Consider the following 57,671-nt stretch of genomic DNA (forward strand, 5'->3'; position numbering starts at 1 on the left):
ACGGCACCACCTGATCCCATTCCGAACTCAGTAGTGAAACGTATTAGCGGCGATGGTAGTGTGGGGTCTCCCCATGTGAGAGTAGCACACCGCCAGGCTCCCATTAAGAAGAAGGCCCACTCAAATGAGTGGGCCTTTTTTGTGTCTGGTCGAAAATTTAAACCAGTACAGCTCTATAGTTTTTAAGTGAATATCAGGCTGCGTTCATCACCTCGCGCGTTTTTCTTTGTTATTACCCTTGCTGTTTTAGTTAATCCAATACTCCGTACCAAGCGCTGAACTGTGTGATAGCAGCTAAGCTCTGTATCTATCAGGCTGTTGTGGCGCTTAAGCTAACAGATTTAGGTGAGTCAGATAAAGACTCAGCTAATAGTTATAAGTACATATGGAGGCTGAGTAAACGCTGTGATCAAAGTTGTAGTAATCGTTTAATGGAGCAGTGCTTCATAATATGGTTGCCAGTGAAGGATTCACAGGCTCAGAGAAACGTCTACGGCGCGATTAACATAGTAACGGGCACGTCAGTGGTCAGTATTAATGTATTCCTGACTTAAGCCTTCTTAATCTTTCATTTGGATCGTCGATACCATACTTCGCCTTGAGCGATTCGATTACCAGCGGGTTATCTACTATAAATTGGTTAATCTGGGCAATTAATTCAGGGTTGTTGAGCGTTGATAAACAGAACTCTACCACGGTCACTGGTAATGACGGGTCGAGAACATAATTATCGATATCATTTAGACCCGATAACATATGCTGAGCCACATAGTAATCCATATCAAATGCATCAGCCCGGTTTAACTCAGCCATATAAATAGCGGCTTTGGTGTCGGTTACAGCCAATAATTCTACCTTGCCCTGACTGATTCGGTCTTGCCAGTATAGTGGTGAGAAGCCCAGTACAATGGCAACTTTTCGAACGTTACTTATGTCTCTGCCGTAGTGTTGCGATTTCACGAAAGTACCCACCAGGCTCTCGGTAAGCGGTGCGCTATAAATTTTCTCCGAGTTATCATTAACGGGGTTTGTCCAGGTTCGGTGGTCAGGGTATACCAAATCAATATTGCCTTTCTCGAGCTCAATCTGGAGGCGAAGAACAGGCATATCGACATATTCAAAGGTTACGCCTGAGCTTGCCGCGAAGGTTTCAAGCAATGCCCACGCATATCCCTTATCGGTGGTTGAAGGAAAATTGTAATGAGGGAAATAATCGAAATTCTGCGAAGCAACAATATAGGTTTTAGCTGCAACAGGCGGCGCACTTGTAATAAGCGCTAAAAACAACAACTGAAGACAAACACTGACTCTGCGCAAAAAAAATCCTTAGTCTAAAACGACAAATAAAATAGAAAAGGCTAGTCGTAAATCTTAGAAAAACTAAGTTTTATAACCGCTGCAAGTCACTACGTGCGCGAAATAAGTAGTAATTATAGTTGTTCAATTTACATACATGCTTAAAAAAAAACAATATTTGTAATGCGAAAGATAGATCAGTCTCTATGCGATGACTGATGTAAGGCTGGTAACTGCCTGGATAATAATAAAAATGCTGGCTGTTGCATGTGACCGTACCTCAACAGCATAACTAAAGAGCTTTACTGGAGAACACCTAAGCGACCCGCTGACTGCCAGTTAGGTGTTCTGCGTTTAAAGAAAAGCGTAGTTAGCGACTTAAAGAGGCGACTAGAAATAGTGGATGTAAGAGATATTAAAGAAGTCTACGCCAGGATTGTCGTCATTAAATCCACCGTTGGAATAATGCATATAACGTAAGGCAAGGCGTTGTTCATAAGGCCTTCTGTCATCCAGGGCGACAACGACTCCAAGTTTGTCTTCAAACTGATAGGTTGAACCGATATCTTTACCTGCAAATTGCTGATCACTGACAATGCCAATACCTATGCCGGCCTCTAAGAAGACAGGGTAGCTATCATATACATTGCCGACTTCCTTTATAAAGACAGGGGTTAAGGCAAACGTGTAGTTGCTATCGGTGTCGCCGGTGGTGTCATGTTTATAACGCCAGTAACTGATGCTGGTTTCAACATAAAGATCGAGTTCACCCAGCCATGTATTATCTAAATTGAAGGACGTGGGGCGATAGCCGAGACGCAGACCCTGAATATCTGCGGCGCCGTTAAGAAAACCCACTGAAAAAGCCTGCTGCCGGGCGGGTACGCAGGTCGAAAATAAGATTAAAAAAAGTGCTGTAATTTTGTACATAGTTACTACTCCTGAAAAGTAATCAGGTGAGCAAAAACTTTGCCATGCGTAACGTGTTGTTTTATATAGTAAAGAATATACTCTGCGGAGTGGCTGGCAGTAGTTCTGTAAGTAAGGTAGGAAAAACTTACACTACCACCGGTATGGCAAATTAATGGAAATCTCTGGAGCTGAGCTGTAACTGTTGAAAGTAGCTACTGCGGTCAATGAGCTTTCCGGCTATTACATGGATGACTCCTTCATCTGATCGCTCAATGATACCGTGCACTTCAAGGATATTAGCGCAAATAAACGCTTTTTTTTGTGCCCGGGAGGTGGCTTGCCACACCACAACATTGATATTGCCAGTATGATCTTCAAGCGTCATAAATGTCACCCCTCCCGCCGTACCGGGCGCCTGACGACCCACCACACAGCCGATAACTTTAATGGGTGACTTATGCACTTTATGACCCAGGTTGTGGGCAAAAGTGATGTGTGGCATAGGCTGCGCCTTTGCCATCATCGCGATGGGATGATTCTCCAGCGAGAGGTTAAGTGATGCATAATCCTCAAGCATATTTTGTTGATCTGTCGGGGAGTCGGCTATGTGCGCCTGGCCGGGCAGACTGCGCAATAAAGGCAGTGACATTTGCGAATCAGACAACTCCCATCGAGCATTAAAGCGGTTGTGACTAAGCGTTCGCAAAGCATTCGCACTGGCTAATGCGGCAAGATCTTTCTGGTTTAATCCTATCTGTTTTACTTCGCTTATACTGCTATACCCGTTAGCAGGCCGGTTTGACTTCAGCGACTGCATTGCCGCGCTCGACAGGCCATTGATTTGTCGTAGTCCGAGTCGGATTTCACCGTCGCTGGTGACCCTGTGGTCGGTGTCACTGCAGTTTACATCAACCGGTAGCACCGCCACTTCATGGGCTGTGGCGTCACGGACCAGTTGCGAAGGACTATAAAACCCCATCGGCCAGCTATTGAGTAAACCCGTATAAAACTCTACGGGGTAATAATATTTCAGCCAGGCTGACGTATACGCAAGCACCGCAAACGAGGCCGAATGAGATTCGGGAAATCCATACTCACCAAAGCCGCAAATTTGTTCAAAGAGTTGCTCGGCAAAGGTTGTCTGGTAACCCCGCGCGGTCATACCGTCTATCAGCTTGCTACGAAACTGCCTGAGCTTGCCCGAGCGTTTCCAGCTTGCCATAGCGCGTCTTAACTGATCAGCTTCACCACCGGTAAAGCCGGCAGCCACCATGGCAAGTTGAATTACCTGCTCCTGAAATATGGGCACGCCTTTGGTGCGGCTTAACACCGCCTTTACCTCTTCGGAGGGGTATGTCTCAGCTTCTTTGCCGTGCCGGCGCAGCAGATAGGGGTGAACCATTTCGCCCTGAATGGGGCCGGGTCTGACAATCGCTATTTGCACAACTAGATCGTAATAGCTGCGGGGTTTGAGGCGCGGTAACATCGACATTTGGGCGCGCGACTCAATCTGAAAAACCCCCACAGTATCTGCCCGGCAAATTGCATCAAACACTTGTTTGTCATCGCCGTGAGCGGAAATAAACGGAATCGACACATCGTACTGATAACGTGACTTGATGATTTGAAAGGTTTTACGAATGGCGGTGAGCATGCCCAGCGCCAGAACATCTACTTTCAGTAACCCCAGTGCTTCCAGATCGTCCTTATCCCACTGGATCACGCTGCGCTCGGCCATGGCGGCGTTTTCTACCGGCACCAATTCATATAACGGGCCAGCGCTGATCACAAATCCGCCTACATGCTGAGACAAATGTCGCGGAAAACCAATAATTTGCTCGGTTAGTTTGATTAACTGCTTAATACGAAAACTGGTTTTATCAATACCAATTTGCAGGAGTTGCGACTGCCAGCCAAGTGTCGTGTCGCGTAAATTAAGCTGCTTCAGCCAGTACGCCAGTTGTGTCTCGGCAAAGCCCAGCGCTTTGCCCACTTCTCTGAACGCGCTTTTAAATCTGAAGGTAATAACACTTGCTGCCAGTGCAGTGCGTTCGCGGCCATATTTCTGGTAAATATACTGAATGATTTCTTCGCGCCGTTCATGTTCAAAGTCGACATCAATGTCGGGTGGCTCGTTTCGCTCCTTAGAGATAAAGCGTTCAAACAGCACGTTGATCTGACGTGGATCAACCGCGGTAATTTCCAGGCAGTAGCACACCACAGAATTGGCCGCAGACCCTCTGCCCTGATACAAAATGCCGCATTGAATAGCATACTGAACAATATCGTAAATGGTTAAAAAGAAATACTCGTACTGTTGGGACTTAATCAGTAAGAGTTCTTTCTCAATAATGCTCCGTATAGATGCTGGCAGGCCATTGGGAAATCGCTTAACAATGCCTTGTTCCACACAGTGACGTAAATAAGATGTCGCAGTATATCCCGGTGGCACGAGCTCACTGGGGTACTGGTACTGAAGCTCAGTCAGGCTAAACGTGCAACGCTGGGCAATGTTAATGCTTTCGGTCAGCCATTGGGCCGGATACAACCGGCTTAGCTTGGTCAGCGGTTTTAAGCTTCGCTCCTGGTTGAGTGTGGCGTTGTGACCTAAATTATCCACCGATTCCCTGACTCGGATAGCGTGCAAAATATGTTGCACAGGCTGACGCTCGCTGGCGTGAAACAGCACCTGGTTGGTGGCTACCAAAGGCATGTCAGTGTGGTCGCTAAGCTTCATAGCAGCGTCAAAACGGCGGGTGTCCTGACCGTCAAGCAGTCTCGATACCCCTATCCAACAACGGTCAGTAAAATACCTGCCTAACCACGTTGCCCAGTGATCATCGTTATTGCCGTATTCGGGTAGCCAGATAGCCAGGCAAAACTTGACCGTTTTTAAGTCCCATTCAGACAGTTCGTAGTGTCCTTTCTCGCAACGGCGTCTGGCATTGGTGATAATTCTGCATAATTCGGCATAGGCAGTTTTATTGGGGCAAAGTAAGCACAACTGTAACCCTGGCTCGAGTCGGAACAGGCTGCCGACAATTAATTTAAGCGGTAAATTATTGGCGCTAATTTCGGCATGGGCCCGGACTATGCCTGCAACTGAACATTCGTCGGTAATGCCAATGGCCTTATAGCCCAAAAACGCGGCTGAATTGACCAGTTCCTCGGGGTGAGAGGCGCCGGTTAAAAAAGAAAAGTTACTCTGGCACACCAATTCAGCAAACATGACTATACAAAATACCCGTGCACATACCAGTGCTGGTGTTCATCGCGGAATACACTCAGGCGCTGGCCCTGGGGCGTGACGGCAATAAAATAATCCCGTTTAACACTCCGGGCATCCCACCAGCCTGTATGAAGTCTCTCCGGGCCATACACAATGTGAGTTTCCTCTCGCAGGGGCCTGGCCTCAGGCAGCAGTAAACCAGGCTGATGCATGGTCGACGCGGAGGTCGTTGCTTGCGGCTTATTATGGCCAGGCGCCAGAGGACTTTCTGCCGTTGGAGTGGCGACACCTGAAAAAGAAAACTCCAAACGGTGATCGTTGACTGTCCGCGGCTGATAAACGCTGTCGGCGCCAAGCCTGGCTAATAGCTTTCCCAGTAACATGTTCTCAGCGTGTTTGGAGTAAACGGTATCCAAAAGCGACAAGTTTTCAGGGGCGAACTCCGTGAGTGTGTCGCTGTAAAGGCGTATTGCGGTAACCGGTGAGTCCAGGCGTAAGGTTTCAAGGTGTAAATCTATCAGTGACAGCCATTCATCAAAATGTGGGTGCGGGGTGCCTGCGTTAATGGTGAGTTGACGATCATCGTCACGCTGGGTGAGCACAATACCGAGTGAATCGGTAGCAAGATTTCTGTGGTGCAAATAAGTACACAATTTTTGTAGCAGGACAGACAGATACCGAAGCAGACGCGGCGCGGCTTCTATAGCAAAAGGAAGCTCCAAAAAATGATCAAAGGTTTGCTTAGGGTGAAAGAGGTCATAGCAAGGCTGTTTAATGCCCCCCAGTGCCAGCACATAGGCGATGGTTTTATTATTAAATCGTTTGCCAAGTTCATCGAGAGGGATTTGCAATAATTGCCCCACGGTATGCACGCCTACTCGTTGTAACTGCTCAATGTCTTTTACACAAAGCTGTGTCGCTGTCAGAGGGCACTTTTGCAGCGCGCCGGCGTCACAAGTCGCTGGTTGCAACGAGTTAATGGCGACGTATGCCAGGACCCGGGCTATCTCAATGGTAGCGCCTGCACCAAACTGGTAAGTCACATGACAGGAGCGCAAAGTTTGCTGGCATAAGGCGATAAAGTTATCCAGCCCCTGGTAATAACGTTCCAGCGGGGTGAGTTTGATGGCAATCCCGGTGGGTTGGCAGAGTACGATGTCTGAGGCAATGGTATACAGTGTTGTTGCCAGGTGCGCCAACTGGCTTTCTTCGCTGAGCGGAGAATGCACGATAACTTCAGTCTGATCGTTCATCGCACTTACCTCAGCCAGGCCCATACCTGCTTTGATACCAGCGTCTACCGCCGCTTTTGAGCATTGGATAACAGTGTTTGTCTCATTATTAACGACCACGACAGTTTGCGCTGAATTGTGCTGCAGCACTTCAAACTGATCGAGTTGTAAACGCGGGAAATACACATAAAGCCACTGCATGGTGTCAGCCCACCTGATGCAAAGCGGTATCAGCGTCGTCAGCGTATTTTGCAAAGGCTTCGGCAATGGCCTGGTTCGTCATTGGCAAAGGGTTGTTGATCACAATATTGTCCAGAGGCCAGGCGCCGGTCACCCGATATATGTTTATGTGCCAGGCAGATTGTCTATAACGTAATTCAAAATCCAGACTGACCGGCAGGGTCAACGAGGTGGTTCCCGGGCGGCTAAAAACGATGACCAGGCAGTCATATTGCCTGGCTAATACCTGCAGGCGGCGGGCTGCTTTTATAGACAGCTGATCAAAATACATGATCAGGCAAGTACAGGCCTGGCTCCGCAATGCTTGTTCGCAAACCCACAAAGTATCAGTGTCATTGCCACAATGAATCACCCAGGATTGCTGACCAAACGCTTGTTGGCTCAGCCAGTTGGTGTTGAATGCCAATGCACCACGCTGTAGCCACAAAATGCGCTTTTTCGATGCTGCTTTGTCGCTGATCAACGGTGTAATAAGACTCATCTCGCCACACCCCGGGAGCACTCTGAGGCGAATGAGTCCGGCAGCCGGCGCACCGCCGACACAGGCTTGGTCGAGTTTTTTATGACCAAAAGCTATCCGCCTGCCCTGATGTTCGGCTGCAGGTTGCTCTCTCCCCCTAAAAATAAGCGGGTGTTTGGTTAGCGAGTTAAGCGATGAAGACATAAAATAATTACTGTATATATGTACAGTAATTGTAGTCAAAAAAAACGCCTTTGCAAAGAGGCGTTCATGGGTTTTTAAACATAGCGGTGGGGACTGGTATAGCCCTGAGTAACTAGCTTGCTGACGTGCTTTCCGTTTTAGTAGGCGGAAAACTCAGGCCTTTACAGGCTACAATAAAGCCATCCAGGGTATTTTTACTCCACGCCATGCGAATATCGCTGGGTTGTTCCTTGACGATCTCGCGCAATTGCTCGAGCGTTACTTCACTGTCTTTTAAGGCGGTTTTTAACGCTTCTTCAACTGACATTCCTCTGTCCATACAGTACACCGCCACAGCGCTGATCTTTTCGAACATAGGATGAAGCACTTCGAAAGGCTTATTGCTGATAAGCCCGCGTTTATGCGAAGACTCCAGGCGCTCAAGCAAAAAGCTCTGTATTTGCTGAGACAGCACAACCATACTGCCACTGGCATGATTCATGCGACGCGTGTTGGCTCTCAGGTTGTTCTCACTGATGAGGAGTTGCTTTTGTAAGTTTTGAATTTTAAATCCAAAAAACACCAGTAAAACCACCAGTGCTGCAAAGATTGCAAATGTAATCATGCAAGGTACTTCCTATTATTTGTTCCGATGCAGTGCTACAAACGGTTATTCTTTGGGTGTATAAATTGGCCTCGGAAAGGCGGTTACTTTGTTCGACAGCTCGGTGATTTTCGCTGAGCCTTGTTTTTTTACTGCATCGATCCGCAGAACATTGTGCATTGGAATAAATGTACTGGTGACGTCGGCAAATTCTGTTTTCAGCTTATCATGCGACGGATCAACTACAATTTGACTGTGATTATCCCATACAAAGTCGCCAATCTCGACAAAACCAAACAAACCGCCTTGTGAAACCTCTCTAACGTAAAGCTCGTAATGCTCGCCATTACTGACAAACTGTACTCGATAGAGTGTACTGTTATCGGCCATGAATTTTCTCTGTAAATGCGTTATACACTAAGGTAGGCGATTATAAAGGGTTCGTGCCGGATGCTCTACTCCGGATCGATATTATATCGGTTGATCGTTTAACGCATAATTGGCTGCAGCAATGCCCGGGTGGCGATATGCAGCTCTTCTTTGCTGTCGGCTAATATACTGTTAATCGCAAAGCCTTGTACAAAGCTGGTAAGTTGTAACGCAACGGCTTCAATATTGATATCACCGCGAACGGTGAGTTGTCGCTGGGCTTGTTCCAGACAACCAATAAAAGCCAGCTGTAGTCGATCCAAATAATGCCGGCCTTTGGATTTGATGTGTTGGTCTTCACTGCCAAGCTCGGTGACCATGTTGATCAACAAACAACCCCTGGCAAAAATGTGTTCAATGTAGGCTGCAAAAAAACGTTCAATGGAGGCCAGGCCATTATGATCGGCCAGATGCTCCAGAATAGGATTGAGCTTTTGCGTTTCATAGTGGTCGAGGGCAGCATACAAAAATTTAATTTTACTGCCAAATTCGAGGTAGAAACCGCGCCGGTTAAACTCGGTACGCGCAATGATTTCTTCCATCACGGCACCGTTAAAGCTGTGTTCAATAAAGATATCCTCAGCTTCACTGAGGATGTCAGTCAGATTATAAAGGGATGTGCGCGGCATAAGTAATTCAGTATTGTGGACTAACTAAACTGTAGTTCGCCCCGCTTGAAATGCAATAAAAGCGTTGATGTTAGTCCCGGTTTTACAAGAAAAATGACTGCTTAAAACAGGCCCATTGTTCGTTAAAGTGCTCGGTAGGCTTACGTTGAAAGCCACTGCGAATAAACTGGTTTATCCGGCCATCGGTAAAACAAATCAACGTGTTAGCAATTAAGCCTTCGTCAGCAGCGAGATCTTTGCCCTCTCGTAAACGACGTTCGCGTAATACTTGTTTAAGCTGTGTTTCAAGGCGTTCAAACAGCTTGGCAATACGCAGGCGTAAACGCTCTTGCTCACCCATTAATGCATCGCCATTTAAAATACGGGTGATACCCGGATTCTTTTCAGCAAAGCCTAAAATAAGATGCAGAATTAGCTGACAGCGTGCAGCAGAGTCCTTTTCCTCATTCATGATTTTATTAATGCGCGAAAAAAGAGTCTCTTCAATAAACTCGATGAGTCCTTCAAACATGCGCGCTTTACTGGGGAAATGGCGATACAGAGCCGCTTCAGACACACCTACCTTTTCTGCCAGCTTAGCGGTGGTAATTCGCTGGCCCGGGCTGGTCTCCAGCATTCCTGCGAGCGCTTGAAGAATTTGAGCTCTGCGGTTGGTTCGTTTTGCAGCAGGCATAATAAAAGTACTTCCTCTACTTATTGAGTGACAACAGTTTCCACTTTATTGTGAATTATAATTTCAGTGTGTCGTTTTATGTTGATACCGTTCGATAACAACGTTCAATAATTCGATTGCTAAGTCTGTTTTTGGTTGTGGAGATAAATTCCTGCTACCTTCCGGCCAAAATAGTTGTAACGCGTTGGCGTCGCTATTAAAGCCCAGTCCCGCCAAAGTGATATCATTGGCTGCAATCATATCCAGTTTTTTTTCGGTCAGTTTTCGTTTTGCATAGGCTTCAACATTCTGACTCTCTGCTGCAAAGCCGACACAAAACGGCGGGCTTGGCAGATTGGCAACAGCTTTTAGGATATCAGGGTTTTTTGTAAATGTAAGTGTTAACTCATCGGCATTTTTTTTGATTTTATTCTCTGCTACATCGGCGGCGCGGTAGTCAGCAACAGCCGCGGTGGCGATAAAAATATCGCATTCCGGGGTTATGCTCATCACTGCCTCAAGCATTTGCTCGGCAGTTTCTACGTTAATTCGGTTTACCCCCGGGGGGGTTGCTAAGGCTACTGGCCCGGCAACTAAGCTCACCTGAGCCCCCATTGCCCGTGCTTGTTGGGCTATCGCAAAGCCCATTTTTCCGGAACTATGATTAGAGATAAATCTTACCGGGTCAAGGCTCTCGCGGGTGGGGCCGGCGGTAATCAGTACGTGCTTACCTTGCAACGGTTGAGCAGGAGCGTGCAGTCGGCTCAGGTATTCAACCAACTCCTGCGGTTCGAGCATACGGCCTGGCCCGGTATCGCCACAGGCCTGCTCGCCTTCGGCAGGGCCGAGTAATTGTATATCGTACTCTTGCAGCAACCGGGCATTGTGCTGGGTAGGCCTGGCTTTCCACATTTGTTGATTCATGGCCGGTGCAATAAAAATATCCGCCGTAGTAGCCAGATAAATAGTGGTTAATAAGTCGTCTGCGATACCGTGGGCGAGTTTTGCCATGGTGTTGGCAGTGGCGGGCGCAATTAATAAAATATCTGCCCACTTGGCTAGTTCAATATGCCCCATTGCTGCTTCGGCACTGGGATCGAGTAAATCAGTACTGACCGGAAAGCCAGACACTGCCTGTAAAGATAATTCGCTAACAAAGTGGGACGCCGACGCATTTAAGACCACTCTTACCTGGGCACCAGCCGCAACCAGCTTACGCACCAAATCGGGAGTTTTGTAGGCAGCAATACCGCCACAAATACCTAAAACTATCTTTTTACCGGATAACGTCATTTTTAAGTCCAGCCTGCTAAACAACGAAAAGATTACCATGAGCTTGATGTTGAGTGTAGCGCTTTGAAAAGCAGAGCCCTGCGCCGACCAACAAAACACTGCTTGGGTGCAGTAGTGAAAGAAAAGCCAATCATTTAGGCTTGATGACACAGATTGACTTTTACTAAGGCACACCTATGACACTCAATCGTTGGCCACTGCGAGAACGCCCCCGTGAAAGGTTGCTTCGGGTTGGCTCAGCGCAACTATCGGATACCGAATTGCTGGCTATCATGATGCGCTGTGGTGCTAAAGATTTGCCGGTGCTGGAGCTTGCCGGCGCGTTGCTCAGTCATTTTAAAAGTTTACGGGGTGTTTTTGCCGCATCCTGCCGTGAATTATGTGTGCTGCCAGGGGTAGGGCCATCCAAATACTGTGAGCTACAGGCCGCTATGGAAATATGTCGTCGTCAGTTAGCAGAGCCGTTGTATGAACGTTCGGTGTTTAACTGTGCCGAAGAAGCAAAGTATTTTTTACGGGCAGAACTGCGCGATCTGCAGCATGAGGTTTTTGGCGTACTGATGCTCAACAGTCAGCATCAGCTAATTATGTTCAGAAAATTATTCAGCGGCACCATTAACGCTGCTGCGGTGTACCCCAGAGAGATAGTTAAACAAGTACTGGCCGACCATGCGGCAGCGGTTATTCTGGTTCATAACCATCCGTCCGGCAATGCAACACCGAGCCAGGCAGATATCCGTTTAACCAGCGATATTAAGCACGCGCTGGCGCTGGTGGATGTTATCGTACTCGACCATTTTATTGTTGCAGATAATCAGGTTATCTCATTGGCACAACAAGGCGTGTTGTGATTTCTTTAGTTTTTATTGCCAGCAGCATTTTTTTGCGTTATAGCTAGTGATCTTGACATTGAAATGCTTTAGTATATGTACTTGGCGGTTATCCCATAAAAAGGACTAAACATGAAAAAATCTATAATTGCTGCAGTAGTGGGCGCTTCGCTATCATTAGCAGCTTACGCACAAGAAGGCCAGGTGGCTGGTGGCGTTAATACATCTGAAGCGGTCGTTGGTGGACTAACTGCCGGTGAAATCGCTGGTGGAGTTATGACCTTCGCTTTAGTTGCCTCAGTTGCTGCGAGCAGCGACGGCGGATCTTCTATCGGCGATGGTGACGGCGATGGCGACGGTGATGGCGACGGTGATGGCGACGGCGACGGTGTTTGTGAAGGTACAGATGAGTTAGTTGACGACGTATGCGTTGGCACAACGACTACTGTTACCGTGACAAGCCTGACCGGTACAGCTACAGGTACAACAACTATTACTGTACCAGTAACCTTTACCTACGCTCCAACTGTTTCACAGTAATACAGTCATTTAGAAAAAGCCGCCTTAGAGGCGGCTTTTTTGTTGGATATAACCTGTTTTCTTTCGTTGAGCTGTCAATGTTCCCTGTGAATCGCTTTAGGTTAATTGTTGTAGCGTTGTTGCTATTAACTTCGTTGGTGGGGTGCTCATCAACCAATCAACTTTATTTAGAAACATTAAAACTCGCTTTTTTTCCGGATGCCCCTACTTTGACTTTAGAGCAAGTTAAACAAAGTAAGGCTGATCTCCTTAAAGTAAAACACGGCGAGCGGTTACCTGTTTACATGGGATTGGCTTACATTGAAGACAGCCAACTTAAGTGGGTATCTGCTGACAACGCCATACTGGTGTTTCACCACGACAAGCTGATTCGTACATCAGGCCTGGACTCAGACCTACAATACTCATCAGTGTTAAATGACTACACGTTAAGTCTTGCTAACCTGGCTAAACAGCCTGAGTGGCGCTATAACATCGATATTGATAACCAGGTATATGATCTGCCCATGCGATCTCAGTGGTATGTGGAGGCCCCTGAATCAGCGGAGTTTTATGGTCATTCACTGACGATCATTCCAGTAAAGGAAGTTGTTACAACCCAGGTTAATGAGCCATTTGCCTCGCATTCCGAATCATGGACAAATGTTTACTGGTTTGATGCGGCATCAAAACAGATCGTGTATTCCGAACAAAAGTCATCACCCTATGCCCAGACATTACAAATGACCTTTGTGAGTCGTATCGCCAGAATTATCGATAAAAGTCAGGGGAACGGCCAATGACACTAGCAAGAATTTTTATTCTTTTATCGTTTCTGCTGAGTGACCAATGCTTCGCCACCGTGACATTCAATGTGCAAGGCAAGGTGTATTCGTTTGAGCAACCGGTAAGACTGGCCAACGTTCTGTCGTTGGTAAGTGACAAGCCTGCCTATTGGGCCAGTTCTGCGGTTTATAAGCTCAACGATCCGGGCCCGGAGAAACTGCGGGCTGAGGTATTACAAACACTGTCTGATTTAATTCGTCAACAGACCAAAAACAGTAAGGGTTACCACGAATTAACTGCGCTGTACCAGGAAATAGGTAGCTGGCAACTGATGCGCAGAATGAACATTCTGGTTGATTATGACCAGGCGCGTTTAAACAATCAGCGCAATCCTGCTTTTCAACACGGCGACTATTACATAAAGCTGCAACCGCGCCGCACAGAGATCCACCTTTTTGGTTTAATCAGTGAGTCACAACAACAACTTGACTATGAGCAGTCCAGTACGGTTTCTGATTACCTGAATGCGACTGCGCGCAGCACTCAGGCACACCGGGATTATGCCTACGTAATCGAACCGGACGGCACTCTCATCAGAACGGGCATTGCCTACTGGAACCGCCAGTATTATAAGCCAATGCCCAATAGCATTATCTTCGTGCCTCTTCAAACGTCGTTGTTGTTTGATAACATCGATGAGTTGAACAGCAATATCGCCCAATTATTGAAACACAGGATGTAACTTTGGCATCGCACGCTTATTATTCTTTTACCGCTCTTCTGCTAATGGGTTATGTTGCGCCAGCACAGGCTGTCGAAGACGAAACGCCCAATAGTTATTCAGTTACGCCCTCGCAAATGGTGCAGGGCGGTGTTGGCCTGTGGCAAACCCCCACGGCTCGAATGATGCCCGAAGGCTCTCTCAGCGTAAATTATACCGACAATAATGAATATCGATTCTGGTCAGTGAGTATGCAGTTGTTTCCGTGGATGGAGGCAACAGCACGCTATACCGATGTACGCACGCGTTTGTACAGTCAGGTTGATAGTTTTAGTGGCGATCAAACCCTCAAAGATAAAGGACTCGATGTTAAGTTCCGGCTGTGGGAAGAAAGCTATTACCTGCCTGATATTTCGCTGGGACTAAGGGATTTTGGCGGTACCGGCTTTTTTGAAAGTGAATTTATTAGCGCCAGTAAGTCCGTCGGGCCGTTTGATTTTCATGCCGGCTTAGGCTGGGGGTATCTGGGACACCATAACGACATCACCAACCCCTTCTGCGAAGTCCGTGACAGCTTCTGCGAGCGCCCTGAGGGGTTTTCTGGTCGTGGCGGTAAGGTAGACTATCAAAACTTTTTTAAGGGGCCTACGGCATTTTTCGGTGGCGTGGAGTATCAAACACCCTGGCAAAATCTGGCGTTAAAAGCGGAGTATGAGGGTAACAATTACGAGTTTGATCGCGCCGGACCGCTTGAGCAGGACTCACGGTGGAATATTGGCGCTGTGTACCGCTGGAATAATTTTGATTTTTCGCTTAATTACCAGCGTGGTAACACCATTGGTTTTGGCGTCAGCTACAACCTGAATATGCACACCATTAAACAGGTTAAAATAGACCGTGAACCGCGGGATATTGTGGGGGCGACCCCCAGTGCGGATGTGGCTTCTATAAATCGCAAACGCCTGTATAACGATTTGGTCAGGCGCGGTGGGTACTTTATTAACGACACCGTAATCGATGACAAACAGGCCACTTTTTATGGCGTACAAACCTCCTACCGTGATGCCGATGAGGCAACCGAACGGGTGGGGCGGATTCTGGCCTCCGAGTTGCCAGCATCGATAACCGAATATCATATTGTTGAACATCAGGGCAATATTTTGATGCTCGACACCGTTATCGACGCGAAAGCGTTCCGCGAGCATGCCTCTTACAGCGTACCTGAGCCGGATATTTCCTCCACTTACCGACGTGTTTCGCCCACTGATGAACAGGTTGAGGCGTTTGCCCCTAACCGCACTTCCGGCGCGTTTTTGTCGTCTAAGTTTTTCTGGACGCAATCTTTCGGTAATCCGGAAGATTTTTATCTGTATCAGCTTGGTATCCTGACAACCGCCGGTTATAAATTTAATCGTCAACTGGGTATTTTTGGTAGTGTCCGAACTACCCTGCTCGACAACTTCGATAAGTTTAATTACAAAGTCGATAAAGAACAGACCGTACTGCCTAGGGTGCGTACCCAGGTGCGTGAGTATGTGACGCAGGGTACTTTTACTATGGATACTGCCTATGCGGTATGGACCGACAGACTGTCTGAAGATTGGTATTATCAGGCCTATGGTGGCTACCTCGAAACCATGTTTGGTGGCGTCGGGGGTGAAGTTCTGTACCGTCCGGTGGATAGCCGCTTCGCGTTTGGCGTTGACGTGAACTATGTCAAACAGCGCTCCTTTGAGGACATGACGAGCTTTTTTGATTACGAAACCTTTACCGGCTTTGCCACCGCCTACTGGCGACCGGAGTTCTTGCCGGATACACAGCTGAAAATCAGTGCCGGGCAGTTTTTAGCCAAAGACCGTGGGGTAAACATTGATTTTGCCAAGCGCTTCGACAGCGGCATTGTAGTAGGCGCCTTCGCGTCATTTTCGAACGTGTCGGCGGAAGAATACGGCGAAGGGAGTTTCACCAAGGGGTTTTACCTGTCTATTCCCTTCGACCTGTTCGTGTTGAAGCCGGCAAAAGGGCGCGGACAGTTTCCGTGGATACCCATTGCACGGGACGGAGGGCAGATGTTGATTCGTCCATCGCAGTTAATTGGCACGACCGAAATTCGTTCGCCATTCTATGAGTAGAATCGCTAACATCGCGGGGGTTGTCTGTTTTGTGCACTAATTTTGAGGTTTTTTGGCTTTTCAGTTGAATTACGTTCGGAAATACTGTATAAAATGCGCCCTCTTTATTAAAGGTTAAGACGTCGTCAGACCCGATATGCAAATTGCTGGTGGGACCGATTGGCGAGACAAAATTCGTTGTTCTGGAGACAAATAATGTCAAGAGTATGTCAAGTAACAGGTAAGCGTCCTGCGGTAGGTAACAACCGCTCTCACGCTAGAAACGCGACTCGCCGTCGCTTTTTGCCAAATCTTCAATCTCACCGTTTTTGGGTTGAGAGCGAAAACCGTTTTGTAAAACTGCGTCTGTCTGCAAAAGGCATGCGTATTATTGATAAAAAAGGTATTGATACTGTATTAACAGATATCCGTGCCCGTGGTGAGAAAATCTAAGGAAACCTAATCATGCGTGATAAAATTAAATTAGTTTCTTCAGCTGGTACTGGTTTCTTCTACACCACTGACAAAAACAAGCGTAACATGCCGGGCAAAATGGAGATCAAAAAATTTGATCCTGTTGTTCGTAAGCACGTTATGTTTAAAGAGGCCAAAATCAAGTAATAAAACTTGCTTTTGTCTCCACGAAAACCCGGCCGTTGCCGGGTTTTTTGCGTGAGCGTACACTAGTGAATACTAACCACGGGTAATTTAACAATGGCCAGAATGTCGAAGCGAGCATTTAACAATGTAGTGATATTTGCCATGTTGGGCATGATATTTTTGTTTAATCTTGACCGTTTCGTACCCGAATCTAAACTCCCCGCCAATCAGCCGTTACTCCCTGAAGGCGTATATGTGCTGAAAATCGAGCAGCATTCACAAAAGCTTGAACGCGTTGGCCAGCAGTGGCGCTTTGTGGGGCTCAATGAGTCGTTATCCACGTCACCGGAGCAACACATACAAGCCTGGCGCGACGCCGTTATTCAGGCCTCCAAGCCGCCCAGAAGCGTTGATCAGACAGAGCCGCTGGTAGCAGTTGTGTGGGTTGCCGGACAGGCTCAGGGGCTTGTTTACGCCTTTGTGAAGCAAGATCAGAACCTGTGGGTTAATGTCGATAGCCAATGGTATATCGTGGTTAACCAACGCTTGGATCAACTGCTGCCCTGGCTCCAGCATTCGCAGGAAATGTAATGCCTGAGTTACCCGAAGTCGAAGTCAGCCGTCTAGGCATAGCGCCTTACCTGGAAGGCGCGCAAATCACCGGTATTATTGTTCGCGACCGGCGTTTGCGGTGGCCCGTAGAGGAAGCGCTGAGCGACGCCGTCGGACAGACCGTGATGGCTGTTAACCGTCGCGCCAAATACCTCATCATCGAGCTGCAAAGCGGCGGGCGCATTATTTTACATTTGGGCATGTCTGGTAAACTACGGGTGCTGGATGCCGCTGTACCACCGATAAAGCACGATCATATAGATATCGTTCTGGCGTCGGGTAAGTGTTTGCGCTTTAACGATCCCCGTCGTTTTGGTGCCTGTTTGTGGCAGGCGCCCGGCCATGAAATCCCGACGCAGCTTAGCCATCTCGGCCCGGAGCCGCTCACCGACGATTTTACTGCTGATCGGCTGGCGTTGTTATCCAGGGGAAAACAGGTGGCGGTAAAAAACTTTATTATGGACAACGCTGTGGTGGTTGGAGTGGGTAACATCTATGCCAACGAAGCGCTGTTTATGGCAGGCATCGATCCGCGCCGCAAAGCGGGTAAGGTGAGTGCCACGCGCTACCAACAGCTTACCGGCGCAATTAAAGAAGTACTGGCCAAAGCGATCCAGCAAGGCGGAACAACCCTCAAAGACTTTACCCAAACCGATGGCAACCCCGGCTATTTTAAGCAGTCGCTCAGTGTTTATGGCCGTGCAGGCGAACCCTGTATAGCGTGCGAAACGCCTATCGAAAGTCTGACCATCGGTCAGCGCAATACTTTTTATTGTCCTCAGTGCCAGCGCTAGTCTGCTCTCGTAACGGCTTAGCCTGAATGCAGTAATTTGTTGAGCGCCGCTTTGACGGCCGGGTGGCAAAACTGCCCTACGTCACCATGATGCAAGGCCACTTCCTTTACCAGCGTTGACGATATAAACGAGTTTTCTTCTGAGGGGGTCAGGAAGACGCTTTCCAGATCAGGGTTGAGGCGCCGGTTCATGTTGGCTAACTGAAATTCATATTCGAAGTCGGCGACTGCTCGCAGGCCACGAATGAGTATGGTGGCATCCTGCTTTTTAGCAAAATCTGCCAGCAAGCCGGAAAAGCCAATTACGGTAACATTATCGAGTTTACAGGTTACCTCGGTAATCAGGGCAACCCGCTCATCTAAGCTAAAGAGCGGTTGTTTGCTGGGGTTAGCTGCGATCCCTACAATGACTTCATCGAACATGCGCGACGCGCGTTCAATGAGATCAGCATGACCATTGGTAATAGGATCAAAGGTGCCCGGGTAAATTGCGCGTGTGTGCATAGTCAATGAGTATAATTTAAGTTAATCAAACAGTACCTACAATCGTGGCCGGTTGCAATTTTCTATGCCCAATAGCCGGTCAGCAGACGCTGCCAGTGACTATCGTCGAAAGCGTAGTTGCTATGTACCGCCTTTTCTTTGCGCAGTGAACGCTGCAACCGTGCCAGGTTAGCGGCTTTCCATTGTTGTCCGTTTTTGTACCCGCACTTATCAAAGTCAATCAGCCAAAACCTGTTGTTAGTATCAAGCATGATGTTGTGAATATTCAAATCGTGGTGATAAACACCGTGATCATGTAACTGGCGTATAAGCGCGCCCATACGCTGCCAGTCTGACGGAGCCAGCGCGTCCTGGCAGAGATGTTCATGGACTTCGCGGCTATTGGGGATCCGCTCCATCAAAATACTTGCTTCGTAAGTCATGCCATAACGACTCACCCGGCCAGCGATACCCCTGGGAACCGGCAGTCCGGCGCTGCGCAGGGTATTGAGTAATTGCAGTTCGCGGAAAGGGCGACAGTTGGCCAGGCCAGAATAAATAAAACGGCGCCTGGCAATGTGGCGCACCAGGCCGCCACGGCAATAATCGCGCAGCACCATGGGTGCCGGTGACGCTATTAATACCGCCTGGCCCCGGCCGCTGGCGGCGGTGGCATGCTGTTGTTGTTGCCAGTACGAGCTCTGAAGCCACTCAACAGGTGGCAGTTGAATACCGAGCGCGCGACAGACGCTTGGACAACGTAGCAGACTATGGCGGCCCGATTGAAAGGTCTCTATGGCTTGCAATGATATTTCTCGGCATTAAGACTTGTTTAATCCTGCTGATTGTAATCAAATTAGCGAGGTTTATCAGTGTAAGTTGGAAGATTCTTTGTCAGCGGTAACAAAACTCCCCCAAAATTCAAGAATATGTATTCTTCGCCTCTCTGCTATCGGTGATGTTTGCCATGCCGCGGCGTTGGTGAATCGTATTCGCACTACCCGTCCGGATATTCGCATTACCTGGATCATCGGTAAAATTGAATACCAGTTAATGAAAGGCCTGGAAGGCGTCGAGTTTATCATCTACGACAAAAAAACCGGCCGCCAGGGCATGAAAGCGATCCGCGAGCAGTTTAAGGCGGTGCGTTTTGATGCGCTGTTTATTATGCAAATTGCGTTGCGGGCTAATTTGCTGTCCCGCGCAATACGCGCCGCGGTCAGATTAGGCTTTGATAAAAAACGCAGCAAAGAAGGCCATAGCTTATTTATTAATAAACGTATTGCGCCCCAGCGACACCCTCATGTGTTGGAGGGCTTCATGGCATTTGCTGATGCCGTGGGTATACCGCCGGTCCCCACACCTGCATGGGCGCTACCGCTGAGTGATCAGGATTACGCAAAGGGGTTACAACTGGCGAATGAACGCCAGTATGCGGTGATCTCGCCGGCCGCCTCAAAGGCTGAAAGGAACTGGCATGCTGACGGCTATGCAGCGGTAGCCAATTACTTAGCCAAACGCGGCCTGGCCGTTATATTGTGTGGCGGTCCAGGGCCATTGGACCGCCAGATTGGCGATGCGATCATTGCTGCCGGCGCGCCGGTAAGCCATGACTTAATCGGGCAGACATCACTAAAGGAACTGGCCGGTGTGTTAGCCAGCGCCCGTCTAGTGATTGCCCCGGATACTGGCCCTGCGCACATGGCAACCTGTGTTGGTACCGCGGTTATCGGCCTTTATGCGCATTCTAATCCGCGCCGGACCGGACCCTACAATAACCTTGATAACGTGGTGTCAGCCTACGACTATCATATCAAACAACAAACCGGCAAAGACTGGCAGCAACTGCCCTGGGGAAGCAGAGCAAAAGGTGAATCCCTGATGACAACGATAACGCCAGAGCAGGTTTACGCTGCAATCGACAAGCTGTTACCACCTGATAGTATTGAATAAAAATTCAACAATAACTTTCAAAAAAAGGTTTCCTTTCTATACTTAAGTAATCTTGGCATTACTTAAATACTACTGCACAAAAGGAACTATGCAGATGTTAACCTTTTTAATGTAAGGCGTTACGTTGAAAACCGGGTCCCTGAAAGCCATTCTCACATGCCTTGTTTTACTGTTTGCAAAAGAAGGCGTTACCGACGTTTACTCTACCAACGTAATGGCTAATTTATCGGTGAACGTCGAGTCATTGTCGCCAGCGCAATTGCGCATGATCTTTGCCGGGCGAACACAATTTTGGCCCGATGGCAGTCGTATTCGTGTTTTTGTGCTGCCGTCCGGTAATCCGCTTCATCAGGAGTTTTGCCGTACCCAGCTTAACGTTTACCCATACCAGCTAGAGCGTATCTGGCAGCGCGTGGTGTATTCGGGTCAGGGCGTAGCGCCACACGTGGTCAGTTCCCCTGAAATCCTGATTGAAAACATCGCCAACACACCGGGTTCGATAGGCTATATGCCAAAACATGTGATTAACCCCAAGGCGAAAAATCTGACTGTTTTAGGGGGCCAGCCATGATACAGCGCAGGCTGACAGGCGCAATGCTGGCCTTAATGACAATGGCTGAAGCGGGTGCCCAAACCGAAAACCTCGCCTGGCATGGTTTTGTGGCGCAGGGAATTACCAGCTCCACAGACAGCCATTACATAACTGACGATAACGATATTACAGCGGAGCTGACCGAAGCGGGAATCAACGCCACCTACATCCTCAACTCGTCGCTCAGCGTTGCCGGCCAATTGGTTTATCTTGACGGCGGCAATCGGTTTAGCCCGGGCACGCGAGTGGACTACCTGTTTGTTGACTGGCGGGTCCGCCAACAGTTTGACTGGCAGCTTAACGTGCACTTCGGGCGCTATAAAAATCGTCACTGGCTGTATTCGGCCACCCAGGATGTGCCGCAAACCCGGCCTTCCATTACCCTGCCGCAATCCATCTATTACGACGGTAACCGCGACGTGGCGCTGAGCAGCGACGGTATCGCCATACAAAGTACGTCATCGGGGAATACCGGAACCTGGGACGTGCGTTGGAGTTACGGACGCTCGCCCCTCGGCAAAGACGACTCTAAAAAACTGCTGAGCCCGCAGGTACAGGGGCGCGTAAAACAGGATTTTGTTCATCAGTTCAGCACCTACTGGCGGCCGGATGCTTCGCAGTTACAGCTAGGTGTGTCGTTACTGCAATCAGAATTTACCTACGACCCGGCCAAACAAGACATACTGCTCAGTGGCGATTCAATGATCGACCGTATTACCCTGGCGGCACGCTATGACAGCGAAAACTGGGAGCTGAGTATGGAGCTGCTGCGAGACCGGTTAATATATCAGGGCACGTTCGCGAACGGGCTGAACCTGGATGTGGATAAAACCGGCGAGGGTGGCTACATACAATGGCGCTATTTCCTGACGCAAAATGTCACCGCCCTGGCAAGAATAGACACCTACGATGTGGACCGCCAGGACCGTAAGGGCAAGCTGCTCGAGCAAAGCCCTTTCGGCATGATACCGGCTCACTATGGTTACATGGACGAGATCACCCTGGGCCTGAGCGTTGATATCACCAGCCAGGTGCGATTAAGCGGCGAATACTCACGGGTGCGCGGTGCGGGTCGCATTGCACCAGTGCTGTTTCCCGATGCCTTAATTTATGCACAGCCTTACTGGAGTAACTGGTCGTTGCAGCTAATGTATTGGTTTTAGCCGTGAGTAAGTCAGTATCACTGCGCTATAAAGTGCTAATTATCCTATTGATTACCGTCATGACGGTCTGTTCGGTGGTGGTTAGCTTATTACTGTATCAGGCGGCGCAACAGGAGCGGCAGCTTAATCAGGCGTTATTGTCGCGTGATGTTACCCGCTATCATCAAATTTCCTCGCTGCTCAGTGAGCGGTTAACCGTATGGGTGGAAAGCCTTAAATTTGTTAATGAAACGTCCATCGATACGCAATCAGAACTCGTTGGGGCGCTGCAGCGTTCCGCTGATTTTTTGTCGCTGCAATGGGACGTTAACAACGTATGGGTAGTGAATGGTCAGCAAGAGGTCATTTACCGTCAGGGTGAAATACTGCCGGATGCCATTAGGCCCATGGTGTCAGACACGCTCAGAGAGACGCGACCAGTCTATGGTTTGCATTGCCGCAACCTGTGTATGCAGGTCAGCAGTATTCCTATTTTAACCCACTCACAAACCGCCAGTGTGGTGGTAATGAGCACCTCGGTGCAGGAGTTACTCGCCTTGTTGAGTGAAACCACACAGGCTGAACTGGCAATGGTAAAAGAGATCCCCAATGCCCTGTCTCAACAAAACCGTTATGTCCTCAACAGTATATTAACTGAGCCGCAGGAACAGTTTATGTCTGAGGTGCTCAGAGCTATTCCTGCCGGCGCCAATAAACAAAAGCTGCTTACCGCGGGGGTCGAGGTTAACGTTAGTAACAACGCGTACCTGGTTACCTTTGTGCCGCTCTACAGCGACTTACCCAATGGCTATTACCTGTTGTTTGTGCACGATATTGATGCGCGTAAACATGCTTATCGCACACAAAACGCGACCATATTTTTGGGCGGCTTTGGTTTGGTGACGGCGTTTTTGCTGAGTATGTTTTTGCTGTTGCGCCGCTATGCCTACAAATTGTCAGTGTTATCCAACATGTTACCGCTACTGGCTCAGCAGCGCTTTAGCGAGTTTAAAGCGGCGCAGGAAAACAGCTTTACCCGGAACAGCTGGCTCAGTGACGAACTCGATACTCTGGGCGAAACCGCCATAGAACTTGCGCAGCGGCTCGAAACGCTGGATCAGCAAGCCACCGCCAATACGGCCAAACTCGAAAAAATGGCCATGTTCGACAGCCTTACCGGCCTGCCAAACCGCAGCATGATGATGTTTCAAATACATAAACAACTGGCAGCCATGCAGCGACAGCAGTCAGGTATGGCGCTGCTGTTTATTGATTTAGACAACTTTAAAAAGGTCAACGACAGTCATGGCCATCACTTTGGTGATGAAGTGGTTAAGCTGGCAAGTGTGCGCCTTTCCGGTGTAATTCGCGAAAACGACAATATCGCCCGTTTTGGCGGCGATGAATTTGTGGTTATCGTCACCGATCTGGATCACGAAGAACAGGTAAGTGCGGTGGCCGAAAAGCTCATCAGTCAGTTTGTTGAGCCCATGCACATTGGCGAGCATACCTTTTATATCAGTATCAGCATTGGTATCGCCTACACCGAAAACGCCAAGTCCAGCACCCTGGAACTTATGCGCCATGCCGACACGGCCATGTATGAGGCGAAGCTCTCGCACGGCTCCGCATATTGTTTTTTCCGGGCGTCGATGAATCAAAAAATCATCAACCAGGTAGAGTTAGAAGCCGCCGCTCGCGTGGCGCTGCAAAAACAACAGTTTTTCTTGGTGTTGCAACCGCAAATAGAGCTGGCCACACAACGCCTGACCGGCTTTGAGGCCCTGTTACGCTGGCGTCACCCGGAGCGGGGCATGGTTCCGCCCGGCGACTTTTTACCCCTGTTGGAAAACTCCGCCATGATGCCAGAAATCGACTTTTGGGTGCTTGAGCATGCCATTGGCTTGTTGGCAAAGCTCAATGAGCGGGGCTACAAGGGCATTAAAATGGCAATTAACCTGTCTGCTGCACAGTTTGCTAACTCTGCCTTAAAGCCCTACTTAACGCAGTTAATTGAGCAATATCAGGTGAGGCCAAAAGATATCGAGCTGGAACTCACTGAAACCGTGTTAGTTGCCGATATCGAACGCGCAATCGACGTGATTCACGAAGTGCGGGCCTTAGGTTGCTCCATCGCCGTCGACGATTTTGGTACCGGTTATTCATCGCTCAGTTACCTGCGTATGATCCCCAGCGATGTAATTAAGATCGATCGTTCTTTTATTGCTGGCATGTTAGAAAATGACAGCGACAGGAATATTGTGCAGTCGACCATTTCAATGGTTCACAATATGGCCTTTGAAGTGGTCAGCGAAGGTATAGAACAAGCCGAACAAATGGCCGAGCTGGTCGCGATGGGGTGTCGTTTTGGCCAGGGTTACTTCATTAGCAAGCCGATTGACGAGGACCAGTTGTATACCGTTATCGACGCCCGGGTACATGATGGTTACTGGCAAATTGAATAAAGGTTAGCCGGGCCTAAGCCCGGCGTCTTTAAATGTTTACAGGGTGCATTGGCCGAAACGTATTTAACCCAGTAAACTCATAGGTATAAGACCGTCCGGTTAGGTACAATACAGCACTTTAAAAAGGCCAGGAGCGCTAGTATGTCAGCATCTTTTATTTCTCACCTTGAACAGCAACTTAAAGCCACACGTGAAGACGGGCTGTACAAGGTTGAGCGGGTTATTACGACTCAGCAGCAGGCCGATATTGCCACTGAAAGTGGTGAGCAGGTCATTAATTTTTGCGCCAATAACTATCTGGGTCTGGCCAATCACCCGGATCTCATTGACGCTGCCAAGCAAGGCCTCGACTCCCACGGCTTTGGCATGGCGTCGGTACGTTTTATCTGTGGTACTCAGGATATACACAAAGCGCTGGAAGCTAAAATCAGTGCTTTCCTCGGTACCGAGGATACTATTTTGTATCCCTCCTGCTTTGACGCCAACGGCGGGTTATTTGAAACCCTGTTAGGCCCGGAAGACGCCATTGTGTCGGATGCGCTCAACCACGCCAGTATTATTGACGGAGTGCGCCTGAGTAAAGCTAAGCGCTACCGTTACGCCAACAACGACATGGCAGCACTTGAAGAACAGTTAAAGCAGGCCCGGGAAGACGGCGCGCGCTTTATCATTATTGCCACTGATGGCGTGTTTTCGATGGATGGCATTATTGCCAACCTGAAAGGCGTGTGCGACCTCGCTGACAAGTACGATGCCATGGTGATGGTGGATGACTGCCACGCCACCGGCTTTTTAGGCGAGGAGGGGCGCGGTAGCCACGAGTATTGTGATGTACTTGGCCGTGTAGACCTTATTACCGGTACCCTCGGCAAGGCCCTGGGCGGCGCTTCCGGCGGTTATACGTCGGGCAGTAAAGCCGCGGTGGAATGGTTGCGTCAGCGTTCGCGGCCTTATTTATTTTCTAATTCGGTGGCTCCGCCTATTGTCGCGGCGTCGCTCAAAGTGTTCGATATGATGGCCGATGGCCACGACTTACGCGCTCAGCTGTGGCGCAACGCGGCGCACTTTCGTCAACGTATGAGCGATGCGGGCTTTACGCTGGCGGGTAAAGATCACGCCATCATCCCGGTTATGCTTGGCGATGCCAAACTGGCCAATGACATGGCCGATAAACTGCTGCAAAAAGGCATTTACGTGATTGGTTTTTCCTACCCCGTGGTACCCAAGGGTCAGGCCCGTATCCGTACCCAGATGTCGGCAGGCCATACTATTGAGCACGTTGATAAAGCTGTGGATGCGTTCATCGAAGTTGGGCGTGAACTGGGAGTGATTGCATGAAGTCATTGGTAAAACAGCATCGTGAACCGGGCATCTGGCTGACAGACACCGACAAGCCGGTGATGGGGCACAACGACCTCCTGATTAAAATTCGTAAAACCGCGATTTGCGGCACCGATATGCATATTTATCAGTGGGATGAGTGGGCGCAACAAACCATACCTGTACCCATGGTAGTGGGCCACGAATATGTGGGCGAAGTGGTTGATATGGGCCAGGAAGTCCAGGGTTTTGCTGTGGGCGACCGGGTATCCGGGGAAGGCCATATTACTTGCGGACACTGCCGTAACTGCCGTGCCGGACGCCGTCACCTGTGCCGTAATACCGAAGGGGTAGGGGTTAATCGTGCTGGCGCGTTCGCCGAGTATCTGGTGATCCCGGCATTTAACGCCTTTAAAATACCGGCCAATATCTCCGATGAGTTAGCCGCCGTGTTCGACCCATTCGGCAACGCCGTGCACACCGCACTGTCTTTTGATCTGGTTGGCGAGGATGTGCTGATTACCGGTGCCGGCCCGATTGGTATTATGGCAGCGGCCGTGGCCCGCCACGTGGGGGCCAGACACGTTGTTATTACCGACGTTAACCCTTACCGTTTAGCGTTGGCCGAAAAAATGGGCGTGTCTCGGGCGGTTAACGTGGCAAATGAGTCGCTTAAAGACGTTATGCGCTCATTGGGCATGACCGAAGGCTTCGATATTGGCCTAGAAATGTCTGGAGTGCCAACGGCGTTTCGCGATATGCTCAATAACATGAACAACGGCGGTAAAGTAGCCATGCTGGGCATACCGCCGCAGGATGTCGCTATCGACTGGAATCAGGTGATTTTTAAAGGGCTGGTCATCAAAGGGATCTACGGCCGCGAAATGTTTGAAACCTGGTACAAAATGGCGAGTCTGATACAAAGCGGCCTGGACATCTCGCCCATCATTACACACGAGTTTGCGATAGAAGATTTTCAGCAGGGCTTTGACGTAATGGGATCGGGCAAATCAGGTAAAGTTATTCTCAACTGGCAGTAATTGTTTTATGCAACCGTTCCAACATATTTCTATCGCCGATGTCGCTTCTCAACAAAGTGAGTTGGTGATTGCTGATATCCGCGACAGCGGCTCATTCAGCGCCGCTCACATCGAAGGCGCCGTGAATCTCTCCAACGATAATCTCGGTGAGTTTCTACAGGCAACCCCTAAAGAGCAGCCGGTGGTTGTGGTGTGTTATCACGGCGTGAGTAGTCAGCAGGCTGCGCAGTTTTTAACTGAGCAGGGCTTTGAAACCGTGTACAGCATGGATGGCGGTTTTGAGGGCTGGCGGGTTGGCCAACCGGTAGTCAGTGGCCAATAAATAGTGGCCACACCGCTTATTGCCATTAGTGAGCTGCGCTACGCCGACTCACTGGCCAGCTACCTCAAGTCGCAGCGTATCGATGTGACTATAAACCCTGTTCCCGACGAGGAGCAGTACATTGTGTTGCTTAATGACGAGTCGAAATACGACGAAGCACTGGCGATTTGCCAGGCATTTGTTGATGCGCCTAACGATCCAAAATACCAGCAGGCCGCCTGGCAACATTCCGACCGTACCAACATACCCTTTGTATCAAGTGGCGGTGGTAACAGTGTAAAACGCTGGCTCATTGCGTTGCGGCGCGCACCCTTTGCTGGCCTTATACTTATTCTGTGTACCCTCATTTTTGCAGCAATGTTCTTCTGGTTTGAGCCCATTGCCTCAGTACTGATGATTATGCCGCTGGATAATTTACTGCAAAATCATCAGTGGTGGCGATTGCTGGGGCCCGCACTGATACACTTTAGTTTGCTGCACTTTGTGTTTAATTTGCTGTGGTGGGGGATGCTCGGCTCTCAGGTAGAGCGGCAACTGGGCACGAGCTTTTTGTTGATTTTGTTCGCGATTACTGCGGTGGTGAGTAATGTAGCCCAACTGCTGGTGGCAGGCCCTAATTTTGGTGGCTTATCCGGCGTGGTTTACGGTTTGGTTGGCTTTGTATGGATCACCGGTTGGCTGCGTCCTCAATGGGGGCTCTATCTGCCCAACGCTATTGTTGGCTTTATGCTGGTGTGGCTGGTGCTGGGCTTTACCGATGTGTTATGGGTGAATATGGCCAATGCCGCCCATACTGCGGGGCTGATCACCGGCTGCGTTATTGCCGGCTTACTTACCTTAGGCGCTGGTAAAAAGCCCGGTTAGGCGTTGTGCAGATATTTGGTGAAGATCACGTTTTTAATCACCTTGGCGCCGGTCTCTTTTTGCATGTGATCCTGCAGGGCGGCCAAAATAGCGCGGCGAATGTCTTCACGGCCGGTCAGTGACTTCACCTTTTCCTCGGGTTGCTGACCAAATATTTCAATTGCCGTTGAGCGTAGCAGGGGCATGTGGTGTTCAACCAGTTCGAGCTGGTCGACATCTTCTACCATGAGTTCAACCATGACCCTGACATACCCCAGGCGTGTAGCACTCTGGCCCAGGTAGTTGGTGACAATCTCAGGTTCTATGCCGATATAAGCATACGACGTTTGTTCTTGTGCTGTAGCTGAAGAAGGGCAAAAGGATGCGCCCAGCAACAATGCCAACAAAAGTAAATGCTTCATTAAACAGACCCAGTAATACAATTACGCTCAATTTTAGTTAACACGAGTATAGCGCACAACTCAATTTAGATTAAACATTCCTGATAACTGTTTGGCGTATGCCGAACAGGGGCCTGTGATTTTCGGCTGTATTGTGGAATGGCGCGGGCCAATGCTAAACTTGCCGCGTTTAGTTTGTACCTGCGGAAATCTATGGCGCTGTCACCACACAATATTCCCCATTATGCCAGACTCATGCGGCTCGACAGGCCGATTGGCATTTATTTGTTGCTCTGGCCAACCCTGTGGGCGCTGATGCTGGCTGCAGAGGGCATGCCGCCGGTTAAAGAGCTCATATTGTTTGTACTGGGCGTGGTTGTGATGCGCTCCGCGGGATGCGTAATAAACGATTATGCCGATCGCCACGTTGATGGCGCGGTAAAGCGCACTAACAGCCGGCCGCTGGTCGCCGGCCATGTAACCGCCCGCGAAGCCTTGCAGTTGTTCGGTGTGCTGATACTCATTGCATTTATTATTGTGATACAGCTTAACCTAGCGACCATATTGTTGTCGGGCGTGGCGCTGCTGCTGGCATCGGTATACCCGTTTATGAAGCGCTACACCCATTTGCCTCAGGCCGTTTTAGGCGCCGCTTATGGTTGGGCGATTCCGATGGCGATAATGGCGGTGCGCGGGGACATTCCGCAGTGGGGCTGGTTACTCTTTGTGGCTAATTTATTGTGGACCATCGCCTACGATACCCTGTATGCCATGGTCGACCGCGACGACGATCTGGTGGTAGGCATAAAATCCACTGCCATACTGTTTGGCCGGCAGGATAAACTGATTGTTGGCGTGCTTCAGCTCATTACCCTTGGCTTGCTGGTGGCGGTGTTTTTGCTCACTGAGCAGGGCTTGTTTGCGTATCTTGGCTTAGTGGCGGCGGTGCTGCTGTTTGGCCACCAACACGTTAATATCCGTCACCGCGACCGCGATGCGTGCTTTAAAGCCTTTCTCGACAATCACTATGTCGGGATGGTCATTGCCATAGGGTTATTTATTGACCTGGTGATTGTCTGAAGGCGCTAGCCCTAGGCTACTTGTCTGTTTCCTGCGGTGCATTTTGTTGTGCTTCCAGCGCCGCTACGCGACTTTCCATAGCTTCTAGCTTTTCGCGGGTTTTAATAAGTACCTGGGTTTGAATATCGAATTCCTCACGGGTAACCAAATCCAGCTTTGACAGCTGCGATTGCAGCACCTGTTTTATTCTGCCCTCGGCTTCGCCGGCCATGTTTTTTACGCCCGGCGGCACAGAGTCGGCAATTTGGCGTGCGATATCTTCAATTTTTTTCGGATCAAACATGGCATTTCCTGTGGTGAGGTATGTATTAGCGCATTTATTCTAAATCTATTCTTCGGTGATGCAACACAATCATTACTCGGATTATGGCGGCGTGTCGATTACAATAGCACACGCTACGTTAATACCCATGCCACCGGTTTTGAGATCCTTATTCCATGAAGTTAAATCCAGCCCAACAATCTGCCGTCACCTACGTATCGGGGCCTTGCCTGGTGCTGGCGGGTGCTGGCAGTGGCAAGACCCGTGTTATCACCAATAAAATTGCCTACATGGTACGCGAGTGCGATATGCCGGCCCGCTATATTGCTGCGGTAACCTTTACCAACAAAGCCGCGCGGGAAATGAAAGAGCGGGTAGCACAAACCCTCGGCAAGGCAGAAGCGCGCGGTCTTAAAGTATCAACGTTTCATACACTTGGGCTTAATATTATTAAGTCTGAGGTAAAAGCACTGGGTATTAAAGCGGGCTTTTCGCTGTTTGACGACAAAGACAGTATAGCGCTACTCAACGACTTAACCCGTGACACCCTGGATGGCGACAAAGACCAGCTGCGTTTACTGCAAAGCTGTATTTCCAACTGGAAAAACGACCTTCTTACGCCGGAACTGCTGCTCAAAAAAGCCACCAGTCAGGGCGAGCAGGAGTTTGCCGAGTATTACCGTCAGTATCAAAACCATTTGCGGGCTTATAACGCCCTCGATTTTGACGATCTGATCATGCTCCCTACGTTGCTGCTTAAAGCCGACGAAAAAGCCCGCAGTAAATGGCAAAACAAAATTCGCTACCTGCTGGTGGATGAGTATCAGGATACCAACACCAGTCAGTATGAACTGGTGAGGCTGTTGGTGGGTGAGCGGGCACGCTTTACGGTGGTGGGCGACGACGATCAGTCGATATATTCCTGGCGTGGTGCGCGCCCGCAGAACCTCACCCTGCTGCAGCAGGATTTCCCGCGCCTTAAAGTCGTGAAGCTGGAGCAGAATTACCGTTCTTCGGGGCGTATTCTGCACTGCGCTAACATTCTGATCCAAAACAACCCGCATATGTTCGACAAAACGCTGTTTTCGCAACTGGCCTACGGCGAACCGTTACGGGTTCTCATGGCTAAAAACGAAGAACATGAAGCGGAGCGGGTGGTAGCCGAACTGCTGGCACATAAGTTTACTCAGCGCACCAAGTTTAAGGATTACGCGATTTTGTATCGCGGTAATCACCAGAGCCGGCTGTTCGAAAAGCTCTTAATGAGTAACCGCATCCCCTATAAGATCAGCGGCGGTATGTCGTTCTTTGGCCGTACCGAAGTAAAAGACATCATGGCGTACCTGCGCTTACTAGTGAATCAGGATGACGACAACGCGTTATTACGGGTTATTAATACACCCACCCGGGGTATTGGCCGCGCCACGCTGGAAAAACTGGGTAACTTTGCTAATCAGCTTGGCGTATCGATGTTTGAGGCGGCGTGTCATGACAACCTCAACGCGGTATTAACCGGCAAGGGCTTTTTAGCGGTGCATAACTTTGCCCGCTGGATAGTGTCGTTGTCGGATGAAGCCGTGCGTGGTGATACCGCAGCGGTGCTCAGAAACATGATCCGCGCCATGAGTTACGAAGAGTGGTTATACGAGCACAGCACCAGCCCCAAAGCCGCTGAAATGGGCATGGCCAATGTAAGTACCTTGTTTGGCTGGGTAACAGACATGCTCGAAGGCGATGAGCTGAACCCCCCCATGACCCTGCCAGAGGTGGTTAACCGGTTAATTCTGCGCGACATGATGGAACGCGGCGAAGAAGAAGCCGATGCCGATCAGGTGCAGTTAATGACCCTGCATGCCTCAAAAGGGCTGGAGTTTCCGGTGGTGTTTTTAGTGGGCATGGAAGAGGGCTTATTACCCCACCAAAGCAGCATCGACGAAGACAACGTGGAAGAGGAACGCCGACTTGCCTATGTTGGCATAACCCGCGCCCAGCGCGAGCTGATATTTACCCTGGCCAAAGAGCGTCGCCAGTATGGCGAGATTATTCAGCCGGAGCCAAGCCGCTTTTTATATGAATTACCCGCCGATGATGTTGCCTGGGAAGAGAAAAAGCGTAAAGTGAGTGCTGAAGAGCGCCAGCAAAAAGGCCAGGCCAGCATTGCTAACCTGCGCGATATGCTGGGTAAGACGTAAGGCCAGGCGGCAGAGCGTTTGCCCCGGGCCAACTAGTTGATGACAGTATTGTGCACCGGTAACAACCGCGATTCTTCGAGGTACTTGCCTTGCCCGAACGAGCAGTTAATTTCAGATAAGGCCTCAAACTGCGAGTAAGAATCAACCCCTTCGGCAATAACCTTAAAATTGAGATGGTCAGAAATAAGCATAACCGACTGGATCAGCTTAAGATTGCGCAATGAACGGGGCAGTGACTTAATAAAGCGGTGGTCAATTTTGATGTAATCAAAGGGGTAGGCAAACAGGTAACTGAGTGACGCCAGGCCGCTACCAAAGTTATCCAGCACCAGCGTAACACCGGCACGTTTAAGCTTTTTAATGGCCGGTAAAATATACTGGCTGCGCCGGTTCAGATCGTTCTCATCAAACTCGAACACAATAGCACTGGGCGGCAGTCCCGCTTCGTTTATAATATCGAGGATCTTGGTGACCAGAGAGCTTTGCAGTAAATGGTTAATGGAGACGTTGACTGCAATGCGTGGCGTGTAGCCTGGCAGTTCTGCGTTGGGCCATTCTTTTAACATATCGCAGGCCACTTTAAGCTGGTACATATCCAGCTCTAAAATCAAACCGCTTTGCTCTGCTACCTCCCGAAACTGCTCGCGTGACACCTTACCCATCGTGGGGTGGGCCCAACGCACGTAAATCTCATGATACAGCGGCAGCTTACTGGTAAGGTTAAACACCGGCTGCATGTAGCACTCAAATTCCTGATCGCGCAGCGAACGACGAAATTCGTTTTCCAGCTCCAGCTCTTCCAATAAGCGCTCACGCATACTCTTGTCGAAGATTACATAGCGCCCGCGCCCTAATGACTTGGCCTGATACATTGCCGCATCGGCATCGCGGATGACTTCGTCGGCGGTGCGATAGTAGCTTTCAACATGAGCAATACCAATACTGGCACCGGAGTACATTTCTTTGTCGTCGAGGAAAAACGGCTTAGAAATAGAATCGATAATCCGCGACGAGACTTCTTCTACGTCGGAGATCAGCTCAAAGTTGTCTAACAACAAGACAAACTCATCGCCGCCGTGGCGGGCCAGTAAGTCGTGACCCCGAATGCATTCGGTGATGCGTTTTGATACTTCTATTAAAAACTCGTCGCCGGCATGGTGGCCGAGGGTGTCATTAATAATTTTAAATCTGTCGAGATCGATAAACAGCACCGCAAATAAGTTTTCGGGGTGGCGCTGCTTATTGGCAATGGCAAGCTCCAGGCGGCTGGCAAACATGGAGCGGTTAGGCAAATCGGTAAGGCCGTCGTGGTGGGCGTCGTGAATAAGCTTGCGCTCAATGTCTTTACGCTCTTCAATTTGCTGCCGAAGCACGTCATTTGCGCGGTTGAGCTCTTCGGTACGCTCGGCAACCCGTTCCTCAAGTTGCTCGTTGTATTTGTGGATGGCTTCGGCTCTGAATTTACGCTCCAGCGCTACTGCAATATGGTGCGACACAAAACGCATTAACTCCAGATCGCGCGGCGTGTACTTGGCCGATTTACCATAGGTTTGCACGGCAATCACCCCGTACACGTCGCCGTCGATAATGAGCGGTGAGCCCAGCCAGGAGTTGGCCTGCTGTAAAATATTCTGCGCTACCGTAACATCAATTTCGCCGGCTTCGGTAAGCGCTAAAATACGCGACGGATCAATCAGCTCTGCCTGGCCACGGCGAATAACAAATTCGGTCAGACCAAAGCCTAAAGGGCGTGTTTCCGGCGCGTCATCCTCGCGGTCGCTAAAATACGGAAAGTTAAGAAACTGGCCGCTGTTATCGAGCGTGGCAATATAGCAGTTGGGGGCGCTAATCAGCCGCGCAATGATCTCGTGCAGGCTGGCATAAAACGAGCGCATGTTGCGGCTCGCGGTTGCCGACAGTTCAGATATCTCAAACAGCGCTTGTTGCAGCGCCTCAACTTTTTGTCGTTCGAGAATTTCTTCCTGCAGATCGTCGTTGATTTGGCGTAACTGGCGCGTGCGTTCACGAATAGTGCGCTCGGTGAGTTCGCGGTTTTTCACCCTATCTACGGTGGTAACAATATGCTGGGACACAAACAGCAGCACTTCAAGATCTTCTTGGCTGTACGATACTTTTTCATCGTAGGTTTGTACTACCATGGCGCCAATTACCTGGCTACCGCGTTTAAGCGGAACGCCCAGCAGCCCGTGTGGATGGCTGCCGATAAACTCTATTTTATGGTTGTTACTGGTTTCATCCTGGCTGTCACTTTTATAAAAAACGTGTTCGCCCGAATCCAGTATGTATCCGGTAAGGCCTTTTTTGAGTTGATCTGCCGGGAGCTGCTTAACCACCTGTTCGTCGAACTCATCAACAAAATAGGCCATGTCGACCATATTGGTATCGGGGGAGTAAAACGCAACGTAAAAGTTTTCGGCGCTCATAAAATCAGCAATGATTTCATGAATGGCGGGGTAGAGTAGTGACAGGTTGCTCACCGAACTGGCCAGCTCTGATATATTAAACAACGCCTTCTGAACCCGTTCAGCGCGTTTATATTTATCAGTTAAGCGCTGCAGCTGCGGTATAAGCTCTCTTAACTCCGCTTCTGACAACTCATATTTGGTTGACTCAGTTGACATAAAAAGGTTGCAGCCGAAAATCTACTCATTTGAAGCGGTTAACCTACCCTATTGGGGAGGAATTTGCCAGAATTTTGACTACTATGTATGCGTATAGGGGCACGCAATGAGGCCAGTAACTGGCCTCCGAATGCATGTATTAACGTAAACCCGTTAATCCGCGATTATCGCGCATTAATTAGAGTTCTGCGGTCATATACTCAATTGCAGCTTTAATATCGTCATCGCTACAGCTGGCACAGGTACCACGTGCTGGCATTGCGTTGAAGCCGTTAATGGCGTTGGCCAGTACTGCATCAAAACCTTTTTCTAAACGTGGCTCCCAGTCGGCAGCATTGTTTAATTTAGGGGCACCCAGTACACCGGCAGCGTGACACGCTACGCATGCCTTGTTGTAAACATCTTCGCCCGACATCGCACCCGCTGGCGCAGCTGCTGCAGCGCCTGCTACATGCACAGAGCCAACCGGTTTAATACGTTCTTTGATCGCCTCATCTGACATTTCCTGAGCGTTTACCGCAAATACTGCCAGTACTACAGCGCCCATACCTAACCACGTTTTTAATTTCACAATCGTCTCCAGGCAATTTGGTCTGAAAATTAAATAATCCGCATGATTATAATGGTTAATCCAGCGGCGACAACTATTTGAGACTAATTGATTAGTCTTGTCGTCATAAAATGCCACAAAAACGGGACTTTTTGTTCAGTCTCGTGCGTTAACCATTACTTTTACGTATTACTACCCTACTTGGATGACAGTAACTGCGACATGCTGATATTCAGTACCTGCTGCATTTTTTGCGCGGCGCGGCCAACGCCCGGCTCGCTGTTGCCTTTCACCTCGGTTTGCATGGCAAGGGTGAATTCACGTGTTACACCGCTGTTTAACGGCAATATCACATGGGCTAATAATACGGTTTCACTCTGTTCGCGGGTTTCACTGGGGCCAGCGCCAATTTTCTGAAAAATACGCCAGCGGCCGCTGGTGTGCGCGTCGAGCACTTCATTGGCCGGCGCATCAGACGCCGGTGCCAGCGCCCGCGCAATCGCCCGGGCCAGTAGTACGCCAATACCGGCTTGCATGCCGCCGGCATTTACCACCGAGTTGCTGTGCCCGGCACCGTATAACAACATCGATAAATGCGACGCATTAAAACCGGGTAAACGGGTTTGGGGTTCACTGGTGTGAGTCACCAGGCGCTTTAAAAACTCAGCCTGGGCCAGCGTGGTCATAGGTTTGTTGCCGGTCAGGCCGCACTCATCACAGCGGTAGGCCTGGTAAAAGGGATCGTCGGGAGCCTCAGCATAGGGTTCAACGGTGAGCGTGCTGTGTTCGTCAAAATGCCATGTATTAGAGCTCGGCTTAAACGCAGTCGGCCCGTAGGCACCGCGAAAACGAATGTCCGGATTGCTCATTTTTAGCCATTTATTATGGAACAAGCCGGTTAACATCCCGCGCCCGGCAATATTGGCAAAATAGGTGGCAATAGCATTGGAGTTATCATCTGACTTACCCGACGGTGCATAACTGTTCACGCTGGTGATTAAGTCTGCCAGCTTTACATCATCGACAGACGTATTGGGGGTAACATCAACGCCGAGCGTAGCCACAGCCGCAGCAAACGCCATGATCTTGGAAGAGCTCCATGGCTCATAAAGTATATTTTGCGTGTTGGCGTTAGCCAGGTAGCGGTAACCGGTGCCATTGGGCGTGGCAGCAAAGTCAATCACGGTAATTTTGCCCAGCGACGCAGGTACATCAAAATACGTCCAGTCACTGGCCACACGCTCTTCCCAGCCAGCGGCGGTGCCGCTCCTGGCAACGGTTAAATAATTGGGGTTAGGTGCCTCGCTAAACATGGGTGCGCCAGGCAGATAATGTTGTTCATTACTGGCTGGTAGCAACGGTGGAGCGCTAAACACGTTGTTGTAATAATCTAAATCTTTTTGCTCATCAGCCATGGCAACAACACCGCCAAGTAGCGTGGTAATCATCAGTATGGCTCGCGATAAATAATTCGTCATGCAAGCTACTCTCCGGAAAACTTTATTACAAAGAATCTCAGATTACGCTAAAGCCAACAGCGAAGCAAAAGCCAAAAGTGGTGTGTTTTTAAGCATCAACGCACGCATTTTCATTTTTTACTGTAAATTAGGCAGCTGAACTCCTATAATGCGCCACTCAAACGGTTCCTATCCGTTTTTCAACAACGCACCCGTAGCTCAGCTGGATAGAGCGTTGCCCTCCGGAGGCAAAGGTCATAGGTTCGAATCCTATCGGGTGCGCCATTTTTAAAGGGCTGTGGCCCGATTCCTCTCTTCTAAAAATTTCCGTTTTAAAATATGTAGCAACATGTCCTTCCTATTTCTTGTTCTGAATCAACCAGCCTGTAACAACGAACAGATGCCTCTGAATTCTTCATGTTGTATGCTTACTAGCAGGAAAAATAGTTAAAAACTAAACGAGGGTTGTATCGTGGCAGAAGATAATCATGATTTGTTTTTCGACAAATTCGATTGCGAGACAGATTTAAAAAGAGCTTTTAGAGATTCACTTAAGGAATTTTCTGCAGAAAGTAAAGTTCAGATATATCTTTTGCAAAATCCTCTGACAGATAATAAATACACTTATAATTATAGGGACGCTGCGATTGTACTGGCTCCTAAGCATAAAATAATGATAGTTAATTTGGGAAATGACGACGAGCAGTTCGAAGACTTTTGTGATGATTTCATCGATGATTTAAGTTCAATTTCAGATAAATACGACTATAAAAAAATAATCGGTAGAGTTCGTAAATGGAGAGACGAGCTTGTTGCTGAAATTCAATGGAACGATGATACTGATGTTGGAACTTTATTTGACGAAGCCTCGATAGCTGACCCCAAGACTCAAAGAAATAGCGAGTTACTGATTTCTCTCGTTACTGGAAGCATCAACGATGTGTCTAGGATTAAAGATGAAACACCCGAAAATATTTTAGACAAGATCAAGCAAAAAATTCAACTGTTTGATGGTGACCAGACTAGGTTTATTTACTCTTTTGAAGAGCGCCCAGAGATTAGAATTCAAGGTTTGTCTGGGACAGGAAAAACAGAGCTACTGCTTCATAAGTTAAGAGACATATATGTAAATAGAAAAAGCTCAAGAGTCATGTTGACTTGCCACAACAAAATTCTTTCGTATAGCCTCGCAAAAAGAATCCCAGAGTTTTTCAATTTTATGAAAGTGGAAGAACAGATAGAGTGGAATAAACGCTTATGGTGCGTGAATGCGTGGGGCTCTACTTATGATGCGAATTCTGGTGCCTACCGCTATATTTGTGGAAAGTATGGAATACCTTTCCAAACGTATGGCCCTAGTTTCTCTTCTGTATGTTCTGCTGCGGTTGCAAAATTAAAAAATGAAGATATGGATAAACTTGGCTATGCGTTTGATTATATGCTCATAGATGAGAGTCAAGATCTCCCCGATGAATTTATCGAACTGGCTAAAATTGTTACAAAAAATACCGTTTATATAGCAGGTGATATTTTTCAAAGTATTTTCGACGAAAATATCCTTGATAAAGTCACTCCTGACTACCTTTTAAGCAAGTGTTATCGTACTGATCCACGTACATTAATGTTCGCTCATGCAATTGGTATGGGTCTATTTGAAGACACGAAACTGAGATGGTTGAAAGACGATGAATGGGCCGCTTGTGGGTACCATATCGAAAAAAATGGGAATGAGTATAAGTTAACTAGAGAGCCTCTTAGACGCTTTGAAGATTTAGATAGTGAAGACCTTACAAGTATCGAATTGGTCACTAGAAAAGACGCTCCTGACACCAACCTTGTACAAAAGTCATTCACTTGTATTGAGAGCATCTTAGGATCTCATCCGACTGCTTCTGTCGATGATTTTGGTATCGTTTATCTAGGAACTAAAGCTGCTGCTAAGCGTTTTGCTTCGCTACTCGAGTTCAAAGTAAAAGAAAAATATGGCTGGGATATCAATTTAGCTTTTGAGACGCGCCAGAATATTGAAGGGCAATTATTCGTGAGCAATAAGTTCAATGTCAAAGGTTTAGAGTTTCCTTTTATGCTATGTATCGCTAGTGATATTCCAAATCAACTACATGAGCGCAATGCACTTTATATGCTTCTTACTCGGTCATTCCTTAAATCGTTTCTCATCTTAGGAGATCATGTTGACGGAAAGCTTATTTCGAAACTTGAAGCGGGCATCAACCATATAAATGAATATGGTTGTATTGTCACAGAAGCTCCTGTTGGTGAAGAATTAGATAAGATTAAAACTACAATTGAACACTCAGGGAGAAACCAATCACTCAACGATATAATAGTTGCAGTTTTCGAAGAACTGAACATTCTCCCTATCGTGCGCCCACACATCAAGGAAATGGTGATGACAAGGCAAAAAATGATTGGGAAAAGAATGACTGAAGCTGAAGTTAGAGAGTTTATTACTATTCAGAATAATTTACTTCACGAAGGCTAAGAATGAAGTTAAATATCAATTATCCAATACCTAATTGGCTTAGTGATAGATTTTTTAATCCGGTTAGAGATCATTTGTCATGTTGTAAGCTGATATTTGAAGTATTAAATTTTGTGTACGTTGCAGATGATGCCAATATAGATAAAGACCGAGTTAATTCTTTTCTAAGAATTGAAGTTAGCCAAATAAAAAGGTTCTTTTTCTCTTTGGAAGACAAGCTTTTCTCCATAAGTTTTCCTTTTAGGGTAGAAGAAAAAGGTAATAGGATAACCTTCTATTCAGGGATAACTGGCCTGCCTATAAACTTAGAACTTGTTTCAGATTGTTTAAGCGTTCTTCATAGTGTGAAAAATGATTTTAGCCTAGAGGTTCTTGTAGATAGTTTGACTGAACCGGATATTTTGCCTGAAACTTGGAACGTTATTAAAGAAGTGATTTTTTTTGAAACAGGTTATATAAGATATGATCACGATCCCGACCCTGCGCGATTATGTGAATACAATCACCCACTTAATCATCTTGATATCTTTTACTCAAATAGTGCGACATTCAAATTGGGACTATATGAACGTCACGATGCTGAAACTTTTAGTAGTATTTTAGACAGAGGTACTAATTGCCACTACTTAGTTACTTATAGTAAATGATTAGTACGCTTATTAATAATAATCATCGTATATATCTTTTTCTTCGTAATACGAGGTAACGTCGTCAAGATACTTTGTGTTAGCGTATTGTTCACTAAGCTCTTTGATAGCGCGTTTGCGATGGCTAGGCGCATTTTGCATCATTAACTCTAGCGTAAGAGAAATAGATGAGTAATCTAAATTTTCTCTATATGCATCTTCAAAGAGATCTGAAAAATCATTTTCTTGCGCGTAAAGAGCTAAAGTACCTCGCCACCATTCACTGGTGAGATAGTTTGTAAGGCTTATTCCTCTATTTAATTGTAGCTCCTGTGCTGCTAAATGTTCTTGAAATCTAAAATGTCCGAAGCTTAACGTATTGGTAAGCTTATCAAAGATAAGAATATTGCATGGGTCAATTAATTCGTTTATTGCCGTATACACTAGAGACCTCGAATATCGACCGTTGAATTCCTTCGCAATTAGGCGACATAAATTACTTTTAGATATAGTTCTTGTATTTAATGTGTGCATTTTGAATGCACATTTTCTCGCTATATTTTTTAACTCTTCGGAATCTAAGCTTTGTCTTTGTATATCTTTAAATTCATCATATCTGCCACTTAGTAAATTGATTCTTTGAAGATAAATTTGATTTTCATTTGAAGGTACAACAACACCTCTTTCTGCTAATGAACAGGTTATGGTGGCTAACAATGGTGTCTTAATATAGTTATAAAGATTCTTTCTTTCTATTTCTTGCACCAAGGTGCTAGATATTTTTTTATCTGAACACCAACCATATACAAAGTTTATTAGTTGTTCTTTTGTAAACGGAAGTAGAGTAATACCTAGGAAGCGAATATCTTTGAGATACTTAACGCAATCTCTACTAGATATTATAATCTGCACTTTACTACACTCAATCTTAAAATCATTTATAGCATGAACGATTTGAGGTATAATGTTATAGATTTCATCCAGACCGTCTAGAATTAACGTGCAAGAACTTCTTGAAATTAGATTCCGACATTCAGAAATATTTTCATCAGATAGCGCTTGTGATGATCTTAATAAAATTAACTTAAATAATAAATCTTTCGTCGGTTTCTTTTTATCATATTTGTTACCAAATTCAGAGGTAATTTTTGTTGCAAGTTTGTTTAAAGGAATATAGAGAACTAAGTCATTATTATGTCTTTCTAAATCAGTTGCATATACCTGCAAGGTTGTTGTTTTTCCTACTCCGGCTCCACCGTAAACCGCTACATCAAAACCGGTGCTGAAGATATCGTGAGGTGAAACGGAGATTCTATCCAGCTCTCCTTCTGATGTACGCAACTCAATATTTTTTGATATATGACTTTCTTTATCAGTTAAGATACTTAAAGTCTTTAAGTTTTTTCTAACTTCATTTAGGAAGTCTCTTAATCTATTTTGACTAAGTTTTCTATCGTTGATTAATTTTACATTTTCTAAATAATTACTCTTAGCATTCGCAATGTATTTATCAATAGTTGTTTGTGAAAAAGGGATGTTTAAAGTAGGAGGAGGGATTATTTCTATTTTTTCTATATTTATTTCATGTTCTGAGAGTTTTATTTCACTCTCGAACAACCTTTTTAAGCTCTTATCTATAGAGCTATTAAAATTGACTTTAGTTGAATAAAATTCAGAATTCTCCACGGTCTCATCAATAGCCTCAGCTTCTTCTTCACTTATCAAATTATTATCTAATAACTTGTTCTTCTGTTCGTTAATTCTTAGCTTTAGGTTAGATATTAGTGCGATCTCATCGCTCTTTTTTTCCTGTAATAGCCGTAACTCTTTTATCTTATCCTGATTTTCTTTATCATTGTACTTAATCAGTTCTTTGGCGTAATTTTCTGAAATTTCGCTAGGGTCTACCTCAAATATATCCAAGCCTGATAATTTTAAAATGCTGTCTCTTTCATTAACGAAACCTTGCCATTCAGCCTGGTCTATCTTCAATCGTTCTTTTTTTAAGCGGAAGTCAGAAAGCAGAAGGTGGTTGCTCTCTATAGAGCCAACGAAAAAACTTAAATCGCTATAAAAGCTGTCTAAAGTTTTATCTTCTTTTATTTTAAGAGCGTTTAGTAATTCTTTATTTACGAGTTCGACGTTCGAGTTTGATGTTATTTTCGATTCGAAACTTGAAAGTATAGATAAAAGATCCGGCTTGAAACGCTCTATTAGGTTCAAAATCTCAATTCCATCTAAAAATGAAATTTTATCCTTATCTTTACCTAACTGACTTTGTACATTATCCAAAAATCTTGTAGAAGCTTGTTCAGGACAGATGAAGTAAACTTCATCACTATAATATTCATTACCGTGAATGTCTTTTATAGGGTCACTTATACAATTTCTTAATTGAAAGAGAATTTGTGAGAACTTCTCCCAAGTTTTTGCGTTTTGCTTGTTTCCTATTTTTTTAGCTTGAACGTAGCAGACGTGTGGCTTATTACGAGGAGGTATTTGTCTCGTAGCGATTAAATCTTTTCCTTTCTCATAGGGGCCACCATTAAAATCGACCCTTGTATAGCCCATAGCGCTGAATAAAGGTATTAATATATCTTTTGTAAAACTATCCTCTCGCATTGCACAAAGTTGATATAAATATTGTTGCAAATGTGAAGGTACGATTTCATTTTCCATATGTTATTCGCTGCTATGTTATCAAATTGACTTCTGCCGCTTTACGTTCTTTTTCCAAGAGTGCATATATCTAGAGCTTATTTTAAGTCTACCATGGCCTAGCATCTTCCGCACTTTATAAAAAGCTAAGCTACTCTTATTCAGCTTACTAACCAAATAACGGTTGAATCTACTTAGCGAAACTCTTTTATTTTGCATTATCTAGGAAACTCGACGTTGCGTTTCTGTTAAGAGGAATATAGCGGATTTTAACGATTATCGTTTGCTCCACAGCGGAGGTTAAACTTGCACGGCTAAAATTAAATTCAGCCTATGTGAGGCTTAGCAACTCATCTCCGTGTATACCTTTATTCACTATGGAGTAACCAGGTTAAGAGCTCATTAGGCAAAGTCCACTATTGTGTGCGCCAATTTATTCCGACCTCAACCAACCGCCAATTTAGCTGCTGCTTGCCACATAAAGCTTGGCATGGGTGTTCTTAGTTTCCAGTTAATATTCATAGGCTGAGATCCTTCGTGCGAGACATAGTCTACTTCGCCGAAGTTTACGAATCCCAGAGTACGGCTATACACGTCATTTGTTTGCTCTCGTACGAAAAGAAACAAGCGTTTCCCGGTTGCCTTATGTGTTATGTAAGCCTTGCCTCGGCCATATTCTGGCCTTGCGCTATTCTGCGATTGCCAATGGAATATAACGTCATTAATTGCATAATCATGATACATAGTAGTAGGTGAAAACTGCTTTTCGTTTTTGTTCAAAGTCACGAACATGAGCTCAATGTTTTTGTCTTGAATAACGAAGACACCTTCTCGCGCCGGTGGCTGACGTTCAAATGTTGTGGCACCGAATCCAATTAGAATTTGGTCTCTGTTGTATCGAGCGTGAAGTCTCAACGGGACATCTTGTAGGTTTTGCATTGCGGGTTGCTGGTGTTTGGTCTGGTTTAGCTGCCAGTCTAAAACATGCATAAGCTCAGTATTGATACCAAGTCGGCTGAGCGCTTTGAAGCTTTGTTCGATAGAGTCAAACCCGCATACTGGTCCGGCTTTTAGCCAAAAATCATAGTGGCACATCAATTCGTAGCGACCAGATGAACCATCTGTTGCAAAGTTGCTTAGGCAAAGTTGTTTAAGGAAGCTTAAGTAGGCGTGATCATCACAGGTCAAAATGCGCGTGTATATCGCTCTTTTCACTAACTTATATGTATCTTCGCCTTTCGTGTTAGGTGCTTTGTGATGGTGAGCATGACTTAGTAATTCAGACCAACAGCCTCGCTTATATAATTCATTAAGATCTAGCTCTGGATATATGTGAAGGAAATTAGTTAGTGTTAGCGCAAGGCTAGAGTGGTCAGAAAATTGCCGAATCATTGCCACGAGTCTTCTCTGGGTGAGAGTCGCCTGTCGAATATTATTCAAAATCATCTCTTGAGTTTGCTTCGTCAACTCTATACGACAACCCAGTGGTACGTGTGGAAAGCCTTGTTTAATTTCATCACTAATAGCCCGGTTACTCTTGCCGGCAAGCGCCCTAAATTTATTGGCGAAGTCATACTCTGGCCTAGCGTTGCCCACGAAATCTAAAACCGTGCAGCATTCTTTGTTATCGGCTAAGCGCAAGCCGCGTCCTAGTTGCTGTAAAAAAATCGTAAGGCTTTCTGTTGGGCGTAAAAATAATAAGGTGTCTATTTCGGGGATATCGATACCCTCGTTAAATATATCCACTACGCAGAGAACATTGATTTCACCCGAACGAATGGCCTGCTGCTTTCGGTGTCTATCTTGGCTATTTTCGCTAGTTAAAACGTCCGCTTTAATTCCTTTTAATAGAAATTGTCGCCCCATGTAATTTGCATGCTCTTTACTCACGCAAAATGCCAACGCTTTCATACTGCTGATGTCAGTAATGATTTCCTGCATGCTCAGGAGAATTTTGTTAAAACGAGACTGATTACTTGTATAAACGTTAGTGAGTTTAGCAATGTCATAACGGCCACGCTGCCAAGGAATGGCTCGTAAGTCAGTTTCATCATCAATACCGAAATACTGGAATGGGCAAAGGTGACGACGATTTACCGCTTCGGGTAAGCGAATTTCTGCTGCTATCACACCACCAAAATCCGCTAAGATATCGCTTCCATCGTGCCGTTCTGGAGTTGCGGTGAGTCCGAGCAGAATAGTTGGCGTGAAATGCGCGAGAATAGAGCGATAGCTGATCGCTGCCACGTGATGAACTTCATCAATAACGATATAGTCGTAGTAATCGGAGTCGAGCTGTAATTCAGAGATTCGGTTATTAAGCGTTTGTACAGATGCGAACAATTGTCGGTAATGGGCGGGCGTTTTATTACCTACCCATAATTCGCCAAAATCCATATTGCGAAGAACGCCGCGATAAGCCGCTCTGGCTTGTATTAAGATTTCTTCACGGTGAGCAACAAACAGGAGTTTAGCATCAGGCTTTGCTTTTAAGAAATTAGCAAAATCAAAGGCTGATATAAGTGTTTTTCCTGTTCCCGTAGCGGCTACAACGAGGTTTCGCAAGCGTTGGTGTACCTCACGCTCCACAGTAAGTTGTTCTAATATTTCTTTTTGATGAGGAAAGGGCTTTACTTCAAAAAAATATGTCGAGTTTGGCTCGTGCACGCCACGCTGTTGACTCAGCGCTTTTCGCAATTTCTCGCTGCTGGTGGGTTTGCCGTCAAAAAGTTCAAAATCATTAGAGGCCCAGTATGTTTCAAAAGTGCTTAATGATTTATCTATAATGTGAGGTATTTCTTGGGCGGTGATTTTTAAGTTCCATTCAAGGCCATTAGTCAGAGCTGAATGAGACAGATTGGAAGATCCGATATAGCCCGTATTGTAGCCTGTATCTCTGAGGAAAAGATAACTCTTGGCATGAAGTCGCTCACGCTCTGTGTTGTAACTAAGTTTAACTTCGGTGTTCGGCAAACTTGCCAAAAACTCTACGGCCTTCGCATCAGTAGCTCCCATGTAGGAAGTCGTTATGATCTTTAACTCTCGGCCGCTTGCAGTGAAGTCCTCAAGCTCTTTTCTGAAAATACGTATCCCTGCCCACTTGATAAACGACACCAGCCAATAAATTTTATCGGCGGATAAGATCTCGCGTTTTAATTCGGATTCGAGAGAAAGGCCGGCATTGCTTCCACAAAAAAGCTCACTTTGGGTGAGCCCAGTAAGTGGAAAAATGTCTGCTACGTACTTTTTCAGATCAGCGGATACAGGATTATCTAACTCGTATAAGGCCGTTAGGATTCTTCCCTGACTGTTTAATAAATTGTCATCGATGAAGTCACTCTCTTGAATCTGGTCTTTAAGCCAAATCAAAAGCCGGTTGGCGAGTTCTATTTGCTGGGATAAGCGGTCTTCGCTAGTGGGAACAGCCTCAATGGCGAATTCAAGAATGTGCGATAAGAAACAAGATAGCCAAATAGATGCTTCACTGCTATCTAGCTCACGCTCGCCAACATAGAACCTATTGCGGTCTAAACGTTTATCGATAAGCTCGGTTATAAGTTGTTCGTAAATGCCGACTTGTTGCATAAATTCCTTTTTAATTAATAAAAGCGACCACCCGTAAACCACATCGTATCGCGTTAGCCTCATTGGCTTTTGCATTTTATATGTATTGTTCGTATTGTGGAGTTCGCTTAACAATCTATCTGTTTTAACACCAAATCAACCAGCAAGGAAGCGGGGTCACTTGTCCGAAAACATACACTACTACTCAAAGCATGCAGAAACGTTGTCGCAACAGTACAACAGCATAGACTTCGAAAAAGTACATCAGGAGTGGCTCTCTGACATTCCAGAAAAAGGGTTTGCACTGGATGTGGGGGCTGGTTCGGGTCGCGATGCTCGCTTTCTTGCAGCCAAAGGGCTCAGTGTTGTTGCAGTGGAACCGGCGGATGGGATAAGGGAAAAAGCACAACAATTTACGGTAAGTCAGTCAGTACACTGGCTGAATGATAAATTACCCGAACTGAGCCAGGTATTCTCTTTACAGATCAAATTCGATCTCATCCTGCTGAGTGCGGTGTGGATGCATATTGCACCCTCTCAAAGAGAACGTTGCATTCGCAAACTTAGCGCGCTGCTAAAAGCCAACGGCAAAATTGTGATTTCTTTGCGGCACGGGGCGTGCGACGACGAGCGCACCATGTACCCGGTATCCGCCGATGAACTTGCCGACTACGCCCGAAAATTCGGCCTTTCCTTTAAGTTACTCAGCGAGCAGAAAAATACCGACCAATTGGGGCGGCAAGATGTTTACTGGCAAACCGTAACGCTGACTCTGCCGGACGATGGTTCGGGGGCGTTTCCGCTGCTGCGCAATATCATCGTTAACGACAGCAAATCCTCTACATACAAAGTCGCTTTACTGCGCACGTTACTGAGAATTGCCGAGGGGCATCCTGGCGCGGTGGTCGAGCAAACCAGCGAGCACGTGGTGTTACCACTAGGGCTGGTGGCGCTGTACTGGGTTAAATTGTTTAAGCCCCTCGTTGATCATTTTAAAATTCCGCAAAGCAGTAATACCAACAGAGGGCTTGGCTTTGTGAAAGAGACTGGCTGGAACCAGCTTAGCTCTTTCTCGGCTAACGATTTTTACATCGGCGCTATGTATATGCGTCCGGAAATTGCCGACGCGGTTTACCGAACATTGAAAGATGCGGCCTCTACCATAAAGGATATGCCGGTACGTTATACCACCCTGCCGGGCACGACCAGGGGGGTCTTTCATGCTGAAATGCAACGAACCACAAAGCCTGCGGGTAGTGTTGTTATAGATGCTGACTTTTTAACTTCTTTCGGTAGGTTTTACGTGCCAACCGCTATCTGGGATTCGCTGACCCGCTTTAGCTTTTGGATAGAACCGTCGCTGGTAAATGAGTGGGCAGCGTTAATGCAGCGTTATACAACGGGTACGGCGCGCAACATAACCCAAAGCGATTTGTTGCAAGCATTAACGTGGGAAGATCCGCGCAGAACCACAACCCGGGTTAGGACCAGAGTTGAACAGCTACTAACACAAGATGCGGTGAGTTGTTGCTGGTCAGGCAAAGCCCTTAAAGCAAACGATTACGCTGTGGATCATGCCATGCCATTCTCACGCTGGCCGAATAATGATTTGTGGAATTTGCTTCCTACAAAAACAAAAGTGAACGCCACTAAGTCAGACAAATTACCCAGTTCATTCAGGATGGTCAGCAGTAAAGGCATGATTCAGGAATGGTGGAAGCAAGCGTGGGCGGAAAGCGCCGGCGAGTTTTTTATTCAGGCGAATCTTTCGTTGCCTAACCTGCCTACCAGCAATCGTAGTTTCGATGACGTGTTCGAAGCAATGGTCATGCAACGCGATAGAATTAAGGATTTTCAGCAACTTGAGGAGTGGTGAGTGTTAAATTCTTTGGATTGTCTTTCCATATATTTAGTGGAGTAGCGGACAAACTCACCTCCCTAAACTTCAACTCATCCTCAACGTTGAGCCAAAAAATAAATAGTTTGGTTTGGTGTAACAGTGACTCACATTCCTCTATTCATTATCGATTCAAACCAGGCTATTACTTCTTCCTGTTGCTCGGTCTTTTGCCGTTTTTAATGCCTCCACTAATACGTTGGTCTTAACACTTTCATATGGTCATTCTTTATAAAAGTAGATCTGCCTTACTGGTTAAGGGGCAAGGCCAAATTGATTGTTCATAGTGCAATCGCCAAAATGATTACATTAGTCGTATGTTTAGCCTGCCGTCGTAATCTTATAAGTTGCATTGGATAGATTCGGCAATCTTAGGCGCAAAGTTCAGAAGTTTCGGCTGCGAGGGAGGTAATCTGTTGCCAGTCCTGATTTTTAACAGCTTCTGATGGGACAAGCCACGAGCCTCCTACGCATAATACGTTAGCTAAATTAAGATACGTGGGAGCATTATTAATATTGATACCGCCTGTAGGGCAAAAGAGTAAATCAGGAAAAGGCCCGGCGATTGATGAGAGCACTTTAGGGCCTCCAGCCGCCTCTGCCGGGAAAAACTTAAGTACTTTGTAGCCTATATTTCTAGCGCACATTGCTTCAGAAACAGTACTAACACCAGGTATCAGTGGCGTGTTTCCCTGCATAGCACCCATTAGCAGCTCATTTGACGAGCCAGGACTGATACAAAATTTAGCACCTGCCATTTCAGCCGCGGCAAATTGGCGCATATTGGTAACAGTTCCGGCGCCTACAATGGCTTCGGGAAACTCATGGCTTAGGGACTCAATTATCTTTAAAGAATTAGGAGTACGTAAAGTAACTTCGATAACTTTTACGTTACCTGCTAACAGCGCTTTGGTAATTTCTATCGCATTGTTTATATCATTTTCAACCAAAACGGGGATTACGGGGCCGGACTTTAAGATGCTTTCGGGTGATATTGAGCAGTTAGTGAACATTTTTTGACCTTCTGACAGTGCCTGCTATGCGAGCATAAATTAAGCAATATTGGTAAGGCCAAAAATATTTGCATAGCTTATATTCTATGTCAACGGGATTGGTTAAAAGGAATAAATTGCTTAAAAAGGGTGCAATCCTGTTCTTATTCTACTTTCAAGACTTCCATATCATCATCAATCGCTTTAGATATATGTGACTGCATAGCAAGTAGAGCGCGTTTGGGATCTCGCATTTTTAGGGCTTTATAGATGCGAATATGTTCATCAACATAGGGATGAACCCCTAAATCCCGGACCTTTTGATGGAAGGTGGTACTTATTGGTGAACGGTTTCGTAATTCCCAAAGCCATTTGACAGTAGCATTGAGTGCGCTGTTGTTTGTGGCATCAGCAATCGTGCAATGAAAGAGTTGGTCTGCTTTTTCCTTGTCGGCTTCTGATGTTTCAGGATCACCCATAATTTTTATGGCGGTTTCCAGCTCCTTCAATTGCTCATCGGAAATCCGGGCTGCGGCCAGAGAAGCAGCCTCACCTTCTATTATTAAACGCGCCTCGAGTATTTCGAATGGGCCGGGGTCATCATCAATGGCTATTGAATGTCCCGCTTTAATATTAGGAAGCACGTAGATACCTGATCCCGTCCGAATTTCAACCAGGCCTGCAATCTCCAAAGCTATCATCGCTTCTCTAATGCTGGGTCTGCTCACTTCAAATTGGGTCGCGAGTTCTCTTTCCGACGGCAATCTTTCTCCTGGTTTTACTTTGCCGTCCATAATCAAACTTTCAATTTGGTTGGCCACTTCTAAATACAACCTTCTCACTTTTATGGCTTCTACTTTCATATTTGTACTTCTGAATCTATTTGTAAGCGATACATCCAATATCAGAGATTTTTGTGAACAGGTCAACTAATCAAGCTGTTTGATGGTCAGAGCGGTTCTAATCAATAAACCATAATCTGTATCGAACAAAACGCTCATCCACTCACACATGGGAGGGGCAGGTTTGGTAAAGCGGCAACGTCAAAAGGTCCTGACCGCTCCAGACTGAGTAATGCAATGTAATGTTTAATTTTTGCTAAAAAACAATCGGTTATTTCGACAGGGCATCCCCTTTTTCTAAGATTTTTTCACGCAGCCACTGATGAACAGGGTCACTGTCTAGTGTGGGGTGCCACATAAGATGCTCAGTGAATGACGGAGCATCAAAAGGCAGCGGATGAATCTGCAGCGGTGCTACAGCCTCACTGAGTTCAGCGAATTTTCTGGGCACTACTGCCAAACGGTCAGTCCCCCCAATCATTCGGGAAAGAGTGGTAAAGTCGTTAGTGATCACTTCGATACGTCGCTTTAAGTCTTTAACTTCTACCAACCACTTTTCAATACTTAGCAGACTGACACGGCCAAACCCCACAGAGATATGGCCACACTCACAAAATGTTTCTGGTGTAAGTCCTTCAGTGATCAAGCTGTTGTTTTTATCAGCGATGCAAACTAGTTCGTCGCGCGTAAAAAACGCCGTAGAGTAGCCGTCAAACATAAGCTGCTCCGGCGCAATGATCAAATCTACGCTGCTTCTGGCTAATGCATCAGACTCAATAGTGAACGGCGTCAAAAACTCAAAACTCAAATTTGGCGCTTCTTTGGATGCGGTTTTTAATACATCAGACAAAAACACCTGCAGAATGTAGTCGGAAACGATTATTCGAAAGTGACGACTGTAATTTTTTAAATCCATCTGACGGCGATTGGTGATAGAGCCGCGGACTATATTTAACATTTCTTTAATCGGTGACTGTAACTCAAGTGCATAAGGTGTCGGCTGCATCTTGCGTCCTATCTGAACTAACAGATCATCTTTGAAATAATCCCGAAGTCGAGCCAAAATACTACTTGTGGCAGATTGTGAAAGGTAGAGTTTCTCTGCTGTGCGGGAGATATTTTGCTCTTCCAGCAACACATCCAATGCGACCAGTAAATTCAAATCCAGTTGCTCAAAACGCATGTTTCCCCTCCGTAAGTGCTAATCAGGTATCTATATTATAGATACATTTTATCAATACATTTAATTTTTTGTTTCATCAAGAAGCTTCTACACTGCAAATGTAGAAAATTTGTTAACAGTTTTTGCCAGCACAGAACAAAAGCTGTTTATGTGGGTTAGGAAAAATAATGAAATTTGCCTCAGAAAAATCATCAACGGCTGATGGCCGGTTGCTACTTGTGTCCCGGGACTTGTCTCAGGCCACGGCAGTAGCTGATATTGCATCAACGCTGCAGGAAGCGTTAAATCGCTGGGCAGAAATCGAGTCATTGCTGAAAGCCCGCTATGAGGCGTTAAACGAAGGTTTGCTCGACTCCGCTAAGCCGTTGTCCGCTTTTGAGTTAACGGCGCCACTGCCGCGCAGTTGGCAATGGCTGGATGGCTCTTGTTTTCTTAATCACGGTCATTTAATGCAGCAGGCTTTTCATCTCGATCCCATCGAAGGCATGGATAAATTACCGCTGGTTTATCAGGGGGCGGGTGACAATTTTAGCGGCCCTAACGATCCGCTGATAATGCCTGACGAGTCGGTCGGCGCTGATTTTGAAGGCGAGTTTGCTGTGATCCTCGATCATGTGCCAATGGGCGCATCGGTGGCCATGGCTTTTGACGCTATTCGGCTGGTGGTGTTGTTAAACGATATTAGTTACCGGGCTTTGGCGCCGCGCGAGATGAAAACCGGTTTTGGCTTTGTGCAGGCGAAAGGGGCTACTGCGTTTGCACCCATTGCGGTAACGCCGGATGAATTAGGCGATGCCTGGCACAACGGCCGGGTACAGTTACCCGTGCAGATTGACCGCAGCGGGCAGTGGTTTGGTTCGCCTAGTGGTGCAGAAATGCACTTTGGTTTTCAGGATGTCATTGCGCACGTAACCAAAACCCGCTCATTACATCCTGGCACTGTTGTGGGGTCAGGCACGGTATCAAATGCAAACCCTGACGTTGGTCAGGCCTGCATAGCGGAGTTGCGCGCTAAAGAAATGATTGAGCACGGGGCGCCACAATCGGCGTTTTTAGGCGCGGGAGAAACCGTGTCTATGCAGGTATTAGATAACGCAGGTAACAGCGTTTTTGGTGCCATTCGACAAACCGTTAAACTGGAGGGGCAGTAATGTTTAACCCTGCTGAATATCAGATGATCGATTTATCGGTCACGCTCGACAACAACGAATATACCGATCCTCCTCCTTTGTTGCCAAAAATAGACTACATGGATCATCAGGAAGGCTTTCCTGAAATGCAGGCGATGTTTCCAGGATTAACCATTGATCAGCTACCCGGTGAAGAAAGCTGGGCAGCGGAACGGCTGCAAATTACCACTCACAGCGGCACCCACATGGACGCGCCCTGGCACTATGCGTCGACCACAGACGGTGGCAAGCCTGCCTATGGGATTGATGAAATGCCGTTAGAATGGTGCTTTCAAGCTGGTGTGAAGCTTGATTTTCGTCATCTGCCTGATGGCTACGTGGTGAGCGGCGCCGACGTTGAAGCCGAGCTTGAGCGAATCGGACATACCCTGCAACCGCTGGATATTGTGGTGGTTAATACCCGAGCCGGCGAGCTGTTCGGGCAGCCGGGCTATTTAGAAGCGGGTGTAGGTATGGGGCGCGAAGCTACCATGTATTTACTTGAGCGGGGCGTGAAAATCGTTGGCACAGATGCATGGAGCTGGGACGCCCCGTTTAAATTTACTCGTGAACGTTTCTTAAAGGACAAGGACCCGAGCATTATCTGGGAAGGGCATAAAGCGGGTCGTGACATTGGTTATGGCCAGATGGAAAAGCTGTCCAACCTCGAAGCTATTCCATCTACCGGGTTTTTAGTGTCCTGTTTCCCTTACAAAATCAAACATGCCTCTGCCGGCTTTGTGCGGGCGGTCGCCTTTGTACCCACTAAAAATGGCAGGTAAACCCGTTAAGAGGTCCTGCTCAAATTAGGAGTTAACATGTTTAAGTATTTTCCCACCAACTATGTGTGGAACCTGTCAGTCAATCTGGCCATTGAAATGGGTGCGCGGATTGGCGAAATCGAGGAAATGTGCGGACCTTTGCAGGAAGCTGCAAAGCAAAAAGACAAGGAAGGCACCGAAGCATTCCGTGACACCTGGGCAAAAATGGCCGACAAATTGTGTCTGCTGGCCGAGGAAGACGAGAGCCGGGGCCGCATGATTTCTGCCGGCGATAAATACAATCGCGCGGCAACTTACCTTATTACCTGCGAGCGCTTGCAGGGTCATAAAGCGCCGGGTCGTTTAGAACTCTATCAGCGCGCGTTAGCGTTGTTTCAAAAGAGCATCACGCTGGGTAAAGAGAATTGTGAGCGCGTTGAAATCCCTTATGACGGAAAGCAACTATCAGCTCTTTATGTACGTGCTGAAGGCGTTGAAGGCCCGGCGCCGGTTCTGATCCAGGTGAATGGCCTGGATTCAACCAAAGAAATGAAATACCGCGTGGGTTTGCCTCACTGGCTGGCAAAACGCGGCGTGTCTTCGTTAATTGTGGATCAGCCTGGTACCGGTGAGGCCCTGCGCCTGCACGAAATTCCGGCTCGATTCGATGCGGAGTACTGGGCATCCAAAGTGGTGGACTACCTGGAGCAGCGAAGTGACATTGATAGTCAGCGTATTGGTATGGAAGGGGTTTCCCTGGGTGGGTATCACTGTCCTCGTGCGGTAGCCAACGAACCACGTTTAGCGTTAGGTGTGTGTTGGGGCGCCAACCATGACTGGCGCGATGTGCAAAAACGTCGGCTGGAAAAAGAAGGCGACTTTCCGGTACCGCACTACTGGCAACATGTGTGCTGGGCGTGGGGGGCGAAAGACATCGATGAGTTTATGGAAATTGCTGAAAACGTGCATCTTGATGGTCAGATCGAGAAGATCAAAGTGCCTTTTCTGGTTACCCACGGTGAGAAAGATTCACAAATCCCTATCAAATGGGCGTATCGCACCTATGAGCAACTGGTTAACAGCCCCAAACGTGAATTAAAAATCTTTACCGACCGCGAGGGCGGGGTTCAGCATTCCAGCTTTGATAACAGTGCCAATGCAGGTAACTACATTGCTGATTGGGTCGCCGAAACGTTTAAAGCGACGACCGCTTAAAAGGATAACAAGATGAATATTATTGGCCCTGAGTTACTGATTTTTGGCGTTGACGATGTGGGTGCCTGTGAGCAGTTTGCGCTGGATTACGGCCTGAGTGCTGCGGGCGAAAACCGCTATGTTGCATTGGATGGTACGGGCATCGAAATCTACAGCAAAGATAACGATTCTTTGCCAGCACCACTGTCCACCGGTAGTGCGATTCGTAAAACCATTTATGGCGTTAAGACGCAGGCAGATCTCGACGCCATAGCGGCTGAACTTACTAAAGACCGCGACGTTAAAACGTTGTCTGATGGCAGTATCGAAGCGGTAGATGATTTAGGTTTTGTGTTGGGTTTTATGGTGACTCAACGTAAAGAGCTGGATTTAGAGGCAGAAACCATTAATGCGCCGGGTGCTGCGCCACAACGAGACGTTAACCAGATCGCGTTGAGTAAAGAGTCGGTAGGTATTCCGCGTACATTATCTCATGTTGTATATTTTGTACCGGACTTTCCTAAAGCTGAGGCTTTTTACCGTGACCGCCTGGGATTTGTGACCACGGATCGCTTCACCCATGTAGGGCCATTTATGCGCCCGGCCGGCACCACCGATCATCACACTTTGTTTTTTATTCAAACGCCACCGCATATGCAGGGTATTGAACACTTTACCTTCCATATGGGCGGGCCGACAGACGTGATGACGGCAGGTACCAACATGGTGAATAAAGGGTATCAGAGCTTTTGGGGGCCGGGTCGTCACATATTCGGGTCTAACTGGTTCTGGTATTTCAAAAGTCCGTTTGGCTGCAATATGGAGTTTGATGCGGATATGGACTTGCATGATGACAACTGGTCAGCGCGTGAAGCCTTGCCGGGAGCCGATAATTCGCAGGTATTTTTGTTGCAGTACCGCGAGAAATGGGCGCCTATGGGGCCACCGCCTCCGGGCGCTGGTGGGAAACCACCGGAAGCACCTTAATGTCAGACGGGATCAGGTTATGTGAGCTGAGCGAACTTGCGCGAGGACCACTTGGCTTTGATCCCTTTGATGATGGACAGGACACAGTGTTTGCGGTGCTCAAGGATGGCAAGGTATATGCCTACACCGATATTTGTCCCCATTATGGCGACACGACACTGCCCTGGAAGAAGAATGCCTATCTGGATCATGCTGAAAAGCACATTGTGTGCGCTGCTCACGGGGCATTGTTCACGATAGAAGATGGTCTCTGTGTGAGCGGCCCTTGTCGAGGACAGTTCCTTGCAGCGGTGCCGGTAACAATCAAAAACAACACGGTTTGGCTTACTGAAAGCGAAGCCGGGGAGAATAAAAGATGAGTGCATGTGTTGAAAAGGTCTTAATTATTGGCGGCGGCTTTTCCGGTATGTCAGCAGCTATTGAGTTGAGCAAAAAAGGAATTGCCGTTGATCTGGTTGAGATAGATAAAAACTGGCGCACCGATGGTGCCGGTATCAGTATCGGTGGTGCGACCATTCGTGCTTTCAAACAGCTTGGGATCTTTGAAGAGTTTTTAGCTCACGGAGCCACACATAAAGGCTTGGATGTACATGCGCCCACCGGGCAGCACCTGGCTTTTATTCCCGCATCGAAAGTTCCGGGCAATGATGAGCCGTGCGAAGGAGCAATTATGCGGCCTGTTCTGGCAAAAATTCTCGCCGCTAAAACCCGTGAGTGTGACGTTAATGTGCGTTTGGGTATTACCTATGAAAATATCAACGACCAGGGTGACAGTGTTGAAGTAACATTTACCGATGGCACGTCAGACACTTATGATTTGGTTATTGGCGCCGACGGGTTATTTTCCTCAGTCCGTAAAACGGTGTTTCCTGATGCGGCTGGTCCGGCTTATATCGGGCAGGGCGTATGGCGTGCGGTATTACCTAAACTGCCTGAAATTGAAAACATCACCATGTGGGTAGGCCCACATATTAAGGTGGGTGTTAATCCCATGTCTGCAGACGAGATGTATATGTTTGTGACGGAGAACCGTGAAACGAACGAATTTCTTGACCCAGCCACTTTTACTGACCGGCTAAAAGCGCTGCTGGCTGATTTTGCCGCGCCAATGGTGCAAAAGCTTGCGGGCATGCTAAATGAAAACTCGCTGATCCATTACCGACCGCTTGAAGGCATGCTGATGCGGGAACCGTGGTACAAGAACCGCGTACTGCTAATCGGAGATACTGTACATGCTACCACTCCGCATCTTGCTTCTGGTGCCTGCATCGGCATTGAAGATGCGATTGTTATTGCTGATGAGTTAGCCAAACACACCTCGCTGAAAGACGCCCTGGAAGCCTTCCAGGCCCGCCGTTTTGAGCGTTGTCGTATGGTGGTTGAAAACTCCGGGCGCTTGGCGCAGATTGAAATTTCCGGTGGCGATAAACAAGAGCATATGGGCATTATGCGAGAGAGTAGTATCGCACTGGGGCAGCCAATTTAACGCCTTCTTGCACAAATTGTTGTAGCTTCAGGCTAGCTTGTTTCTTGGCAGGGGTGACCAGACTTAGGTCGCTCCTGTTTTTTTATGCCTGTATTTTGCCTTCCCCGGCGCGTATTTTCTGTTGTGTGGTTCGTTCACCGCGATACATGAGTATCCGATGGCAATCCCCTGGGGGGATTCCCGCGCACGTTTTGGCCCTGTTACTCCTTTAAAGTGTGAGTTCAATCGATGCCATTACTGCACTGTAGACGAGTATAAGGCGTGCGGCCCGTCCGCTGAATGCTTGGCATAACCTCAATCTACACCGCAAGCCTGGACCTTAACATATGCACCATAGCGCCACTGTACCTGATGTTGAGGTCCGATAGTTTCACTGAGCTGTGGATGATGATTGGGCCGATACAAAAAAGCATCCGCCTATTACGATGCGGATGCTTTGACGGTGTCAGTGGTGGTTGTTAAACCGTTAGAAGCTTTGTGACACAGAAATACCAATTGAGCGAACAGAATTCAGTCCCCATGACTGCTGAGTAGATATTAAGCCGTCATTGTTTTCACCTGGATCGAAGGCAATAGAGAAGGGATACTTCTCATCGGTACAGTTATTACAAAATACAGATACCTGTAGGCCATTCATGGTTTCAATACCTGCACTGATATTAAAGGTGCTGATGGCGTCCAGCTCCGTTTCCGGAGAACCGATACCGTAGCTAATCTCAGAACGGTAGTATAAGCCTGCGTTAACGAAGCCATAAATATCCGCAGTCAGTTCGCGTTCATATTTTGCCTGCAGGTTTGAGGTAAAATCTGCTGCCAGCGGCGTTGAGTAGCCCGCTGCATTAAAGAACGCATCGTCAGGACCACATTCAACAGAGTCCGGAGTACAGGATGCCGCATCAAATTCGTCAAAGGTCGAGTCGAGTACTGATGCATC

General features: G+C 47.3%; 51 protein-coding genes, 1 tRNA gene and 1 rRNA gene (1 of these 53 running past the window's edge). 30 read left to right on the forward strand and 23 right to left on the reverse strand.

Annotated elements, in window-relative coordinates:
* A 5S ribosomal RNA gene (gene rrf / locus OIK42_RS13750) occupies positions 1–98 on the forward strand; the annotation flags it as partial.
* 436 nt (positions 99–534) lie between these two features.
* Here the strand turns inward: rrf and OIK42_RS13755 are convergent.
* The 10 genes from OIK42_RS13755 to coaBC form a co-directional block, all read right to left on the reverse strand.
* Complete coding sequence (locus OIK42_RS13755) at positions 535–1,317, reverse strand: substrate-binding periplasmic protein (protein ID WP_273641594.1); 783 nt, start codon at positions 1,315–1,317, stop codon at positions 535–537.
* 369 nt (positions 1,318–1,686) lie between these two features.
* Positions 1,687–2,226: an acyloxyacyl hydrolase gene (locus OIK42_RS13760; RefSeq protein ID WP_273641596.1), complete on the reverse strand. Its 540-nt coding sequence runs from the start codon at positions 2,224–2,226 to the stop codon at positions 1,687–1,689.
* 151 nt (positions 2,227–2,377) lie between these two features.
* On the reverse strand, positions 2,378–5,437 hold the full coding sequence (locus OIK42_RS13765; RefSeq protein ID WP_273641598.1) for an error-prone DNA polymerase: 3,060 nt from the start codon (positions 5,435–5,437) through the stop codon (positions 2,378–2,380).
* 2 nt (positions 5,438–5,439) lie between these two features.
* A complete protein-coding gene (locus tag OIK42_RS13770) occupies positions 5,440–6,870 on the reverse strand; it encodes a Y-family DNA polymerase (RefSeq protein ID WP_273641600.1) in 1,431 nt (476 codons plus the stop codon).
* A gap of 4 nt (positions 6,871–6,874) precedes the next feature.
* On the reverse strand, positions 6,875–7,573 hold the full coding sequence (locus OIK42_RS13775) for an ImuA family protein (protein ID WP_273641602.1): 699 nt from the start codon (positions 7,571–7,573) through the stop codon (positions 6,875–6,877).
* 112 nt (positions 7,574–7,685) lie between these two features.
* A complete protein-coding gene (locus tag OIK42_RS13780; RefSeq protein ID WP_273641604.1) occupies positions 7,686–8,177 on the reverse strand; it encodes a hypothetical protein in 492 nt (163 codons plus the stop codon).
* A 45-nt stretch (positions 8,178–8,222) separates the two neighbouring features.
* Positions 8,223–8,546, reverse strand: coding sequence for a DUF1820 family protein (locus tag OIK42_RS13785; RefSeq protein ID WP_273641606.1), 324 nt, complete (start codon positions 8,544–8,546; stop codon positions 8,223–8,225).
* Between the two features lie 98 nt (positions 8,547–8,644).
* Entirely contained in the window at positions 8,645–9,214 is a 570-nt protein-coding gene (locus tag OIK42_RS13790; RefSeq protein WP_273641608.1) for a TetR/AcrR family transcriptional regulator, read from the reverse strand.
* 82 nt (positions 9,215–9,296) lie between these two features.
* Positions 9,297–9,887, reverse strand: coding sequence for a nucleoid occlusion factor SlmA (gene slmA / locus OIK42_RS13795; protein WP_273641609.1), 591 nt, complete (start codon positions 9,885–9,887; stop codon positions 9,297–9,299).
* A 63-nt stretch (positions 9,888–9,950) separates the two neighbouring features.
* Positions 9,951–11,159, reverse strand: a complete 1,209-nt coding sequence (gene coaBC / locus OIK42_RS13800; RefSeq protein WP_273641610.1) for a bifunctional phosphopantothenoylcysteine decarboxylase/phosphopantothenate--cysteine ligase CoaBC — start codon at positions 11,157–11,159, stop codon at positions 9,951–9,953.
* A 176-nt stretch (positions 11,160–11,335) separates the two neighbouring features.
* On the opposite strand from coaBC, the gene radC reads away from it, so the two are divergent.
* From radC to mutM, 9 genes are all read left to right on the forward strand, one after another.
* A complete protein-coding gene (gene radC / locus OIK42_RS13805; RefSeq protein ID WP_273641611.1) occupies positions 11,336–12,010 on the forward strand; it encodes a RadC family protein in 675 nt (224 codons plus the stop codon).
* A gap of 111 nt (positions 12,011–12,121) precedes the next feature.
* A complete protein-coding gene (locus tag OIK42_RS13810; protein ID WP_273641612.1) occupies positions 12,122–12,529 on the forward strand; it encodes a hypothetical protein in 408 nt (135 codons plus the stop codon).
* A 77-nt stretch (positions 12,530–12,606) separates the two neighbouring features.
* Positions 12,607–13,311: a YjbF family lipoprotein gene (locus OIK42_RS13815; RefSeq protein ID WP_273641613.1), complete on the forward strand. Its 705-nt coding sequence runs from the start codon at positions 12,607–12,609 to the stop codon at positions 13,309–13,311.
* Positions 13,308–14,036 (forward strand): capsule biosynthesis GfcC family protein, encoded by a 729-nt coding sequence (locus OIK42_RS13820; protein ID WP_273641614.1) that lies wholly within the window; start codon positions 13,308–13,310, stop codon positions 14,034–14,036. The genes OIK42_RS13815 and OIK42_RS13820 overlap by 4 nt, the downstream gene beginning before the upstream one ends.
* Positions 14,037–14,080: 44 nt before the next feature.
* Positions 14,081–16,147, forward strand: a complete 2,067-nt coding sequence (locus OIK42_RS13825; RefSeq protein WP_309568778.1) for a YjbH domain-containing protein — start codon at positions 14,081–14,083, stop codon at positions 16,145–16,147.
* Between the two features lie 195 nt (positions 16,148–16,342).
* A complete protein-coding gene (gene rpmB / locus OIK42_RS13830) occupies positions 16,343–16,579 on the forward strand; it encodes a 50S ribosomal protein L28 (protein ID WP_273641615.1) in 237 nt (78 codons plus the stop codon).
* A gap of 12 nt (positions 16,580–16,591) precedes the next feature.
* Positions 16,592–16,747 carry a 50S ribosomal protein L33 gene (gene rpmG, locus OIK42_RS13835; protein WP_013786148.1) on the forward strand — a complete coding sequence of 52 codons (156 nt, stop codon included), beginning with the start codon at positions 16,592–16,594 and terminating at the stop codon, positions 16,745–16,747.
* A 93-nt stretch (positions 16,748–16,840) separates the two neighbouring features.
* Positions 16,841–17,317 (forward strand): hypothetical protein, encoded by a 477-nt coding sequence (locus tag OIK42_RS13840; RefSeq protein ID WP_273641616.1) that lies wholly within the window; start codon positions 16,841–16,843, stop codon positions 17,315–17,317.
* On the forward strand, positions 17,317–18,132 hold the full coding sequence (gene mutM / locus OIK42_RS13845; protein ID WP_273641617.1) for a bifunctional DNA-formamidopyrimidine glycosylase/DNA-(apurinic or apyrimidinic site) lyase: 816 nt from the start codon (positions 17,317–17,319) through the stop codon (positions 18,130–18,132). The genes OIK42_RS13840 and mutM overlap by 1 nt, the downstream gene beginning before the upstream one ends.
* Before the next feature lie 17 nt (positions 18,133–18,149).
* Here the strand turns inward: mutM and coaD are convergent, their stop codons facing one another.
* Entirely contained in the window at positions 18,150–18,635 is a 486-nt protein-coding gene (gene coaD / locus OIK42_RS13850) for a pantetheine-phosphate adenylyltransferase (protein ID WP_273641618.1), read from the reverse strand.
* 62 nt (positions 18,636–18,697) lie between these two features.
* Entirely contained in the window at positions 18,698–19,420 is a 723-nt protein-coding gene (locus tag OIK42_RS13855; protein WP_273641619.1) for a 3-deoxy-D-manno-octulosonic acid kinase, read from the reverse strand.
* An 85-nt stretch (positions 19,421–19,505) separates the two neighbouring features.
* On the opposite strand from OIK42_RS13855, the gene OIK42_RS13860 reads away from it, so the two are divergent.
* The 8 genes from OIK42_RS13860 to glpG all read left to right on the forward strand — a co-directional run bounded on the left by OIK42_RS13860 (position 19,506) and on the right by glpG (position 28,312).
* On the forward strand, positions 19,506–20,567 hold the full coding sequence (locus OIK42_RS13860; protein ID WP_273641620.1) for a glycosyltransferase family 9 protein: 1,062 nt from the start codon (positions 19,506–19,508) through the stop codon (positions 20,565–20,567).
* Positions 20,568–20,691: 124 nt separating this feature from the next.
* The gene (locus tag OIK42_RS13865; RefSeq protein ID WP_273641621.1) at positions 20,692–21,138 is read left to right on the forward strand and encodes a hypothetical protein; all 447 of its coding nucleotides are present in this window, start codon (positions 20,692–20,694) and stop codon (positions 21,136–21,138) included.
* Complete coding sequence (locus tag OIK42_RS13870) at positions 21,135–22,322, forward strand: TonB-dependent receptor (RefSeq protein ID WP_273641622.1); 1,188 nt, start codon at positions 21,135–21,137, stop codon at positions 22,320–22,322. Before OIK42_RS13865 ends, OIK42_RS13870 begins: the two co-directional genes overlap by 4 nt.
* Before the next feature lie 2 nt (positions 22,323–22,324).
* The gene (locus tag OIK42_RS13875; RefSeq protein WP_273641623.1) at positions 22,325–24,766 is read left to right on the forward strand and encodes a putative bifunctional diguanylate cyclase/phosphodiesterase; all 2,442 of its coding nucleotides are present in this window, start codon (positions 22,325–22,327) and stop codon (positions 24,764–24,766) included.
* A 141-nt stretch (positions 24,767–24,907) separates the two neighbouring features.
* Positions 24,908–26,104 (forward strand): glycine C-acetyltransferase, encoded by a 1,197-nt coding sequence (kbl, locus tag OIK42_RS13880; protein WP_273641624.1) that lies wholly within the window; start codon positions 24,908–24,910, stop codon positions 26,102–26,104.
* Positions 26,101–27,126: an L-threonine 3-dehydrogenase gene (gene tdh / locus OIK42_RS13885; protein WP_273641625.1), complete on the forward strand. Its 1,026-nt coding sequence runs from the start codon at positions 26,101–26,103 to the stop codon at positions 27,124–27,126. Before kbl ends, tdh begins: the two co-directional genes overlap by 4 nt.
* Positions 27,127–27,133: 7 nt before the next feature.
* Entirely contained in the window at positions 27,134–27,448 is a 315-nt protein-coding gene (glpE, locus tag OIK42_RS13890) for a thiosulfate sulfurtransferase GlpE (protein WP_273641626.1), read from the forward strand.
* A gap of 3 nt (positions 27,449–27,451) precedes the next feature.
* Positions 27,452–28,312, forward strand: coding sequence for a rhomboid family intramembrane serine protease GlpG (glpG, locus tag OIK42_RS13895; protein ID WP_273641627.1), 861 nt, complete (start codon positions 27,452–27,454; stop codon positions 28,310–28,312).
* On the opposite strand, the gene OIK42_RS13900 is transcribed toward glpG, so the two are convergent.
* A complete protein-coding gene (locus OIK42_RS13900) occupies positions 28,309–28,713 on the reverse strand; it encodes a flagellar basal body-associated protein FliL (protein WP_273641628.1) in 405 nt (134 codons plus the stop codon). The genes glpG and OIK42_RS13900 overlap by 4 nt on opposite strands.
* A 192-nt stretch (positions 28,714–28,905) precedes the next feature.
* On the opposite strand from OIK42_RS13900, the gene ubiA reads away from it, so the two are divergent.
* Complete coding sequence (gene ubiA / locus OIK42_RS13905) at positions 28,906–29,772, forward strand: 4-hydroxybenzoate octaprenyltransferase (protein WP_273641629.1); 867 nt, start codon at positions 28,906–28,908, stop codon at positions 29,770–29,772.
* 16 nt (positions 29,773–29,788) lie between these two features.
* Here ubiA and ubiK read toward each other — a convergent pair whose 3' ends face one another.
* Positions 29,789–30,055 (reverse strand): ubiquinone biosynthesis accessory factor UbiK, encoded by a 267-nt coding sequence (gene ubiK, locus OIK42_RS13910; RefSeq protein WP_273641630.1) that lies wholly within the window; start codon positions 30,053–30,055, stop codon positions 29,789–29,791.
* Positions 30,056–30,210: 155 nt separating this feature from the next.
* On the opposite strand from ubiK, the gene rep reads away from it, so the two are divergent.
* Positions 30,211–32,226: a DNA helicase Rep gene (gene rep / locus OIK42_RS13915; protein WP_273641631.1), complete on the forward strand. Its 2,016-nt coding sequence runs from the start codon at positions 30,211–30,213 to the stop codon at positions 32,224–32,226.
* Between the two features lie 32 nt (positions 32,227–32,258).
* Here the strand turns inward: rep and OIK42_RS13920 are convergent, their stop codons facing one another.
* From OIK42_RS13920 to OIK42_RS13930, 3 genes are all read right to left on the reverse strand, one after another.
* Positions 32,259–34,868, reverse strand: a complete 2,610-nt coding sequence (locus tag OIK42_RS13920) for an EAL domain-containing protein (protein WP_273641632.1) — start codon at positions 34,866–34,868, stop codon at positions 32,259–32,261.
* A 178-nt stretch (positions 34,869–35,046) separates the two neighbouring features.
* Positions 35,047–35,439 (reverse strand): c-type cytochrome, encoded by a 393-nt coding sequence (locus OIK42_RS13925; RefSeq protein WP_273641633.1) that lies wholly within the window; start codon positions 35,437–35,439, stop codon positions 35,047–35,049.
* 176 nt (positions 35,440–35,615) lie between these two features.
* Entirely contained in the window at positions 35,616–36,896 is a 1,281-nt protein-coding gene (locus tag OIK42_RS13930) for a hypothetical protein (protein ID WP_273641634.1), read from the reverse strand.
* A 187-nt stretch (positions 36,897–37,083) separates the two neighbouring features.
* Between OIK42_RS13930 and OIK42_RS13935 the strand changes: the two genes are divergently transcribed.
* The 3 genes from OIK42_RS13935 to OIK42_RS13945 all read left to right on the forward strand — a co-directional run bounded on the left by OIK42_RS13935 (position 37,084) and on the right by OIK42_RS13945 (position 40,025).
* Positions 37,084–37,160 (forward strand) — tRNA-Arg (locus OIK42_RS13935).
* Between the two features lie 187 nt (positions 37,161–37,347).
* A complete protein-coding gene (locus OIK42_RS13940; protein ID WP_273641635.1) occupies positions 37,348–39,378 on the forward strand; it encodes an STM2767 family DEAD/DEAH box helicase in 2,031 nt (676 codons plus the stop codon).
* Positions 39,379–39,380: 2 nt separating this feature from the next.
* Complete coding sequence (locus OIK42_RS13945; RefSeq protein ID WP_273641636.1) at positions 39,381–40,025, forward strand: STM2766 family helicase-associated protein; 645 nt, start codon at positions 39,381–39,383, stop codon at positions 40,023–40,025.
* 12 nt (positions 40,026–40,037) lie between these two features.
* On the opposite strand, the gene OIK42_RS13950 is transcribed toward OIK42_RS13945, so the two are convergent.
* Positions 40,038–42,683, reverse strand: coding sequence for a hypothetical protein (locus tag OIK42_RS13950; protein ID WP_273641637.1), 2,646 nt, complete (start codon positions 42,681–42,683; stop codon positions 40,038–40,040).
* Positions 42,684–43,106: 423 nt separating this feature from the next.
* The gene (locus OIK42_RS13955; RefSeq protein WP_273641638.1) at positions 43,107–46,247 is read right to left on the reverse strand and encodes a DEAD/DEAH box helicase; all 3,141 of its coding nucleotides are present in this window, start codon (positions 46,245–46,247) and stop codon (positions 43,107–43,109) included.
* Between the two features lie 160 nt (positions 46,248–46,407).
* Here OIK42_RS13955 and OIK42_RS13960 point away from each other — a divergent pair, with 160 nt between their 5' ends.
* A complete protein-coding gene (locus OIK42_RS13960) occupies positions 46,408–48,102 on the forward strand; it encodes a class I SAM-dependent methyltransferase (protein ID WP_273641639.1) in 1,695 nt (564 codons plus the stop codon).
* A 392-nt stretch (positions 48,103–48,494) separates the two neighbouring features.
* Here the strand turns inward: OIK42_RS13960 and eda are convergent, their stop codons facing one another.
* The 3 genes from eda to OIK42_RS13975 form a co-directional block, all read right to left on the reverse strand.
* Positions 48,495–49,136, reverse strand: a complete 642-nt coding sequence (gene eda / locus OIK42_RS13965; protein ID WP_273641640.1) for a bifunctional 4-hydroxy-2-oxoglutarate aldolase/2-dehydro-3-deoxy-phosphogluconate aldolase — start codon at positions 49,134–49,136, stop codon at positions 48,495–48,497.
* A gap of 143 nt (positions 49,137–49,279) precedes the next feature.
* Positions 49,280–49,978: a FadR/GntR family transcriptional regulator gene (locus OIK42_RS13970; RefSeq protein ID WP_273641641.1), complete on the reverse strand. Its 699-nt coding sequence runs from the start codon at positions 49,976–49,978 to the stop codon at positions 49,280–49,282.
* A 250-nt stretch (positions 49,979–50,228) separates the two neighbouring features.
* Positions 50,229–51,140: a LysR family transcriptional regulator gene (locus OIK42_RS13975; RefSeq protein ID WP_273641642.1), complete on the reverse strand. Its 912-nt coding sequence runs from the start codon at positions 51,138–51,140 to the stop codon at positions 50,229–50,231.
* Between the two features lie 167 nt (positions 51,141–51,307).
* Between OIK42_RS13975 and OIK42_RS13980 the strand changes: the two genes are divergently transcribed.
* Genes OIK42_RS13980 through OIK42_RS14005 form a run of 6 tightly spaced genes read left to right on the forward strand, consistent with a single transcriptional unit; the run spans position 51,308 to position 56,737 of the window.
* Positions 51,308–52,291 carry a fumarylacetoacetate hydrolase family protein gene (locus tag OIK42_RS13980; protein WP_273641643.1) on the forward strand — a complete coding sequence of 328 codons (984 nt, stop codon included), beginning with the start codon at positions 51,308–51,310 and terminating at the stop codon, positions 52,289–52,291.
* Positions 52,291–53,091 carry a cyclase family protein gene (locus OIK42_RS13985; protein ID WP_273641644.1) on the forward strand — a complete coding sequence of 267 codons (801 nt, stop codon included), beginning with the start codon at positions 52,291–52,293 and terminating at the stop codon, positions 53,089–53,091. Before OIK42_RS13980 ends, OIK42_RS13985 begins: the two co-directional genes overlap by 1 nt.
* 36 nt (positions 53,092–53,127) lie before the next feature.
* Positions 53,128–54,285 carry an alpha/beta hydrolase family protein gene (locus tag OIK42_RS13990; RefSeq protein WP_273641645.1) on the forward strand — a complete coding sequence of 386 codons (1,158 nt, stop codon included), beginning with the start codon at positions 53,128–53,130 and terminating at the stop codon, positions 54,283–54,285.
* A 12-nt stretch (positions 54,286–54,297) separates the two neighbouring features.
* Positions 54,298–55,251 (forward strand): VOC family protein, encoded by a 954-nt coding sequence (locus OIK42_RS13995; RefSeq protein ID WP_273641646.1) that lies wholly within the window; start codon positions 54,298–54,300, stop codon positions 55,249–55,251.
* Positions 55,251–55,610: a Rieske (2Fe-2S) protein gene (locus OIK42_RS14000; RefSeq protein ID WP_273641647.1), complete on the forward strand. Its 360-nt coding sequence runs from the start codon at positions 55,251–55,253 to the stop codon at positions 55,608–55,610. Before OIK42_RS13995 ends, OIK42_RS14000 begins: the two co-directional genes overlap by 1 nt.
* The gene (locus OIK42_RS14005) at positions 55,607–56,737 is read left to right on the forward strand and encodes an FAD-dependent oxidoreductase (RefSeq protein WP_273641648.1); all 1,131 of its coding nucleotides are present in this window, start codon (positions 55,607–55,609) and stop codon (positions 56,735–56,737) included. Before OIK42_RS14000 ends, OIK42_RS14005 begins: the two co-directional genes overlap by 4 nt.
* 466 nt (positions 56,738–57,203) lie before the next feature.
* On the opposite strand, the gene OIK42_RS14010 is transcribed toward OIK42_RS14005, so the two are convergent.
* Positions 57,204–57,671, reverse strand: the 3' portion of a protein-coding gene (locus tag OIK42_RS14010) for a TonB-dependent receptor (protein ID WP_273641649.1). The gene runs 1,875 nt beyond the window's last position; 468 of the gene's 2,343 nt are visible here — the last part of the coding sequence; its start codon lies beyond the right edge, outside the window; it ends in the stop codon at positions 57,204–57,206.

It is taken from the genome of Alteromonas gilva, from assembly GCF_028595265.1.
In the GTDB taxonomy this organism is placed as follows: Bacteria; Pseudomonadota; Gammaproteobacteria; order Enterobacterales; family Alteromonadaceae; genus Alteromonas; species Alteromonas gilva.

Bases quoted from the DNA above. Each gene is read 5' to 3' on its own strand.
- OIK42_RS13760 (WP_273641596.1), bottom strand. From the start codon at position 2,226: ATGTACAAAATTACAGCACTTTTTTTAATCTTATTTTCGACCTGCGTA.
- OIK42_RS13765 (WP_273641598.1), bottom strand. From the start codon at position 5,437: ATGTTTGCTGAATTGGTGTGCCAGAGTAACTTTTCTTTTTTAACCGGC.
- OIK42_RS13770 (WP_273641600.1), bottom strand. From the start codon at position 6,870: ATGCAGTGGCTTTATGTGTATTTCCCGCGTTTACAACTCGATCAGTTT.
- OIK42_RS13775 (WP_273641602.1), bottom strand. From the start codon at position 7,573: ATGTCTTCATCGCTTAACTCGCTAACCAAACACCCGCTTATTTTTAGG.
- OIK42_RS13780 (WP_273641604.1), bottom strand. From the start codon at position 8,177: ATGATTACATTTGCAATCTTTGCAGCACTGGTGGTTTTACTGGTGTTT.
- OIK42_RS13785 (WP_273641606.1), bottom strand. From the start codon at position 8,546: ATGGCCGATAACAGTACACTCTATCGAGTACAGTTTGTCAGTAATGGC.
- OIK42_RS13790 (WP_273641608.1), bottom strand. From the start codon at position 9,214: ATGCCGCGCACATCCCTTTATAATCTGACTGACATCCTCAGTGAAGCT.
- slmA (WP_273641609.1), bottom strand. From the start codon at position 9,887: ATGCCTGCTGCAAAACGAACCAACCGCAGAGCTCAAATTCTTCAAGCG.
- coaBC (WP_273641610.1), bottom strand. From the start codon at position 11,159: ATGACGTTATCCGGTAAAAAGATAGTTTTAGGTATTTGTGGCGGTATT.
- radC (WP_273641611.1), top strand. From the start codon at position 11,336: ATGACACTCAATCGTTGGCCACTGCGAGAACGCCCCCGTGAAAGGTTG.
- OIK42_RS13810 (WP_273641612.1), top strand. From the start codon at position 12,122: ATGAAAAAATCTATAATTGCTGCAGTAGTGGGCGCTTCGCTATCATTA.
- OIK42_RS13815 (WP_273641613.1), top strand. From the start codon at position 12,607: ATGTTCCCTGTGAATCGCTTTAGGTTAATTGTTGTAGCGTTGTTGCTA.
- OIK42_RS13820 (WP_273641614.1), top strand. From the start codon at position 13,308: ATGACACTAGCAAGAATTTTTATTCTTTTATCGTTTCTGCTGAGTGAC.
- OIK42_RS13825 (WP_309568778.1), top strand. From the start codon at position 14,081: ATGGGTTATGTTGCGCCAGCACAGGCTGTCGAAGACGAAACGCCCAAT.
- rpmB (WP_273641615.1), top strand. From the start codon at position 16,343: ATGTCAAGAGTATGTCAAGTAACAGGTAAGCGTCCTGCGGTAGGTAAC.
- rpmG (WP_013786148.1), top strand. From the start codon at position 16,592: ATGCGTGATAAAATTAAATTAGTTTCTTCAGCTGGTACTGGTTTCTTC.
- OIK42_RS13840 (WP_273641616.1), top strand. From the start codon at position 16,841: ATGGCCAGAATGTCGAAGCGAGCATTTAACAATGTAGTGATATTTGCC.
- mutM (WP_273641617.1), top strand. From the start codon at position 17,317: ATGCCTGAGTTACCCGAAGTCGAAGTCAGCCGTCTAGGCATAGCGCCT.
- coaD (WP_273641618.1), bottom strand. From the start codon at position 18,635: ATGCACACACGCGCAATTTACCCGGGCACCTTTGATCCTATTACCAAT.
- OIK42_RS13870 (WP_273641622.1), top strand. From the start codon at position 21,135: ATGATACAGCGCAGGCTGACAGGCGCAATGCTGGCCTTAATGACAATG.
- kbl (WP_273641624.1), top strand. From the start codon at position 24,908: ATGTCAGCATCTTTTATTTCTCACCTTGAACAGCAACTTAAAGCCACA.
- tdh (WP_273641625.1), top strand. From the start codon at position 26,101: ATGAAGTCATTGGTAAAACAGCATCGTGAACCGGGCATCTGGCTGACA.
- glpE (WP_273641626.1), top strand. From the start codon at position 27,134: ATGCAACCGTTCCAACATATTTCTATCGCCGATGTCGCTTCTCAACAA.
- OIK42_RS13900 (WP_273641628.1), bottom strand. From the start codon at position 28,713: ATGAAGCATTTACTTTTGTTGGCATTGTTGCTGGGCGCATCCTTTTGC.
- ubiA (WP_273641629.1), top strand. From the start codon at position 28,906: ATGGCGCTGTCACCACACAATATTCCCCATTATGCCAGACTCATGCGG.
- ubiK (WP_273641630.1), bottom strand. From the start codon at position 30,055: ATGTTTGATCCGAAAAAAATTGAAGATATCGCACGCCAAATTGCCGAC.
- rep (WP_273641631.1), top strand. From the start codon at position 30,211: ATGAAGTTAAATCCAGCCCAACAATCTGCCGTCACCTACGTATCGGGG.
- OIK42_RS13920 (WP_273641632.1), bottom strand. From the start codon at position 34,868: ATGTCAACTGAGTCAACCAAATATGAGTTGTCAGAAGCGGAGTTAAGA.
- OIK42_RS13930 (WP_273641634.1), bottom strand. From the start codon at position 36,896: ATGACGAATTATTTATCGCGAGCCATACTGATGATTACCACGCTACTT.
- OIK42_RS13945 (WP_273641636.1), top strand. From the start codon at position 39,381: ATGAAGTTAAATATCAATTATCCAATACCTAATTGGCTTAGTGATAGA.
- OIK42_RS13950 (WP_273641637.1), bottom strand. From the start codon at position 42,683: ATGGAAAATGAAATCGTACCTTCACATTTGCAACAATATTTATATCAA.
- OIK42_RS13955 (WP_273641638.1), bottom strand. From the start codon at position 46,247: ATGCAACAAGTCGGCATTTACGAACAACTTATAACCGAGCTTATCGAT.
- eda (WP_273641640.1), bottom strand. From the start codon at position 49,136: ATGTTCACTAACTGCTCAATATCACCCGAAAGCATCTTAAAGTCCGGC.
- OIK42_RS13970 (WP_273641641.1), bottom strand. From the start codon at position 49,978: ATGAAAGTAGAAGCCATAAAAGTGAGAAGGTTGTATTTAGAAGTGGCC.
- OIK42_RS13975 (WP_273641642.1), bottom strand. From the start codon at position 51,140: ATGCGTTTTGAGCAACTGGATTTGAATTTACTGGTCGCATTGGATGTG.
- OIK42_RS13980 (WP_273641643.1), top strand. From the start codon at position 51,308: ATGAAATTTGCCTCAGAAAAATCATCAACGGCTGATGGCCGGTTGCTA.
- OIK42_RS13985 (WP_273641644.1), top strand. From the start codon at position 52,291: ATGTTTAACCCTGCTGAATATCAGATGATCGATTTATCGGTCACGCTC.
- OIK42_RS13990 (WP_273641645.1), top strand. From the start codon at position 53,128: ATGTTTAAGTATTTTCCCACCAACTATGTGTGGAACCTGTCAGTCAAT.
- OIK42_RS13995 (WP_273641646.1), top strand. From the start codon at position 54,298: ATGAATATTATTGGCCCTGAGTTACTGATTTTTGGCGTTGACGATGTG.
- OIK42_RS14000 (WP_273641647.1), top strand. From the start codon at position 55,251: ATGTCAGACGGGATCAGGTTATGTGAGCTGAGCGAACTTGCGCGAGGA.
- OIK42_RS14005 (WP_273641648.1), top strand. From the start codon at position 55,607: ATGAGTGCATGTGTTGAAAAGGTCTTAATTATTGGCGGCGGCTTTTCC.